We start from the raw sequence: 57,466 nt of genomic DNA on the forward strand, positions 1-57,466 counted from the left end.
CAACCGACTGTGGTCCGTGTAGGAGTTGTCGGCTTCACGCCCGCCCTAAAGTGCGGGATTCTCGCCTTGAAAAGATAGCACGGTAGTCCCCGGCCCGCAGTTTGTAGTACGGATAACCAGTGAGTTTCTCGACGCGGTGTGAGGTCCAGTCTTTCGCTTCGTCGAGTTTCTTGACGAGTCGCTCTTGAGCTTCGGTGTCGAGTCCTTCGAGTAGTTTGATTGCCTTCGGTGTCCACTTGATGTCAGTCATCGAGTCCGAGACGGTCCTTCACGTCGTCGTGCGACACTGTTTCTTCGCGCTCTCGCTGTTCACGACTCTCTGCAAGGTGCTTGAGGGCCTCCTCGGACAGTTGCGCTGGCGGATTGACAGCGTCCCGAAGCGCATCACGGATAAATTCGGACTTGTTTGCGTAGCCACGTTGTTCCCAGACCTCGTCGATCTGGGAGAGGAGCGTCTGTGGCACTCGGACATTGATCTTCTCCATCTCGCCATTAGACCCGGAGTCGCTGTCAGTGCTCATATGCTGTGATACGCACGTATCACAATAGGTGCTTCGCTCCCAGTGTTGTTCTCCGAATCATGAATCTCAGAATCTGTAGGTTGCAACATCAGTAGAATCACAGACTGGACACGAGTCGTCGGTGCTGTTGAGTGTCGTTCCACAGCGACGGCACTCGTGGACGACGGTCTCCTCAGTAGCGAACAAACGGTCGACTAGCCGTTTCATCGACCCACACCCTGCCGTGCGACGCATTTCATCTGACAACTGGTGTTGCTGAGGGCGATACGGTGGTTGCTCTTGAGCGGCACCTGACTGATGGTATCTTTTGCTGTCATCGTTTAGTCTCGGGACGATCATTTCTGAGTGCCCCGCACCCCTCAGGGGTGGATAATATCTCTCTGCGTAGTCCTATTCCTTCCTCCCTGGCTCAGGCCCAAAGCACGGTGTTCCACACAGAGTACACTCCCAGATTGGCTGTCCAGCCCACGCGTCGTTGGGACTCTCCTCAAACGCCGAAAACCGATGTACAGTCTCTCGGCCACACTCCCAACACTGCAGCGATGTCTTCGTTGGTACCCGATGGTCCCGAGACTCCGAACGCGTCTCCACGGGAGAGCGCTGGAGTGCAATCGCTGGTGCGAGCCAGCCGTCGTCACCTGCGCTCTCAAGGAGTGTCGAAAGATGCGCTTCATACTGAATGGCACTCCCGCTTTCGTCGTAGAGGTACGTCGAGTGTTCAGTCGCCGAGCAAGTTGTGCTTCGCCAGATCGTCCGTTCACGGGCACCCTCAAGTACCTCCTCGCCACACTCTGAAGCGACTCGTATCGCAGCAGGAAGCGTCGGCCACGTATCGGTCAACGGTGCAGCAGGCTCCTCGTCGAAGTCGTAGATAAGCTGGCACTCGTCGACGGCGGGGTCGGACCCATTCGTTGCAAGCAGTCTCGCTGCAGCGGCTCCCTTCGCGACGGCGCCGTAGTACGTCGACGACTCGACGAATAGGTATACGACGTGCAGGAGCGACATCTCAGTGTCCGAGTGACGCTCGTCGTCCGATGGATCGAGATGGTGGGTGAGACAGAATCGGCATTTTGGCTGGCAGGGAGGAATCGACATCCCACAAGAGGTACAGTTGGTCTCTTGCTGTTGAGTCTCGGTTAGGTAGCCTGCGATGGAACGCCCGTTGTCCTGAGCGTCGAATCGAGCATTGAGTTCGTGGTCAGGTGTCTGGGTCGCTTCACCCACGGGACGGAGAGCTTCGTAGTCAGAATGATGGTCAGTCATTGGCTTGTCTCGATTTCGTCCGTCCTGGTATTTCAATCTCGAGACGAACCCAGCAAGTGGCAATCGAGCTGTGTACTGCCACAGAACCACCCGTCTTGTCTATGGACGCTGATCCTACCTGAATGACCCTTACGCCGGTGTGATTCGGACCTCCCCGTCAATCATCTCGGTGAGTTCTGCGTGTCGCGCTCGCAACGTCGCCGGCGTCGTTCCAGCGGCCGCTGCAACCTGTGTCTGTGTTAACGGTTGTCCGTGTTCACGACTGGCGAGATAGAGACAGGCTGCAGCAACTCCGGACGGCTGACAGCCGTTCGCGATTGCCGTCTCGTGCGCACGCTTGGCAAGCGTCCTCGCCCGACTGCAAACCCGTGTATCAACATCGAGTTCCGAAGCGAGTTTCGGAATTAGCGATTGTGGGACAACGGGCTTTGTCGGGAGTCCTAATTCTCTGTTGAGTGTTTTGTACGCATTCGTCACGCCCGAGTGGTCGACACGAGCAACGTTGACGAGGTCATCACGTGCGACTGGCCGTCCGTGACACCGACAGACCCCATAGACGCTGGCGGCCGCCATCGCTTCGATTGATCGGCCTCGAAGCAGGTCTTCGTTCTGAGCGCTCCGGAACAGCTGACACGCCTGGTCACGAATCGAGTCACCGAGTTCGAGAGCACTCGTGATTCTTCGGACCTCACCCAAGCCGTGTGCGAGGTTCCGCTCGGCTTTCGACTGGAACCGTCCCCGCGTCTGCTCACGTCGCAGTCGGGCAAGCTGACATCGTTTCGACCCAGAGAGCGTGCGTCCCTTCCCATCGATTCTCCGACCGATTGTGGTCGATAAGCCTCGGTCGTGACGGGCCGCTGTAAGTGGGGAGCCCGTCCGTTCGTAGTTGCTGTCGTCGTCTTCGAATGAACGCCACTCGGGACCGTGGTCAATCTGCTGGTCTGCGATGACGAGGCCACAGTCTTCACAGACAGTTTCCACCACGTTGGTCGCCACGTGGCCGTTGCATTCGGGACAGGTGTTCGAACTGGGCTCACACTGAACGTCTTCGTCGAAGGTCGTCTCGTAGATATCTCTGGTTGCCATAGTACTCACGAGGGACACCAGCCGAGTCGCACGTCTCCACGCGCCCCTCACCCCTCAGGGGCAGAAAAACAGCTAGGCGGTCTTGTCAAAATCTGCAGAGTCTGACAGAAGCGGCGTGCTGAACTTAGAGGGTGAGTTCAGCAACCTGTCGCTGTTCGTTTCACGGTACTAGTGATGAAACAGCCGTCAGGTGAATGTGCGCATAGAACAATCAGTTTCCATTCAGCGACTACACTCTCAATACAGGACACTTTTGATTTCGGCTGTAGACACGGCATTATGGTCAATATCCGCCGTCCCCTCGTATACGGTCTCGCAGTTGCGGTCGGCACATTTATCGGATTCGTCGTTCTTGGTGATTCCTCGGTTGAAGCCGGTCTTTTGGGTGCAGTTGGGGCGTTCGTTGTTATGTTTGCTCTGAGATTCTTTTTTGGATAGAACCAAACCCAGCACGTAACGCCGAACCCGAGCGACTCCCGTGACCGACTTGCGCTCTGTATTCAGCACGGCCCCAACAAATTATCAGCGACTGAGGATTTCAATAGAGCCAGATCGGTCAGAGTTCAACCGCAACCTGCTGCTCAAAGGCGTAGGCGCTCGCAAGGGCGGCCGCATCGTCGAAGCGATCACCGACGAACATCAGCCCAACAGGAAGGCCATCAGACTGACCGGCAGGAATACTGATCGCTGGGTGGCCGGTGTTGTCGAACGGTGCTGTGTTCGGGAGCATATTCAACGCACGGTCGATCGCTTCCACTCGCGAGATATCACGGTTGGCCTCGTGTGCGGTCTGCGGCGTCGTCGGCATCGCGAGGACGTCCACGTCTTCGAGAACCTCGTCGTATGCTGCCGTGAGCTTACGGGCGAGATTCTGCCCTTTCGCGTGGTAATGCCCTCGATATTCATTCGAAAGGTACTGTCCGGCGATCAGTGTAAGCTTCATCGTCGAGAGGTAGTCGTCCGCCTGCGCACGCCGAGCTCGGCCGAAGGCGTCCGCGAACTGCGTGTCGTAGAAGCCCTTCCCGTAGTGGCCAACACACTCGGCGTTCACCGTCGCGGTGATTTCTTCGAGACCGATCGCATTCCATATCGGGAGTCCATCGAGGTGCATCGGGACCGAAACCTCGGTTACCTCGGCGCCAGCATCTTCGAACGCCGCAAGTGCATCACGAACCGTCTCGTCGACGCCCGGTTCACTCTGTTCGTGGCCGAATCCCTCTTCGAGCACGCCGACGGTAATCTCCGCTGGGTCGGCTCCCAACGCATCGCTGTACTGCTGCGTCGCCACCGCACCCTGTCGAGGGTCGAGTCCGTCTGCACCAGCGAGCACATCGAGCAGAAGTGCGCAGTCTTCGACGGTCGAGCACATTGGCCCGACGTGGTCGAACGACCGACCTAGCCCGGCGACACCGGTGTACGGAACAAGGCTGTGGGTGGGCTTGTGGCCGACTATCCCACTCCACGCAGCTGGAATCCGAATCGAGCCGCCTTGGTCACCACCGATCGCGACGTCGACGTCACCGGTCGCAACCGCCGCGGCGCTGCCGCTTGAGGAACCACCGGCGATGTAGTCGTCGTCGCGGGGATTGAGGACCGGACCGGTTGCGGAGAGTTCGCCACTCCCCGACAGCGCCATATCCTCCATATTGAGCTTCCCCGTGATCGTCGCGCCCGCATCGAGCAGCCGCGTGACGATCGTCGCATCGGTGGAAGGAACGTACCCCTCAAACAGCTTTGAGCCGAGCGTCATCTCGACGCCTGCAAGCGAAACGGAGTCTTTCAGACCGACCTCGTACCCTGTTAGCGGCCCGTCCTCAGCACCCTGTACCTCACACTTGCGGACGAACGCGTTCAGCGGGTCCTCTTCGGCGTCGGGTCGATACCCAGAGTCACGCGTGTGATATTGGACAATCGGTGTCGGATCCGACAGTTCATCGATCCGCTCGTAGCCGCCCAGCATCCCCTCGATAATCGCCGCGAAGTCAGCGACCTCATCGTCTGAGAGGCTTATGTGATGCTGCTCAGCGAGTTCGCGGATCTCTTCAGGCGTTGGCGGTTGGATATTTGGTGGCGATTCTGACATGACGCTTTGTGTTTGTCATGCGTTCACAAATATCTAGTTGTCGACTACGGAGCGAATCTACTGCCGAACTGTAGCGAAAGCCCGGCGGCTCGTAAGCCGCCCGGAACGTGGAGGTTGGGTGGGGCGGTGGGAAGCGGGCGAACGGGCACGTAGCAAAAAAGAAGGCCGCGACGACCGGCTATTCCCACCACCGACCGCGCTCGGGGAAATGCACGGTGCTCCACCCAGTGACGGCCACCGAGGCGCGCCCATTGTACCAGTTCTTCGCCGCTCCGTGAATGCGAACCCGCTCACCCTCTGTGATCCAGGGTTGATTCGACTTTTCCCAGACAGTTAGCTTCGTACGGCCGCTCTCGTCTTCGATGAGTCCCACTTGCTGAATTGCCGGCGAGTCGCTCTCCCACAACTGAGTCACAGTCCCGTCGATGCTCACCTCTCTGCGATTCACGTCCTCAAGCTTTCCAATGGGAACCACTTGCCCTGGCGCCGTCTGTAACTCCTCGAACACCCCGACGACTGCGCTCATCATGTCCGTTCCACCGACCACAACTTCACCCAGCCGCCGACCAATCGCCGCTTGTGACCACCCATCAAGTTTCTCGCTCAACCGCATCGCCTGCGTATTCACCGCCGCCAACTGCTCCTGCGTCAGTTCTTCACGCGGATCGTCTCGCTCCGGGTCTGCCCACGGGTCCACACTCGCCGCTCGCTTCTGAAACTCCGTCCGTCGCTCTACACTCCGTTTCGCCGCCACAACTCGTGACCGCTTCTCTCGACCGTCCTGCGTTCCGAACGTTGCTCTTGCACTGATGCGCTCCAGCTCTGCTTCACGGCCCCGAACACGCTCTTCCTGTTCGAGGGTCGCCCCGTAGATGCGCTCATCACTACTGTCGACGATTCCGTCCGGGTGGTTTGCGTCCACCTTCGCTTGCACTTCCATCTGCACCGTCGCTCTGAATTCCGGCGTCTCATCGACAACCTCGAAGCCGTCCTCGTCGACCACTGCTTCGTCTGCTTTTTCGAACGTCTGTTCATCGACCGAAACTACATTACTGGTTGCGTTGTTACTTGACATTGGAACTTACACTGGTTCCTGAAGGCGCTCACGCGCCCGACACCGCGATGCTCCTACATCGCGGACTTCTCACACCGTTACCCGACAGACCCGTCTACGCGCTCTCGCTCGCGCCTTCGTGAGCGCCCCTGGGGCGCGAGCGAGAGCGCCAATGTCAGGCCACACAACCAGCACCGCGCGGCGACCCGCCCGAAGCAAGCGTCCAGCAGAGTAAGCGTGGGGGGGGTGAGCAGCCATGCAGCGCAACCCCCTCGCGGTTACCTGCTGGCGTCGAAGGCACATTCATTTTAGCCCGGCAGCCCGCCCGCTACTGCAGGCAGGCAGTCCCGGAATGGTCAGTCGCGAGCGATGCGGAGGTCTCGTGAGTGAAGCGAACGAGACGTCGGTGAGCTTTGCTCACCGGAAGGTGGAAGCGGCGAGCGGGGCGGGCCGTTACACCACCTGAACAGCCGGACTCGACACTCGGGGAACCAGCCAACGTCTTGATGGACTCAGAAAGGGCGAGGCCGCCTCGGTCGTTTCCCGACTCCGTAAGCACCACAGGAACGAGGAGCGCAGCGGCCGTCGCGAGATGCCGAGCGGTCGAGGGCTTCCGAGATGACGACGACCATCGCTGGCGGGTTGCTACCGAAACCTGGACTCACAGCGACCGGTATACGGACTCGCCGAGGAGCGGACTACTACAGAAGATCTTCGACGAAGCGGAAGCCGTTCACGTACGTGACTGAGTCGCCGTAGCCCTCACTGGCCAAGACGGTTTCGGCTCCCTCGCCAGCAAGTGTATCCGTCGTGTAGATGTAAGCGTGGTCAGCGGTCTCGTTGACGAACGCCTGGGCGGCGACCCCTGCCAGCGCTGGATCTGCACGTTCGATCTCGTCAGCTGGGCGATCATCCGCGTTCGCGATGTATCGCTGCACACCGTCCATCGTCCTCGAAACCAGCCCATGTGAGTATTCCAATGGCTCCGCAACGCGCGACCACCCTTCGTCGATTGCTATGTCGACCGGCGGTGTCTCAACGTCGGACGCGTTGACGGTCAGTTCGTCGTAGACGCGTTCTGGAAGCACGAACGTCATGCCGTTACGCCGCGTGAACGTTCGGACGACCTGATACCGACGCTTCGACGGTTGCCCCATCGCTACGAACAGGCCGGTATCCGCGATGTGGATGGCACTCACGCGTCGTCGCCGACAACGTCTCGGTCAACATCTTCGATGTCCGCGACCGACGCACCCGACTCCTCGATATCGAAGTGCTCGTGGACGACGGGGCGGAGCGCCTGGAGAATCATCTCGGCGGCGAGCGGCGAGATATCGAGATCGTGGGCCATCAATCGGTGGGTGACCTCGCCATGTTCGCGGTCGACGGTGTAGGTGAGCGCCGTTGCGAGTCCGGCGATGCCGTGGCGGTCGATGTAGGTATCGATGTCGTCGTCGGTCGTGCGACGGGCGATGGCGTCGATGAGCGTGGGCGTGATCGTGTACTCGCGAGCGCCATCAGCTGCTGTGACGGTCAGATTGATGTCGCGAGCGACGTACACCCGGGGTTGCTCGTCGGTAGTCGCCTCGATGACGCCGGCGTCGACCAGCCGGTTCACATAGGTGTAGGCCGTGCCCTGCGCGAAGTTGAGCTCGTTCATGAGTTCCTGGACGGTTGCTTTCTCCTCTCGGGCGAGATACGCGTACAGTTTGGCGAGCTGTGGCTCCTCGAGGAGGTCCGCGACCGAGAGGAAGTCGCGGATGACGTCGCCGTTGGTTCGATTTGACGTGCGTGACATGGGCAATCGGGTGTTTACAGTTTACAGCGAATCAGTAAAGAATATTGCGATCAACCTAGACGGACTAGGTGCGAGCGACGCGGAAGGCAGAAGCGGCGAGCGGGGCGGGCCGTTACGTACCACACTAGCAGCCGATGAAGAGCGTTGACTCCACAACAGTCCCCGGGTGGGACTGAAAGGGGCTGGACGCTCGGCGTGCCCCGACGACACAAGCACCGCAGGCACGAGACGCGCAGCGAGTCGCGGTCGTCGAGCGTCCGGAGGCTTTCGAGGGCTTCTCAACTGACGTTAGCGGTTGCTTGTTCCTCCAGAAGACGTTTGACAGAGCATTATCCATTGATTACATGGTCTCGCTGACGCGTCGACAACTCCTCCGACAGACGGTAGCTGGCGGAAGTGTACTAGCTCTTGCTGGATGCACCGCCCCGAGCGTTTCCAATCTCTCAGGCAGGGAGTCGGTGCCGAAGCCATTCACGAACGATGCATACGAAGCAAGCTACACCACAGCCGGTCGCTGGCTGATGGAGGGTCACGATGGCGGCCGAACCGGCTATGCAGCTTCAACAATCCCACACGGCGATGTCGGCGTCGCTTGGCTTCGACGTCCGGGAAACGACCCATATGGCGCAACGGGACCGATAGTCGGCCCAGAACGCGTCTACATCGCCTACGTTGAATCCTCAGATAACTCCGAGAGTTCAGAGGTATACCTTGCGGGGTTCGATGCTGAATCCGGCGAACAGCAACTCGACGTGAACCTCGAAACAGGACGTGCCGTCGGGATCAGCCTCGTAGGCGAAACACTCTTGACCGTCACTCGCGGGCCGGACTACAAGCAGGCGACGCTGACAGCCCTCGCCCGCGACGATGGCTCGACTCTGTGGACGGAGACGATTCCGGACGTGACTGACTCGCCAGCAGTTGTGGACAGGACGTGTTACCTGGCGACGCGAGACGAGGACAACGCGGTGTATGCCTATTCGTTAGATGGCGCCCAACAATGGCGCACACCCATCGACGGGGAGAGCTACACAGCGACCTGTGCGGACAGCGACGGTGTTTACGTTGGGTTAACTGACGGGCGTATCGCGGCACTTGATGCGACCACTGGTGAGCGACGCTGGAGTGAACAGATCGCCACGCCTGACGAGTGTTGTCCGGATATTCAGGGCACACCGACGGTCGCCGACGGCCGCCTCTACGTCCCAGGCATCGCCGAGGAACTCGTCGCAGCCGATGCCACTGATGGAACCGTGCTGTGGCGGACGACCGTCGTCGACGAAGACTACGGGAACGCGATTCCCTCACCAGCAGTCACAGCCGAGACTGCGTACATGAATACGTATCACGGAGGGTTAGTTGCAATCGACATCTCGGACGGGTCGATTCGTTGGCGATCGGCCGAGAATGGGTTCAATCAACCCCCCGCTGCCGGTGACGGTGGCGTAGTCGTGCCACAGAACGACTCCGTCGTTGCCTACGAGGCGAATGACAGCCAAACGTGGGATATCGAGATCACAGTCCCCGACATCGGGATGGCGGGCTACATTATGAATACAGATGTCGCGCTAGCGCACGGGATGTGCTACGTCGGAATCGCTGATGGTCGAATTTACGCCATTGGGAACCGCGAGTAGTAGTAGTAGTAGTATGCAACTGTTTGAGAGTAAGCAGTCGGGTCACCGTCTCGGAATCGGGCCTCACTCTAAGAGGGCCAGCAATTGGGCGACATAGGGGCTGTTCTCCCAACTTCGGTGCGGGCTAATCGTCGCAATCAGCGTTCTCGCTTTCTCATGGCTCAGATACCCGTTTCGAGCGTAGTCTACGATGAGCCGCGGCGTCGGGACGATCCGCGGGCCCTGTAGCACGGCATGAATCAGCGGGAAGTTCGTGCCACCGAACTCGTCAGTGAGAAACCCGTCGACGGCGAGTGCGTTCGCGAGTACGATACCGTCGGTTTCGCCGTCGTCGAGGCCGAACGTCGGCCGCGAGTCTAGCGTATCGTCGCGTTCGTACGGATCCTCGACCGTGTAATGGGTGCGAGCGGCGAGGACGTTGTTCGCAGCCGCAGCGTGGATGTCTTGGTACTGCGTGATGTCACGGAGCTCTGCAACGACTTCTGGTGGCACGAACACGTCACACGAGGTGAGGAGATACTGGAGGGGATCCGGAGCCGTGTCGGTGTCGTAGGCTGCGTCGGCTCGTGGGACGGCGAGACTGACCAGCGCACTCGTGTCGGCGACGACTGTCCGCAGTCGCGGCCTGCTCATCGCTTGTCGCTGTCCGCGGTCTCTACCGATGTTGCATCGTCGCCGTAGATGTCGACGTCAGTGGGCGCAGCGAGATCCAACGGTTCGCTCTCGAGATCTGCCTTGAGCAGGCGGAGCCGTTGGGCGGTTTCAGCGCCGACCAACTGCTTGACCGCCTCGAACTCGAGTTGGTCGTCGTAGTACTTCGTCGCGACTAGTTCTTGGAACGTTTCGCTGTGGGCGGTGTCTTCGATGTATTCGCGGATTGCTTCGACGAGCAAGTCGGTGCGGTCTTTATCGAAGAGGTCTGCAATGGCGTCAAGTCTGTCGACGAGGTATTCGGGCGATTGGAAGTGGACTCGTCGGGGATCGTCACTCGAACTCATCTCATGTGCATGTTTTGCACATAACCCAATAACGATTTCGCCTCATGCACATAGCGTGCACATCGACGGGAGGACACTGTTTGAACGGGCTGGTCAACGGTTGCTCAACATGGCGCCACGGACGAAATGCTCGCTGAGGGCTTTCATCCTATACGTTCCCATCTCGACTGAGTTAGCCGTATGTTGCAAAATACCGAAGTGATGTATATATTGGTTCGCTAGTATGCAACAGTATGCTCACAGAAGGCGAGGTTCGCGCCCTGACTGCCCTTCACGGTGAGCAGACGGTCTCTGACCTCGCGACGAATCTCGATCGGAGCCTCAGCTACACCTCAGAACTCGTCGAGCGGCTCGAAACAGCTGGCCTCGTCGAGACACGCCGACAGGGGAAAACAAAGCAGGTTCGGCTGTCGGACGCAAAGGCACTCGAGTTACTCACGGACCTCATCCAGCAGTATTCACGCATCGACTGGCCGGAGCTGTTGTCAGGGGCAACCCTCCGTGTGTGCTACTACCTCGACACCCCACGGACCGCGACCGAACTCGCACGCCGCGCCGACGTCCACCGAAGTACCGTCCACCGTGCGCTTGCCCCGCTTCAGCATCGCGAAATGATTCATGAGTCACTTCGTACCCTCGCAACAGAACACCGTCAAGATGTAGACGCTGTTGTATCTGGAGATATATTACCTTGGAGCGTAAAGCACCACCATGCCCAACTCAGATGACTCCGCTGTCGATACACTCGACATTGATGCCATCAGGGCGTACCTCGCTCAAACAGAAGTTCGCTTTGCAATCCTATTTGGGTCATATGCACGAGGGACAACAGACGAGTCATCGGACGTCGATATTGCGCTTCGGTTCCCAGAAGAGATGTCTGAAGGTGAGCGATTCCGTCGACGGAACCGTATCGATGCTGAGTTACAGGAATTCGCAGATGGATTTGTTGATGTGAGCGATATCGAGTCGCTGCCGACACACGTTGCACATGCGGCGCTTCGAGATGGCATTTGTCTCGTTGGTGGCGAAGAGGTGGTTGATGCGTATCAACAGCGTATCACCAATGCATACGAGGAAGGCGCAAGCGAGCGTGAACAAGAGCGTCGCGAATTCATCGACCGACTTGCTCGTGGTGACGTCTAGATGGTTGATGCGGACATCGTTGTCGATAAACTCCAGCACATCAACGAGTATACGAACGATTTGAAGCAGATGCGGGGCATGTCGAAGACGGAGTACGTCGAAGATGTCGTCGTTCAATGAGCGGTCGAGCGGACGTTCATAAATCTCATTCAGTCCTGCATCGACCTCGCTCAGCACACCCGTGCTTCCGAGGGGCTTTCACCGAGTGGAACCTCGAAAAAGGAAATCGAGTCACTCGGGTCTGCGAACATCATCTCGCCAGAGGTGCAAGAGCAGATGGACGAAGCAGTCGGGTTTCGGAACATCCTCGCCCATCGGTATGGAGATGTCAATCACGACGTAGTCTATGCCGTGCTACACAACGACCTCCACTGGTTCGAGCAGTTCCAACAAGAAATTGCACAATGGTTCCAGCAACGGTACTGATTCACCACTATCCTGATAGACACAACCCCAACAGTCTCGGTGGTCGCTCACAGACTCTGAAATAATGCCGAACCCGTCGACCCCTCTGACGCCGTCACAAGAAGCTGCACTTGGACTCATCATGCAGGGTGTCGATGACGAGGAGACGATTACACACGACGTAGCTGTCGACATTCTCACTGCTGGTGGCTTCGAGCGACCCGAGGCACACGACCTCCTCGAGCAATTGTTGCTGAAAGGCTATCTCTACGAAGCGACGGATGGGCTTCGGCTCACTGGTTGAATCCACCCATACGAGCCTTCGAAACTGAGACGCAACGCACTCGCGATTTTGTTAACCAACAGCTCTGGAATTAGGCGACTTGCGTTGGTTAACACGCTTGCGTACCTGATACAGACACCACTGCTTCCGGTGCTCTCAACTGAGCATGGGGCGGTGCAGTCGACCGAGTCCAACACGAGGTGGTCTTCGCTGGAGAACCGGAATCTCCCTCGTCGTAGTGGATGTCGTTCTCAAATTGCAGTTGGGCGTCTCCCAGTGCTCTCTCGGCGGGCCTCGACGGTGAGCGCAATCGCGGCTATTAGCAAGCACAGCGTTGGGAACAGGAAGTACCACCCGATGCTCATCACACCGATGATCGAGATGATCGTTCCGACGACTGCGGTCGTCCAGGTGAGGTGCCGATGGCCGAGCCACGTAGCACCGCCACCGATGGCAACGAGTCCGATGAGCACCATGGCCCAGCCAAACAGAACTGGAGCGTTGCCGCCTGTGCTCCCGAAGAGATAATCTATCCCTGCTTCACACCCCCGAGTAACCACTGTGGTAGATGCACCGTTGCTGGTCTCGGTGGCTGTCCGACTCGTCCAACAGGAAACGGGTCCGAATGCACCCAGCATGAACAAGAACCCATACCCGCCGCTGAGCCACGCGAGTACACTAGTGCCGCGGGCAACACCCCGAAGCGAGGGTCTCGGGAGATTCATACTGAACATTACTGTAGACTGAACCTTAACAACATCCCGTGGCGAGTACGACACCCCATAGTCATCGCTGTCGGTCGTGCTCCATAGATGCCGGACCACTGGACCCGCTGAGATGCGCATCAATCTTCTTGAGTGCGTCGTCAAAGCGTTCGCGTGGCGACCGGGAATCAGACGATCTGTCGGTTACACGCCGCCGAAGTTCCTCGGCGTGTTTCAGGTCGCCAACAAGGAGGATTCCCTCCTCGAAAACCGATGCAGCAACGCGTGATGAGAGCGTGTGGATATCGACGAGGTCCACGTCATCTGTCTCGAGTGCCTCACTCAAATCTGCACTCAGACTAAAGAACGCCTCATTGTACGCTGGATCCTCACGTCGAGTCGTTTCTAACTCGACCGCAATATCGATGTCACTCGTTGGATGGGTGGTTGACATCGCGTGGGAACCGAAGCAAAGTGCACATTGCACCGAGTGCTCCCGAAGAATCCCCCGAATCGTCTCAATGGGGATGGAATCGTCGATGGTAGCCGACTCAACGGGTCTCATTGTTGATTGTCGCCGCGACAGCGTTGCAGGCGAGTTCGTTTAGTGAGCTTCCGCTCCTCTTGAGCAGTCACCCAATCACGGAGATCACTGTACACATCATCGATTGTCCGGTCACCACTCGCCTCTGCAACAGTGGCAGCGTCAACGGCTGCCGGTGTCGACGCGTCGTACGCCGCTTCGTAGTCTGCGATTCGGGCAGCCAATTCACGAATTCGTTCTTGGAGTTCCTCGACACTGTGTTCGGTCCAGAGCTGGTCGATTCGTCGCCGCTCGAAGTAGGCGTCATTGCGTTCGTAGGTAGCTGGGTCGTCGCTCGGGTTCTTCACAACACCAAGTTCTGTGAGGAAGTTGAGGTGCTCCCGTGCGGTATCCGGTGTGATGCCTGCCCGGTCTGCGATGTCAGCGACACGCAGTGGCTCCCTGAGTTGGAGGGCGACGTCGTATATCTTTTCGACCGTCGTCCGGCGCTCGAGCTCAGCCTCCCACTCGGCCACGAGATCTATCGACGGTGGCTCGCTCATGATGCTCGTGAAGAGATCCGTTTGAGAAGCTCATTAACTCACCTCTTGAAGCCGCCCTTCGTGTTCCTTGAAACGCTGAACGCTCGCGATTTTGTTAACCAACAGCACCGGTATTAGCGGCTCATGTTGGTCAACGTACGTGACCAGTCTCAAGAACTGGAGCTCGCGCCGAGGACAAGAGTCCACTCGCGCTCTGTGCATATTCCGAGAACTCGAACACGGTCTCACCAAGAGTTAATACACTATCCATAGTACATAGATTGTGATGTCTGCCGATGACCGAATTGCAACCACGCCGAACCCTGAGGCGACGTTCAATGATCTGCTCACCTACGCCGAGTTGCTGAACACGCCGCGACTCGCTCGCCTCTATAGCTACATCCTCCGGCACGGCCCCGTCGAGATTGAGGCCATCAAGACTGACCTCGACATGGCGCACTCGACGACGTACAAGTACATCGGGCAACTCGAGGAGATGGGCGTGCTCGGGCGGGACGAAAATGTGACGCCAGCAACGGTCACGGTCGATCCGATTCAACTCCAGCTCGACACCGAACACGGGGAAGTGCTCGCAACGCCGACGCTCGTCGATGCGATTGGACGACAACTTGATACCGAGGATATCCGCGTCTTCGTTGAGCGCCAAGGAATCGCCAAACTTGCCGCTGCACTCCACTACACGCTTCGCATCATGGCCGGTGAACTCACACAGCGAACTGCGGCAACGAAACTCGATGTCCACCCTGTCGAAGGGATGACTGTGTTCACCGCCCTCCAAGATGTCGTCGAAGAGGCGGCCTCGTATGACCCGTATCTGGAGCGCCCTGAGTGATGTCCGGAGGGAATATTCCTAGCGACAGCACTGCTATCATCGACAGTAGCATTCTCTTCGCGATGGGTGGTCCCTCGAACGAAAAGTACCAAGCGTTCGAGCGGTTTGTTCGTCGGCAGGGAATCACTGTCACCGTCCCTGAGCAGGTGGCCGAAGAGTTGGGTGAAAGCCCTGATGCATACGAGTACCAGCGTGATCGCCTCCGTTCAGCGCAGGATGCCGGCTGACTGGAACCTGGACACATCGACTTTTCTGTGTCGCGTGTACCAGAAGTCGTAGACAAAACACGAGCACGGATGGGAGCGCTCTCAGCAGACGACGTCACGGAAGACGAAATCGAGAAAACGGATACGATTCTCGCCGGGCTTGCGTATCAATACGTCGCAGAAGGTGCCTCCCACGTCACTGTCCTTGTCAGTGACCGCATTGCCGAACGGGCAATCGCCGATATACTTTCTGCGGTTGGGGTTGGCGATCGGACATCAATTGTCGAAGGACGTGAATTCCTGAACGAACTCACGAGTTGATACTCACGCACTCAGACCCCACCGAACGTCGTCTTCGACGGCCTGTAATTCACGCTCTGCTCGCTTAACACGGTCACGGCCGACAAGCTCGATCGCTATTCCGCGATCGATTTCATCGTTTATGTGTCGCAAGAGGACAAGGTCGGCCCAGAGGTCTTCGACACCGCGTTCTAACGCCTGTTCGAGGATCTCTGACTCGGGTATGTCCCGTGCTTCGGCGATTTCTTGCACCCGTTCGGTGAGATCCGTGGCCATAGCTAGACGATTGCGCTGTGGTAACTTAAACATCTGTGGACGCCATCGTGGTGTTATTCGGCGTCTGTTCGAAACAGACGCTTTGTCCGCCCCCACAACGACGCTGACTCCGATTCCTCATCATTACTCGCCTGTCGACTCTCCTCTTCGCTCACTGACTCAGTATCGTCATCCGAGAGCTTCGACTCCAGTCGCTTGACCTCCGCTTCAAGCCACTCAATCCGCTTGTCTTTCCGCCTAACACGCGTTTCCAACGTCTCCACACGTTCTGCTAACAACCGATTCTTCTCACCCACGTACGCATCATCACGACTCTCAGAAGCCCTGGGCGACTCTGATGGCTCCGAGACAGTTTCAGTCGTCGCTTTTTTCGAGGGCGTATAGAAATCCGAGGTCGTCTGCACCGCCCGCTCGATGGTCTTCTCACCGTATGTCGACCCATCCGCGTAATGGACGTCGTCCCACTTCCCACGCAGCAACCCTGACTGTCGGAAGACCCGATCCATCTGCGCTTCGTCGCCCCCACTCCAAAACGCCAACAAACAACACAACGCCATATCCGCCTCCGAATTACTCTCATACCCACTCGGATTCCCATTCCAGAGTCGTTCGAACTTCGCGCCATTCGACGCCCCCTTCGCTTTCTCAACTAACTCCGTATCCGAGAGTCCACTCTCAGCATCTGTCGATTCGCCATCACTGGCTGTCACACGCTTAGGGTTGTTACCTGGCTGCGAGTCTCTCACATCCAAAAGATACTCTCGGTGAACTGCCTCTAACGCATCCTGTCTCCGCTTTACCGTCTGGGGTGTCCCGTCGACGTGCTCACCTGTCACCGTGAAGAAGCGAGCGTTGTCATAACACTCGATTTTCCCACGTCGATTCCGTCCGTCGGGGAGTTCACCTTGGACAAGTACGTGAAACCCACTTCCCGACGGCGACACCTCGGTATACGAGTCTAATCTCTCAATAATATCCTGTACATCCTCGTCGACGTCACCCGACTCTGGGTCACGACAATCATCGAGATCGACGCCGACAATCGGATCCTCGTTAGTGAACACAAATCCGAGTCCATCCGCACCCCCAGACTGGAGATATTTGAGTGCGGTTTCGAAGTCCGACCACGTCTCAGAATCTGTCGACGACGCAAACGAACCCACTCTAGGCTCAACCGGGATTTTTGTCGACTTCCCACCACGTTTCTCGCTCCGCCAACACACCCATTGGTCTCGCTCAACCAGCACATCCGGCAATCCATCCAGTATCAACTTTCTAGTAGTTTCGTCACTCATTGATTTTCCTCACTCATGGCCGCGCCCCTCCGGGCGCCAGAAAAAATCTCTCTCTGCTCGCTTTGCTCACTTCCAACGGCCTCGCCCCCCTCTATACTAGTTGGTTTTTGGGTGGAACACGCCCGGTTTTCGAGTGAAAATCGCATGACGTAGCGATGTTCCATCCATTTTCCCGAGATGGTCAGTGTTCCACCCAAATTCCGAATGGCTGGAACACGACGCTGTCTTGCGATTCCGTGGCTGAGAGCAAACCACAAAGATGGGTGGAACACCCTCTGTTTCACAGCATGTCGACACCCAGTGTCACTCTCTTCTTTCCCGCCCCTCATTCAGTGTCACTCTCCTGGGGGGAATCGATATCGAACCCAACGAAAACACGAACAAGTTCCCCATCAAGTCGTCGCCGATCGCTCGTGAATTCAATGTGATCCCCAAGCTTTCGGGAGAACCAACTCGGGCTCACAGGGTCGTGGTCATGTCGCTTTGCCCACGCTTCATAGACTGCTCGTACGTCGCCCTTTGGGAGCACTGTTTCTCCATCTTCGACAAGACACTCTTCGACAAACGTCTCGAATGTGACGTCGGTCGTGGGTTGTGTTCCCGACTCGGGAGACGCTGGCTGAATAGTTCCATCAAGGAGTGTGGTGAGTGGCTTCAACTCGCCATCCTCATAGACAGCAGGCTCACTATCTTCTCGGAGTATCACAATACCATACGATGACTGCGGATATGCTGGTGCTGGCAACTCCTCTGCTGGGATGAATGGCTTGTTGATTGTCACCCACTCAGCTTCAAGCGCTGCTTTCGACTCATAGACGTGAATCTCACCACGCTCATAGACGAGATACTCCTCTACCGGGTGGTCGTAACTGTATGTTGCTGGCACACGATCTTTGGTGACTTTGTCCCACTCAGAAACACGGAAGTGTTCTGTGTCACTGCCATCGCGGAGGACAATTTCGTCTCCATCTTTTATCCACACAGAACGCCTTGAGTCGTCTCCGCTTGCTGGCCGGATGGCCGTTACGCCACCCTGTTCGGTCGCACCGCCATTGAACGTCAACGGCGAATCGTGTGTATAGAACCGTGTCTCGCCGTTCGATAGTTCACGAACTGGGGGTGATAGAATAGTCTCAATTCGTTCAGCCCAGTAAGCCTCTGTCTCGCCTGTTCGGACGACAAACAGCGGAACTGCGCTCTCTGCTTGTGCCTTCTGGAGGTTCGTGAGGACTTTCGTTGGGTACTCTGGCGTCGTCGTCTCGACCTCAATCGCGAACGGTGATTCGAGGTCTGGATGGGTCGCTCTCGCGTCTGGTTTCTCACTTCCATCCTGGGTGAGAATCGAGACGGTGAATCTAAGCGCGGACAGCGCCTGTTCAATCTCCAAGAGCGCCGCGTCGTGATCGCCCCCACCAGCGGATCGAACGTCGCCTGTATCGGGTTCGGCTGCTGTTTCACCCGCCTCCGTGAGCTTAACGATGAGTTCGTCGGCGTCGATATCGACGGTGGTGTCGAGCAGTCGCGACCGTTTACGAATCTCGGTGAGTTCCTCATAATCCGGTGGCTCGGCCTCGACCCGCTCGTACAACGCTCGCAGTGTCTCATCGACGGTCTCGACACTCACCCACTCATTATCGTCGCGAACGCCTTCACGGAGTTGTACGCTTCGGACGGTCTTCGCAATGGCTACATCCAACTCATCGGTGGTGACATCAAGCAACTCACCTAATTCGTCAGGCGTTTTCGCTGTTGGCTGACTGTTGTCTCGGGGGACGCCGAACTCCTGCTGTGTCCGTTCGTGCACGCGAGACAGCGCGTCTTGGAATCGCTGTTCTTCAGTACTCGAGAGTGGAGATGTACTCTCTGGGTGCCCTGCTGGAATCGGGAGTGGTTTGACGTTGAACGGATACGGGCCGGTTTCTCCGAACGTCGGACTCGGGAGTTGGGCAATCCACTCACCACGTGGGAGCGATCGAATCCGATTGGCGAACGCTTCGGGATCCAACTCCTCGTGAGCAATTGCGTTCGCTAGCTCGCGGTCAACGTTGATCTTCCCGACGAGCAACGTCCCGATGTTGTTGAGCAGATTGAGGTAAAGACGTCGCCCACCCTCGGCTCGCATCTGTTCGGGGAACTGCATCGCCAGCCCCACTGAGAGTCGGAAGCTCCGTCCTTTCTCAAGCAAGTTGTTGAGGACCTCAGAAGCCGCGACAGACGCCGCCTCGTCAATCATGAGGTTAACCACGTAATCGTCAGGGCGCTGGGTCAGGTCGTCTTCGTGCGTCCGGAGAGCATCCTCTAACAATGCAAAGATGAGTGCCGTCAGGATCTTTGCGGCCTCGTCACTCACCTCACCGAGGTCGAACAAGATGACCTGATTACTATCGAGAACCTCTTGCAGATCGAGCTGCTGGGCAGTGTTATCGAAGATTTCTCGGAGATTATCGTTCTGTGAAATGTATGCAAGGCGGTTGGTGAGCCCTTTACGAGTAGTTGAGAACGACTGTGCGTCCGTATTGACCCTCCGGCGGAGTTCACGCTGGGCAGCGACATCAGTTGTCTTCGGTAAGGCCGCTTCATCCGGATTCGGTGGACCGGCGGCCGCAAGTTGGTCCGAGATATGCTCGAGTTGTTCGTGTCCAAAGAAGTCGGTGCTTTCGCGATAGTTCCCGTTTTCACGACCATACTCCTCGTCGAACAGCGCCTTGATGAGCGACTCAATGAGAATCGGGGAGGTGACTGCGCGTCGAAAGAGGTCCTTCCCCATGACGAGTTCGAGGATTTGTCTGTACTGGTCGGCTTTGCGCTTGACAGCATCTGTCCGCCGGACGCCTCGCGAGAGTGCTGGGCGGAGGTCGAAAAAGCAGAGTCCAGGCAGGATATCGGGAAGCGTGAAGTGCAGCACGTTCTCTTCGAGGTCATCCATCCCGAAGCGGCGACCGTGAGCTCGCATATAATTCTCGGCGAGGCCGTCGCCCTTGTGGTCGAGAACAATGATTGGGCCATCGGTGTTGGCGTACGCCGAGAGAATATCGTTGAGTAGTGCCTTCGACTTTCCGCCACCCGTTGTTGCCGCCCGGAGGTAGTGTGTGACCAGCGACGATGTCGGAATACACACCGACTCATCTTCGGGCGTCCCGTTTTCGTCGATGGCATGGCCAATCGCCATTCCCTCACGAAAGCTCTCCATGTGGTCGTGATGGGGCAAGGGTAGTGAACTCCGGCTTTCCTGTTTGGAGCGCGTTCGACGCGACCCCTCAACGCTGAGTTCACTCCCAGAGGGAATCGTGATGAATTGCGTGAGTTCACGCCCATTACACACGAAATCCGGTGTCGTTCGACCCCGGCCCGTAACGAGCTCTCGATTGAGGAGTCGGTCCAACGTACTGATTGAATGGCTACGTCCCTTATCGCGAAGCCGTTCACGCTCAACCTCATAGAACTCTCCACCAATCGAGTCAAAGACGGTCATCAAATCATCGAGTTGGGCATCCACCATCCCTTCGTCCGTCTCGGCCGGTGGAACAGCAACCGCTCGGAGGTTCACGGTGAACGTACGTCTCGGGTTTTTCGCGCGAATTTCTTCGAGACGTTGTCTCGTATTATCGCTGAGAGACTGTTCCTTCTCAGCGAGCGTACGCGTGTCAATGAAGACGGTGCTGACTGCTTTGTCGATGAGCGTGTCCGTCTGATTTCTGAGGTCGAGCTTTCGATTTTCGGCCGCAGACGACCAATCAGGCTTCCGCTGGAAGAGCACTTGAAAGACAACTGGTGCCTCAACGTCGGAGAGTTCGTCGATGAGTGAAACGAGGGGAAGTGAGGGCCCATCATCAAAGGACCATGAGTCTGCGTTACTTCGAGTGAGCAGCATCATCCAATCCTTGCTGCGTACGCTCGAAGCATTCCACTGCACGCCTTGTGGTGACAGTTCTTCCTCAGTCACATCGTCTGTGAGGAATTTCGATTCCAGATCTATGGATTCACGCGAGATATCGAACGACGACGGATAGATTCGCGTAAGGCGTTCCTCAAGTGTTTCAAGGTGTTTGTCGGCTCCGTAGTAGAACTCGACTGGCTCCTCAGCGCCTTCGCTCACGACGAGAAACTCGAACGTCGGTGGTGGATTCGAGTGTAAGGGATTCAGTCGCTGTGTGAGCGAGGATTGCTCGGCTGTGAGTTTGTGCAGGCTCTCGATTGTAGTTGGTATCGTGCTCGTGTGGACTGTTTCGGAGGTGGGCGTCACCCGAATGTATTCACGAGTCACTTACAAACACCTCTCTGAGCAGACTCTACAGTTGAGGGGTTCTCTGAGCGGTGCAGCGGTCGAAGTGAGTTAGTTGTCGTCATTATTCCGAATACGAAGGATCTCAAGTAGGCGGTCCTGTGCGGCGATACACTTGTCTCGAAATACCCGATCGTGAGGCACTCGAGCGATAATATAGGCGGTGCTCACAGTCGGTGTCAGTGCGGCCAAGAGTGGTGTGGTGAACGATGGGAGTGAGGCAGGGGGGCCGACAAGGAATGATGTGAGTGCGAGGATGAATCCGTATCGGGCGGGGAATTCCCAGAGTTCGCGATGGGGCTCCCAGACCATCCGAACAAGGTCTAATCGAAGTGCGTCTTTAATCTGGTACGCAATCCCCAGCGATCCGAGGAACCAGAAGATTCGGGCTCCGAAGCGACGACCGACTGGCGTGTCCCCGGATGCAACGAGGATGAGTGTGACTGCACCATAGAGCCCAATGACGGTGTAGACAGCAAGTGCGTACCACTTCGGTGGGTTCCACTCGCCGGCCCAGCCCGTAGGGTCATTGCGTTCCCGCTCGGCAATGTGAGTGAAGTAGACAACGCCAAGCAGGCCGGTGCATGACCAAGCAAGCGTGCGTATCGGTACGGAGCTTATTGCTGTGAGTGCTACAATCGACTGGTCGAACCACTGCATGCCGGCATCTGGAGAGACGAAGAGAGCGCCAACGACTGCAGCAATGACGGGAATCAGCAGGAGTGTTCCGCCGACGAGTATGCCAAAAACGCCGAGGCGGCGTCCAAAGAGGAATCGAGCCGTTGGATCGGTGACGTAGTCACGGATGGTTTCTGGGAAGTGTCGGATTTTTCCCCGAATCGAAGTCGGTGGCTGTGGCTGCTCTGCCGCTCGTTTTCTTCGAACGGATTCCTTCCAATCGTCACGCCCCTCACAGTCACGGCAGAGCACGACGTGATTCTCTGCTGTGAAGACGTTATTCTCCAATAGGAGAACGTTGAAATCACCAATATCATGACCATCAACGACTTTTCCGCAGACTTCGCAGTGAGAACTCTCTCTTCCCAGAGCCTTCTGAAATGACTCAAACATCTTGTAATTTGGAGGAGGATTATCGTCTGGCATGACTACACCCCATTAGTGGTATTTTGAGGGTCGTCAACCGCTTCGATGAGTTGAGCTTCTTCCTCCAACGCAGTCACTTTGACCGGGTAGGTTCCTTCGTCCTCTACCGAGACGAGTGCGTGGCTGTATCCACGGTCTCGATCACCGGGCTTTGCGTTGCGAATGAACTCTGCCTCACGGGACGTCAGCCCGAGCTTCATACGATTCTCCTCAGAGAGACCTGGAAGCCGATAGAGGATTTTCATCGAGCAATTGTTCGCGATGGTCTCTGCCCGTGGATGAATGAAGAAGTCCTTGAGCTCCTGAGTGATGAGATGGATGCTCAAATCATAGTGGCGAGAATGGCGTGTAGCGCGGTCAAGCCACTGTAGACTCCCCTCGTGCTCCATGAGGTAATGAGCCTCGTCGACGGCGAGAATAACGCGCTTGTCCGTCTCTTTGGCTCGCTGGTAGACACTGTCGAAGAGCAATTGCATCATCAACGCAATCTCACGATCGGCCTCACCCTGCTGAAGATCCAGATAAACAACCTTCTCACCGGAGATGTTGACCTCCGTTTCACCGGCAAGGTTCGAGAACTCGCCATTTCCCATGAATGGACGCATCGCCATTCGGAGCTCGGCAGCGCGTTCTTGCCACTTCTCAACCTCTAGCCTGGTCGGATCGGCTGCCTGTTCATCAACCGAGTCAAGAAACGCCTCCGCATCCTCAGCAATCTCGGCAAGAATACCAACTACATCGCGAATCGTCGGACTCGTATTGCCGTGTGTGGAGGGATCCGATGTGATTCCATTCCGGCGGTACGCTTCCCGAACAGTAGTGCCAAGGACTGCACGCTCTTTCTTATCAAGCCCATTGCCGACATGCGCAAAGAACGTATCAAAAAAGCCCATGACGCTACTGAACCGCTGACTGAAGGGATCGATATCAGGGACTTCCCGCAGTACACGTGCTGGTGTCTGCTTGATTTCTAAGGGATTCAAGCCTCGAGTACCGCCGACCACGATGTGTTCCGCATCGAGGGCATCAGAGAGGCTCCGGAAGCCCTCTAACGGGTCGATCATGAGAAGAATCGTATCCGGATCTTTAGCGAGTTGGCGCAAGTTCAGGAGCTTCGTCCCGAACGATTTTCCGGACCCAATCTTCGCTGCGGTGAGAATGTTGTATCCGTTCTCGCGGTCGAATCGATCCATGACGACCGGGGCGTCCGTTGTTGCATGAAATCCGACGAGTACCCCACTCTCCTCTATGAGCGTCCCAGCAGAGAACGGAAAGAGTGCACCAGCAGCCTTCCCCAGCATCGGTGTTGTCTGCTCAAGTGTATCTTTCCCAATCGGACTATTGCTCACAAGCCCTTTGTCCTGGGCGTAGTCGACAGACTTCGTGACGAGACGCTGTTTCATCAACTCTGATTGCAACCGGGCCGTCGTCTCTTTGACCTCCTTTTTCGTGTTCCCACGAATCGTGAGATAGACCGCAACCTCGAAGACACGCTGCGAGCCGTCGGTGAGCTGGGCAAGGACTTCCTTGTGATCCTGGAGTCGACGCTGCGTTGCGCCGAGTGAGGCACCACCACGAAGTTCTTTTTCTCGTCTCGTCGCATCGAGATTGGTGATCGCTCGCTCAAACTCGTTGATTGCTTGCTCTGAGTCACGGGGGCTAGCGTGAATTGAGATGTCGATATCGGCGCTTGGGTGTGTTGTCAGCATATCCAGCAAGCCGGGAGTTGCCGCTGCCGGAAAATCAGCGAAGAACAAAGTTTTCGCCCAGCGTTCGCCTGTCTGTGTGATATCGGATTCAAGCTTGATGCTCGACGGTGCAACATTCTGTGCGTGAACCCGAGTGTAATTCTCCTCAGTATCGTTCGCTTCGAGACGGGTGAACCGCTCGATGAGTGTTTTCAGCATTGTCAGAATCGCCCCGAATTAGTGCCGGTCACAATGGGAACAGAGCGAACGCGTTCGTTCTGTTGTCCCGAACTTGGCCCATAGTGTGTTCGTTCGCCACTCCAGTACTCTTCGAGCAATGCAGCGAGTTCATCAGCCGAGACTCGTTGGACCTCACATCCCTCTAAATCTCGGATACCGCTTTCGACCGCCCGTATTCGATGCTCTACTTCCTCTTTCTGTCGTTCGCGGATCTCTTCGTAGGTGAGTTGCGTGCTCTCTGCTCCGAGTATTCGAATACACCCGCCGATTACTGGGAGCGTACTGAGTTTCGAGATAGCCCCTCGCTCGGCCAACTGTACGTCGTGGATACTCACTGGGATGAGGATGTGATATTCACGAACACAGGTTCCACGACTCACGAATTCCGCAGGGAACCGTTCGTGGTATACTCGGATGATGTCTCCGAGGGCGGGGTTCTCGACAACGTCCGGGTCGTCGAGCCGTTCGCGGTACCCGGCTGTGATGCGCTCTGGTTCAACGGGCCGGGCGGTTGAATGGATTTGTAAATCGAAATCCAGTGCGTTTAGCATACTTCCGAAGGAATTGGCCATCGCCTCCCACTCTTGATCGGTTGCGAGTGAGAGATTCGCTGGGCTCACTTGGAGTGCAGCTACGAGGTGTCCGTCGGTGCGTTCGACCAGATTCGAGACCGGCAGAAATCGCTTTACTTGGGTGAGTGAATCAGGCTGGTTGGCAGGCGATTCAGCGACTGCGGTTTTGGTGTGCTCTGCTTGTGAGAATTTGATCATGTCCGTTAGCCACTCATGTGGTGATTTGTGACTGGGGGTGACGAATACGAAGGCAGCAGTTGCGAGGAGAAGTCCGATTGCTGCGATGAGTCCGCCAATATTGAGCCACTGTGGTGTCGCAAGGAGGATGAACCCACAGACTATCCCAGCGGGGATGAACAACTTCAGGTCGTTGAGGCTGTAGTCGATCTCAATCCCGAAGATTTCGTCGCTTGTTCCGAATTCATCGAGGATTCGGCGTGAGGGGTCGCGGTGGCTCATTCGCTCTGCCCCCGCGTATTGAAGACTGTCTCGCGACTCTCAGCAGTCTGTTGTGCGTGCGAATATGGACCACTGTATCTTTCGTTCTCTACGACATCTCGAACATCGTAGAACTGTTCGTCGGTGGCCCCTTGAAGAAGAATTGTCTTGTCCGAGTATGCTTTGTCGAACCGTTCATAGCCCCTGTTCAGAGTCCAATCACGGTTTGAGCTCGTTCCCCCGACTCCCTTGAACTCTCCATTCGGGAGGAAATATCCCGCTCGGTAATCCTGTTCACTATCCAATTCAGATCGTGTTGCGATCTTGTTAAGAGAGACGCTCGGTGGAATCTGAGAGTCGGTAACTGATTCTCGCGAAGCGCTGGATGTCTCCGACGTGTTACCCAGACTCGTCGTTACTGAGTGACCACTCCGGGCAAGCTCACTTGAGGCACTCCCAAGTGCACCAGCCGGAGTCGTGTCTGTCGTGCCAACAGTAGCGGTCGAACTCGCATTATCGCTGGAGAACGGTGAGCCGGTTAGTGGGTTTACACGTGGACTGGAGGCAGCTGCACTCGCCGCACTCGTCGCTGCACCCCTGGCGTTCCCAAGCTTGTTCGAGGCACTCGCAAAACCCGTTGCGGAGACGGCACCGAGAACGCCCGCGGCCATCGCTGAAAACGGCCGCATTGAGCGCAGGCCGATGAACAGCATTATCGGCGATAAGAGCGCGATGACCCACAGACAAAGCGTCAACAGCGCATACACGCCAAGGCCAGGGACAATCGACGTTACTCCAGGCATGGCACTTCGGGCGGCGTTGATAATCGGATAGCCGAAGCCCAACACGAGCGCTGTTGGGAAGGGGAGGAATGCGACGGTGACGAACATATCACGACCAACCTTTCCGACCTTCGAGATGATGCTGAGTGGCCCGAAGTCAACCAGTGAGAGTGCAATGAAGATCGGGAGTGCGGGGGTGAAGACAAACACCGCCACCCACGACAGGCCAAATACGAGTGCAATCAGGAGGAACAACACGCCTGATGAGAGCCAGACGAGAATGATGCCAAGGCCGGCTGCGGCAGCGTTGCCACCGACTGACCCGAGTTCCGAAACGAGGTCTGAGCCAGTGGGGGCGACTGCGAGAATCAGTCCCTGTGAGAGATGTAGCACAACGGCAGCCCAAATCCAGGAGGCGAGGATGAAGAACAAGCCGAACCAACCTTTCTGACGCAGTGTCTTGCTTCGATGTGCTGCAGCGGACCCACCGGGTAGGATTGTGGTGAGTCGAAGCAAAATCATCGCGAAGCCCCACAGGGCAAGCCCAATGGGGAGTCCCTTGGTGAACCACATGTCGTATGCAGTTCCCATGGGTGCGTTCGTGGGGCGGTCGACGAGTTCCATTTCGCCGTCTTGAAGCGGCACTGGACGAGAAACGAGGAATTCGACGGCCCATTCAGCGACGTCACGAGAGAATTCGAGGAATCCCTGTGCGATGGCTCGAACAGCATCAATGACGCCGTTGCAGACTTGGCCACTTACGGGGTTGATACCGCTACAGTAGCCTGCATCAGTGGCGGCAGTGCTATTCCCATCTTGGTCGTCACCAGTGGGTGGCTCGCTGGGTGTTCCGAGCTGGGGTGAACTCGTCGGTGTGTCTGCGACGGCGAGTATGGGAACAAATCCAGCGCTCACGATGAGTGTTAGTACGAACATCACCGATAGGACTGGTTTCTGTGTCATGGAGTGGTGAATGGGTGTGTATCGTCCCTTAGAAGAAGGGGACGAGGCTGACACAGTCTGCGAGAGAGGTGCCGGTGAATCCGATGAACATCTCGATAACGACGGCGAACAGTGGCGTCGTTACGGCGCTTATGCCGGCGCGGTTACGCCAGTTTTTGAATGATTGGACTGTTTGTGGGTCCTTTGGGAAGCCGGCTGCAGTGTGGAGGACGTAGGAGAGGATTGCGGCGCCGATCATGAGTGTCCCGACGACCAGTGGGGCGGCTTGGTTGATGGTGTCGGCGAGTGGTGTTCCACAGATTCCGTTTCCGACTCCTTCCTGGGCAGCGACGGTTGTACTCGTGATTGCAAGTAGTACTCCAGCGGAGGCTACGGTACGACTAGTGTGTTTTAAGAATTGTGATAGGTAGGTGTGGTATGCTGTGTAATGTGTGGCCAGTTTTTCAAATTTAGACGTTTCAGGCATTCTAAGCGTAGATTTACTAGACATTTTGTCGTATTCTGGTTGAGCGTATTTTCTTATATTACTATAAACTACCGGCCACATATATCGGATCTGAGAGATTGTGGTTGGACGGGATCAAGAATCCCTTTTCGTGAGTGAATAGGGAGGAGAGATACCGTCTGCAGGTCGTTTCAACGCCTGCATTGTTTGGTTTGTGAGGACAGGAGGAACGGTAGTTCCGCTGTCCGAATACTTTTGTTCTGGTTCTCACCACTGTTGCTTAGCAAATGACTCGGCCCAACGCAGACATTCCTGAGGGAGTACATGGGAGCATGAAAGAACTGGGGAAGATGTACGGAATCTCAACGGAGGAAGCCTATATTCTCGCTGCAAAAGTACTGTTGAACCTCGAATCAGAAATTGAGTATAATCCAGATGGCGACCTTGTCGAGACGTTTCTTGAGAAACACGCTAATCGGTAACGAGATCGGTGCAGGTAGTTCGAGAGGCGGCCAGAGGAGATAATTTAGAAGGACAGGTGGGAGTGTGATAACGATACTGCAGGCATTCAAGCACGAGAGTGAGATGGGAATGTCCTGAGTCAAATCCTATGATAATCTAAGTAGATTGGTGGTAAGCGTAGGAGGAATGTTTCCAGCAACTCAGTCAGTTCCTTCACAAACAACCTCATGAAGTTCATCCAGAAATTCTGGATCATGCTTCGCGAGGACTTCGATGTCTTCAGCGACTCTGTCAAGGCGCTTTCGGAGGAATGAGCGAAGATTCAGCGAAAGTTCAAGTTGTGTTCATGTGCGTTCAGGACGCCGGGCGCAGCCAGATGTCGACGACCTTCGCGGAACGAGAACGCGAGAGACGTGGACTCGAAGACCGAGTCGAGATATTGACTGGTGGAACACACCCGGCAGACCATGTCCACGACATCGTCGTCGAGGTGATGTCCGAAGAGGGATTCGACCTCTCAGACCGTGTGCCGCAAGGAATTTCGACCGAGGAGTTGGAGTCCTGTGAGTACGTCGCAACGATGGGGTGTTCGACACTCCAGTTAGACACGTCTGCGGGCGTGGACGTGCGTGACTGGGCACTCAACGATCCGGATTGGAAAGACCTTGACCGTGTCCGTGACATTCGGGACGAAATTGAGGAGCGAGTCATTGCACTATTCGACGAAATCGAGGAGCAGACCCATGAGTGAGGAATCCACGACATCAGCCAGCGAACGGCGTACGCTCGACGCCGCAGAACAGCGGCGTGCCGTTCGTAATCGGTACGCTCGAATTGCCACCAGTACTAACGGAGAGACAGACTGTTGCACCGATTCGGAGAGTTGTTGTGACGGCGAATCGCCCGACTCAGGCTCACAGAAACTCGGCTACGACGACACCGACCTACACTCGGTAGCGGAGGGTGCCGACTTAGGTCTCGGGTGTGGGAATCCGAACGCTATCGCGTCGCTCGACGAGGGTGAGACGGTTCTCAACCTTGGGTCCGGAGCAGGATTCGATTGCTTCCTCGCAGCCAAAGAGGTCGGCGACTCGGGACGCGTAATTGGAGTCGACATGACCCCTGAGATGGTGGAGAAAGCACGAGAGAACATCGTAAAGAACGATGCGACGAACGTCGAGTTCCGGCTCGGCGAAATCGAACACCTTCCGGTCTCTGACGAGACGGTCGACGTAATCATCTCGAACTGTGTCATCAACCTCTCACCGAACAAACCACAGGTATTCGGTGAAGCGTTCAGAGCGCTCCGTCCGGGAGGAAGATTGGCTGTCTCGGACGTCGTGATGACTGCACCGATTCCGAAGAACGTACAGAGAGATCCTGAGTCCATGGCCGCGTGTATCGGTGGTGCGTCGACGATCGACGATTTACGAGCGATGCTTTCGGAGGCTGGGTTCGTCGACGTTGAAATCAAACCGAAAGAAGAGAGCGGGGAGTTCATCCGTGAGTGGGACGACAGCATCGACCTCAACGACTACATCGTGTCTGCGGCGATTTCGGGCGAGAAGCCAGTAGAAGGTAGATAACTGCCCGAATGGTGTTCTCAGAACTCTAGGCTTGGGAAATGCTCGTAGTTCGCATTGCTCACTTCTCGTCGAGGAGGGCTTTCAGTTCGCGTGCCAAGGTACTGCGCTGCAAAAGCGGGGACCAATACAGTAGCCACGGTCGGCATCGATGTGTGCCCGGTCGCGCCCTTCCCTGTTGGACACATTTTGACGAACGCCTTGATATAGTTAAACCTGTTGTTGAAAGAATGGTAGTTTCTTTAGAGACCATCTCCATCGAACTGAGCGCCTTAACCAAGACAACCACCAAATCGCATGCGAACTGCCTCAGGGTCAAGCCCCGAGGCACTCGCGTTGTTTCTTCTGTAGAGTGAGGCCGAGTATACGCTTAGTGTGAAGAAGACGATTTCGAGGCAGTCCCTCGCGCCATCGAGTATCTGCGGGACGTTACTGCAGAGTAGCTCTCAGGATACGAACCCAGTCCTCTTCTTTCGACTCCGTCGAAACCTCTATTTGCTCCTTTGCAGGCCAGCGGAGAAGTTTAATTGAAATCCAAGCTGACAGCTGAGCTGTGAGCGAAGATGGCACGTACTGATGATCCCTACGACCTGCAGCGGTTCGTCGAAGCACAAGATCCCGTAATAGAGGACGTCAAGCAAGAACTTCGAGCGGGGCAGAAGCGTACCCACTGGATGTGGTACGTATTTCCACAGATAAAGGGTCTTGGGAGCAGTCGGATGGCTCAACGCTACTCGATCTCTTCACGAGCGGAGGCCGAAGCCTATCTCGCACACTCGGTGTTGGGTCCGCGATTGCGTGAATGCACGAAAATCGTGAATAACGTCGAAGGACGCTCTGCGCACGACATTTTTGGATCCCCGGACGACTTGAAGTTCCGATCCTCAATGACGCTTTTCGAGACGGTTTCAGAGGAGCAAGTTCCATTCAACAGAGCTCTTCATCAATACTACGGTGGCGAACCCGATCAGAAGACGTTAGCGTTCCTAGAGAGCGAATGAACGGAAGGGTCCTGTTAAAATTTTCGTCTACTAATTAGTTGTGGAAGTCGTGGGCTTCCTCCTTGTATCTGTGTGAACTGCGGGATGGAAAGCTTCATTTACATAGAGTAAAGTGTTCTTTACACAATGGTTGAAATCCCGCTCATAGGTCGAGAGGATGAACGAGCACAGGAGGTCGGTCGGCGGGCCGGGACTAACGCGTTTGTCGTCCTCTCTGCACTGTTTATAGCGATTATCGTTCAACACGTCGTGACCAGAGGTTTCGGGAGTATTGATGCTGTAGGTTTCGAGATAGGAGTCTTACTGCTCGGCTGGATCGTCTACGTTTGCACAGGTCTCTACTACACCCGAACGATGTGACTCATGGAAAACGACCTCGCTGTTCGACGAGCCAAGCATGAATTGACTCAGAGCGACCTAGCAGACGCAGTAGGTGTTTCACGGCAGACAATTAGTGCGATTGAAGGGGGTCGATATAACCCCAGTCTCGATCTTGCGTTTCGATTCGCACAATATTTCGACTGTTCTATCGAAGACATATTTGAACCGACACAGAGTGATTGACTCGCGCTCTAAGTCTTGTACGTGACTTCTGACAGTGTCCGGGGGAGATTTCTGTGGTCGTGCTAAACCTAGGGCGCAAATCGGTTATTGGAGGAGAAGTTTAATCCCTACAATCACTCACTCAACGACATGGCGGATACCCTCACAGAGCTCTCCCAGCGGAATGAAGCGTTCTGGATTGGTTTGGCCCTCTTCTTACTCGGGGTGATTACTCCCGAGACTTTCCTTCTCGGGGGAATTGAACTTACGAGAGTCCTTATTTGGCTTGGTGGGGGTATTCTTCTGCTCAGGGTTCTAGTCGGAATCTACAGAATCCTCAGAACGACGGCAGAGGCTGGAGTATTTGGCTACCGTGAGGGGAAAACAGAATGACAAATGGAACTCCTGTATTCAGTACACCTCATTTATCAAAATCTGTAAGATTCGATGGATCGGTTGACTTGGCTATTTGACTTGGTTAGAGGTAAGTACCGACTCCGATTCCGATTCCAACGCCGAGTGTTATTTTCACACAGGATTGCCACGATTGTGTGGTGAGTCCATAGAGGAGTAGCCCGATGGGAATCGATGAAAGTGCGGCAGCAATCCAGTCAGGGGTCGGTGAAAACGGGTCAAGCCAGAGATAGAGTACTGTGATTGCGAATCCGCTTCCGAAGGCTAAGATACGATCCCACTGAAAGTTAGACCACTTTGGTTGACTGGATTGGGAATCCTCACGGAGTAGCTCACGCTTGGAGGGCATGTTCAGAACTCTACGTTCTACACGCATATTTATACTGAGACAACCATGCAGCTGTGCACTGATTTTCAACTGCGTTTAGTCTGTGTTCGTCACTCGTGAGAGAACTTTGGAAATCATCAAAGACCAGAGAGGGGTTTTTCTGTTGCGATTGGGAGTGACCGTGTGAGGTTAGCACGCATGAAAGATTGTGATATTAGCAGGCGGCGGGTTATTCAGGCGACCGCAGGCATGAGTACAGCAGCGATGCTGTCGCTCACTGGATGCACCGGGAACACTGGAAGTGGGTCTACCCAGACTCCACGCCTCACCCTCCGCTGTGTACTCACTTCGTTCACCACTACACGACCACACCTGACGACCTCGAAGCGACACCCGACGGCATCTCGGTGTTACTCCCCGAAACCAGCAATGTTCAATATGTGTGTTCACTAGCTGTGTTCAGTACATACAATCATAGAGTTCACCGGACTCCCGAGTGAGAGTTCACAGTAGAGTACTCCCAAAGAGAGTTTGCCGTGTTCTCCAAGTAGTGGTAACCCACCATCCAAAACGAGCGAGTTCATAGAGACTCAAGAAGAGGCTCAACGACTCTGTCGTAGTGAGAGTGTTCCGACTTGCGTCCGTCTCTCAGGACAGAAAAACCGAAGTCGGGCCGCTGTTCGCCTTTTCAGGACGAGTTACGTTCTCAGTCGTCTGCGACTTGCTCTTGGTCGAACTGCTCGCTCGCCTGGGTGACTTCCTCGAGCGCCTCCTCCTCTTCGCGGAGCGTCTCTACCAAGAGTTCAGCGGCGTCCTCGTGACCGACCTTCTTCGCCGGCTAGTCGTCGCCCGGGACCGGGTCACGATCGCGATTGTTTCTGACGATATCACCATACGATTGTGCCGTCGTCTCTTCGAGTTGCTCTGCGAACGCCGCGGAGTTGATGATCGCGTGTTCACGTTTCAACCCTCGATAGACTGCATAACACATGAGCAGCAAGATCGCGGCGAAGGGGACACCGATCGCGATCGACGCGGCTTGAAGCGCTGTCAGACCGCCACTGAGTAGGAGAACCGCAGCGACCACACCCTCAGTAAGCGCCCAGAACACTCGTTGGGCTCTCGGAACGTCGTGCTTTCCACCCGCTGTGAGGTGGTCGATGACGAGTGACCCAGAGTCCGAGGAGGTAACGAACATCCCCGCCACCAGGACCGTCGCGATAATCGAGATTAGCAGTCCGAGCGGATACTCGCCGAGCATCGCGTATATCGTCGCCGTCTGGCCCTGCTCGTTGAGTACTCGAAGGATTTCGCCGCCGTTGAATTGAGCGTATATTGCGGCCCCACCGAACGCCGAGAACCAGAGTGCTCCGAACAGCGACGGAATCACGAGTACTCCGGCAACGAACTCCCGGACGGTCCGGCCCTTCGAGATGCGTGCGATGAATATTCCGACGAACGGGGACCAAGCGATCCACCACGCCCAGTAGAAAAATGTCCAGTTGCTGAGCCACGCGGAGGCATCCGCTCCAAGTGTCGTACCGGTAAAGAGGCTCATCTCCGGCAGAACGGCAAGATACATCCCCATCGCCGAGCTGAACGTTCCGAGTAGGTAGGAGGTCGGACCGACGATCAACATAAGGACGAGCATCGCCCCCATGAGAACCGTATTGGCCGAGCTCAGGCGTTTGACGCCCTCATCGAGGCCTGCAGCGACCGATCCGGTCGCCACAAGCGTAATGGCCGCGATAAGTGACACCTCTACGAGTCTCGTCTGTGGAATCGCAACGCCGACCAGTTGGGGACTCAGAATCGAGAGTCCAGCGTTGACCTGCTGGACACCCAGACCGAGCGTCGTCGTCAGTCCAAACAGCGTTGCGAACACCGCAGTGATATTGATCACGTGGCCCGGCCAGCCGTAGATCCGGTCGCCGAGTAACGGCCAAAACGCCGACCGAAGGCTGAGTGGCAGCCCTCGATTGAAGGCAAAGAAGGCGATTCCGAGGCCGACGAGGGCGTACACGCCCCATGGAGCGAGCGCCCAGTGGAACAGCGTTTGCACTAGCGCTGCCTTCCCCGCCTCCGGTGTTTTGGGTTCGATTCCGTCGAAAAACGGAGGGAGCGTCTGCAGGCCGTACATTGGCTCGGAAACCCCGTAGAAGATGAGGCCGATACCCATCCCGGCGCTGAAAAGCATCGCTATCCACGAGAAATCGCTGAACTCCTTTTCGGCGTGGGCTCCACCGATCCGAATTCTGCCGTACTTGCTCACCGCGAGAGCCAGTGCGGTGAGCAACGTTCCGGTCGTACCCAGAGTGAGCAACCAGTCGAACCTGGTCGTCCCGAAGCGCTGGATGGCGCCGAACGCGCCAGCGGCCGTCAGTAGTGTTCCGTCAGCGGCTCGCAACCCGATTACCCTCGCCAGCGGTTGAAACAGGAGCGTTATCAGTACGAAGAGAACAATGAGACAAACCGAAACGGGGAACACGACGGGGTGAACGTCAAATAGCCCGCCGAAGAGTTGGACGTTCTTCCCGCCGCTACGCTGGTCGGCGTCGGGATAGAATAGCCGTTCCTGGATAGTTTCCGAGTTTCTCTCAGACGGTTCATCGCCTCCGGAGTCTGCCATTGTACACTTTCATGTACTGTACGGGTTAGTGACTTCTGGCATAACGTACGCCAGTGACCGAATTACTGTGAGACAGAGTGCCACGAGAAATGCGGGACAGTATCCGAGGGCGGTTGCCCTCGATACATCGAGTGATGGTCAACAATGGCAGGGACCACACACCTAGACTGTCGACTATGACCCGCTCTCGGTGACTGAAACACATGTTTATCTCCCGATCGAGGAGTTCAACAAACTCGGCCTGTCTAACTGCGCACTGATCCAGAATCGCTTTCGACTCATCGTACTGGCAGCGCTCGCCGGCGGTCTGTGTCACGAGTCGGATGGAGAGGTCGTGATGGCGGTGATGTCTGAACATCGTCTACAAGAACTGCAGGGCCACTGACCGTGTCCTGCATGATATACCGCGCCTCGTGGATTACGAACACGATTTCTTTCTCGGTCTCTTTTCGACGGTCATGCACGAACAAAATGAGGACTGGGATGATGAGACTCGTACTCCCACCAACGCTGCCATCCTTTTGCCCGAAGTCGAGACCGATGCGAAACCGCATCCCGGTACCTTCTTTTGTTACTAATGAATATATTTGTTCGTGAATGTACAACATCCGAATATGTTGACGCTCGGTAGGCGCCGTCCGTTTGTCCTCCGTTGATGGGTTGGCAGTTCACACTACTGGCACTCCCCACGTTGACAGCGATGCTCATCTCGGTGTTGCTCGGTGGCTACAGCGTCCAACTGATGAAAGAGAAAGGAACGACACCGCTTCTGAAGTTGTTCTTCGTCGTGAACCTCGGTCTCGTGACGTGGACACTGTTTTCGACGCTCAAGCTTCTCCAGACGGACCCGGCGACGAAGCTTCTGTTCTACCGAATGCTCTACTTCGGAATTGCGCCGTTAGGTGCGCTCGCGCTCATGTTTGTTCTCGTACATACCGACCGCGTGAGTGAACTCCGGCCCTCACTCGTGGTTGGGCTGCTGGCCGTCCCAGCAGCGTATCTCGTCATCTTGTTCACGAATCCGTATGGACTCGCCGTCGAGTCGACACGCATCGTAGAGCGTGGCGGCTTGGTCATCCTTCGCGTCGAGACCGGACCTGCCCATCTCGTCTTGGAACTACTCTACAACGCCCTCGTGTCGATAGTAGCTATCGGGCTAATACTCTCGGAGGCGCTCAGACTCGGGCAGAAATACATCCCACAGGCGCTATTGGTCACCGTCGGTGTCGCTGCTCCGTTCGTCTTCGTGGGACTCAGCGTCAATCAGGTTCCGCCGTTCGCCTCGGACAGTGTCAACTTCGTCCCCGTCTCAGCAGGAATCACGTCCCTCACGCTCGGTCTGGCAATCGCACGATATCACTTTCTCGACCTCCCACCGATTGCGTACACAACTGCGATGGAAGCGTCGCCCGACGGCGTACTCGTCGTAGACGCCGAAAAGCGAATCATCCACGCCAACGAACGAGGCACAGAGCTACTGAATCAGTTCGATGCGGGCCTCGGTGATGCCTTGGCCGACGTCCACACCTCGTTCGACGTCGAATCACAGTCTGACGAAATCGTCCACGTCGATGCCGGTCGCTCACGGTATCTCAGCGTTCGAAGTCAAGTCCTCGAACGACAGGACCGTGCGATTGGATGGGTAATCGTACTCCGTGACGTCACCGAGCTTCACGAGCAACAGCAGCAGATTCTCGAACGGAACGAAAAACTCACACTACTGAACGAAATCCTCCGCCACGACATCCGCAACGACATGATGGCGGTTCTTGGGAACGCGCGCCTCGTCCAGGAGACTACTGACGACGAGATGGCGACCGAACGACTGGAAACCATCGTCAGAAACGGTGAGCACGCGACCGAACTCACCGAATCCGTCCAAGCGCTCATGTCGACGATGGTCGCCGATGAGAACACGACGCGACCAACCCCGCTTATAGGAGTACTCACGGCCGAAGTGAGTTCGGTGCAGTCGAGCAGTCGCTCCGTGGAAGTCGACGTGACAGACGACATCCCCGATGTCGAAGTCGTTGCAGACGACCTCCTCGGGACCGTGTTCCGGAACCTCCTCACGAACGCGGTTCGTCACAATCGTCGTGGTGACCCCGTGGTGACGGTCTCGGTTGAGACACGAGCGGACGAGGTTATCGTTCGTGTATCGGACAACGGTCCGGGAGTGCCTGACGAGCGGAAAGACGACATCTTCGGGCGGGGCGAGAGAGGCCTGGAGAGCCCCGGGTCGGGACTCGGGTTGTATCTCGTCGACACCGTGGTTCGCAACTACGGCGGCGACGTCCGCGTCGAAGACAACGACCCCACTGGCGCAACGTTCGTCGTTTGTCTTCCGCGGGCGTGAGGTCTCGAAGAACACTACCTGCCAGATGTACGAGTCTGCACCTCTTCGAGACGATGCGGCGGTGACCGACGGTGACCTGCGGTCGACCGGTGATTCGTCAGACTCGAACTCCTCAGTTCCGGTCAGAAAGGTGGTACCGGGATGTGACTTGGTGACGCAGCCTGCATGTCCAGTGGTGATAGCGTGCAGTGACGGTACCAATTACACTGATACTGTGTACTGGTATCAAGGTACACCCAAGGATGAACGGCTCGGCGGTAGTCGGTACCGCACGAGTTAGTTGCTCAGACGGGTTCAAAATCTTCCAAAAACCTACGCCAGAACCTATCTCTCCGGCGTTACTCCGTGTCCAGAACCCGTGATTTCGATTGTCGGGCCATACTGCGTCTGGACGACGTCGTCTTCGAGCAGGAGATTTCCATCCAAGTCGACGTAGCTGAACGCTCCGGTTCCAGCGACGAGATGTGCACTCGTGTGGATGCCAATCGCGCTTTCCAGCATACACCCGACCATCAGTTCGAGATTAGCAGCCTTTGCGATGGCGACGATTTCCGCTGCTGCGAGCGGTCCTGACTTCCCGAGTTTGACGTTGAGCACGTCGGCGGCGTCCTCACGAACGACACGAAGCGCGTCAGCAGGGGTAAACACCGACTCGTCGGCAGCGATAGGTACGTGAACCGAGTCACGCGCCAGCGAAAGCCCGGCGATGTCGTCTTTCCGAACGGGTTGCTCTATGAGGGCGAGTTCGATTCCTCGGCGGTCTATCTCCGAAGCGAAGGCGACCGTTTCCTTTACTGACCATCCTTGGTTCGCATCGACTTTCAACTCCGCACCCTCTGCGACATCTGCGATTGCGGCGACGCGGTCGATATCCTCGTCGACGTCGTTTCCGGTTTTGATTTTCAGATGTTCGAACCCGTGTTCGATTGCACGCGATGCGGTCGACGCCGCCTTCTGCGGTGAAAGAATTGGAATCGTGATATCCGTCGTCACCGGCCGTGTTCCCCCGCCAAACAGCGACGCCAGTGGAATCTCACGCTCGCGGCAGTACGTGTCTAAAAGCGCAGTCTCGACCGCAAAAAGCGCCGAAACCATGCCGGGGAAGCTCTTGCGCGTGGTCTCGACGAGTCGACGGTAGTCCGCGACATCTTCGCCTTCCAGAAGCGTCGCGGCCGCCTTGGCAACCGCCAGTGCCGCGGCCTGTGTCTCTCCGGTGACTGGTGCGATTGGAGAGCCTTCGCCGTATCCGACGGCACCGGATTCGGTCTCTATCTCGACGAGAACGTTTCGGGCTTCGTGCTGTGTGCCGAGAGAGATTTCGAACGGCTCCTCCATTGGGAGGTCGAGCGCTTCGACGGAGACACGCGTAATACGACTCATCAGGGAACAACCCTCTGTGCCTCGCAGGCCTCTTGCACTGCGTCGAGAAGTGCTGCCGGTCCACCGTCTTCGAAGACGTTCGCTGCAGGAAGGTCCCACGCAGCGGTGGCTTTCTCAGGTGACCCCCAGGTCGAAATCGCTGCGACGGTCGCATCGGAGAGCGATTCGATAGTCTCTCGTTCGCGTTCGACGCCGTCGACAGCGAACTGTTTGAAGTGTGTTCGTTCGGATCGACTCGGGTCGTCTGCGAGGACGACCACGTCGGGCCACGCTCCGTGAAGAATTGCGAGCGTGACGCCCGAGTACGCTCTGTGAGTGAGCGCTGCTTGTCCCTCGACGAAGACGATATCGTGTTCCTGTGCGGTCTCGTAGACGAGGTCTTCGACCGCTCCGGCCGCGAAGTCGGCCGGTATTCGGTCGATGACGACGCCTCTGTCGGCCCCAATCATCGTTCCGGTTTGGCCCGTTGCGACCCACCCAGCGTCGAGGCCTGCCGCACGTGCGGCCTGATACAACTCGAAGGTCGTCGTCCGCTTGCCGACTGCACAGTCGGTCCCCATCGTCAGAACGATATCGGCGTCGAGGTCGGTCGTCCGTCCGTCTGCGACTCGGAGTTCGGAGTCCGGTGGGGCTTTTCGGACGTCGAACAGTCGGACCCCGCACTCGTTAGCTAACGAGGTCCAATCGGGGTCGTCTCCGAGAAACACGTGAAGTCCCGAGACGACGTCGCACCCTGCGCGCATCGCGTCCTGTATGATGTCGACCCACGATTCCGGGAGCGCACCGCCGGCGGGTGCGACGCCGACGATGAGCGCTTCTGCCTCCGGAGCGTGCTGGGTTGCCGTCTCGAATCCGTCGACGATAGGGATATCAGGAGCGTCGGACTGTTTGAGTACGGTCGGAACGGACATCCCGGCCGTCGTCGAATCGATGACGACACGTGCCTCGAACAGGTCGCTGTGGAGGACAACCCCGTTCGCGGTCTTGCCACCGGTTCGGCCAAATTCGCCCTCTGCAAGGACGATAGCGGGCGTCGATTCCTCGAACTGACTGTGCAGGTCCATGCCCTATTCATCAATTTGGGTTGGAAAAACACCGCCCCTATCATGAAAGGAAGCTGAGAAGCAGCGGACGAAGAACTCGCTGTTTGTCTCTTGTGGATACACATAATAATTTCTTGCTTTATAGATATCATATAGGCAAAATAGACGGGTCGAACACCTATCCCTTGCATGCGTGGGTATCGTCTTATCATGGTTCCCTAATACCCGTTCAGCAGAACGAAGATGGGTGACAAGAACAACCATACCAAAGTAGTTCGGACAGCAGATGACCTCCGCGGCACCGCCCTCGACAGACGCGAGTACCTCCGTCTGCTCGGCGGCGGGAGCGCACTTGTCCTCTCCTCCTCACTGGCAGGATGTACTGGCAACGGAGGAGACGGAGGAGACGGAAGCGACGGCGCCGGTGGCAGTGGCTCGGGCAACGACAGCAGTGGGTCCGGCGGCAGTGGCTCCGTTCCAGAAGAGTTGGTTCTCGCGCGGGCGGGCGACTCCGAAGCGCTCGACCCCCACGTCACCACGGCATCGTACTCCGAACAGGTGATGAGTCTCATCTACGACCCGCTCGTGACGATGGACTTCGACGGGAACTTTTCGGCAGGGTTGGGCACAGAGTGGGAGGTGAACGACGCCGGAACCGAGTGGACCATCGAACTCAACGACGGAATCAACTTCCACAACGGCGACTCGTTTACTGCCGACGACGTCGTGTTCACGTACGAACGGCTACTCAACAAGCCCGCACTCCTAAAGTGGGCAGTCGGTCCGATGTCGGGCGTAGAAGCGACAGGCGAGAACGCGGTGACGTTCACCTTCGAGGAGAAGTACGCGCCGTGGAACACCTACAGCAGCTACGGCGGCTACTTCGGCATTCTCCCCCGTGGCCCCGTCGAAGCCGACGAGGACGCCTTCGCCGCGAACCCCGTCGGAACCGGCCCGTACAAGTTGGAAGAGTGGGTCCGCGGCGACCACGTGACGCTCACGCGAAACGACGAGTGGAGCACGCCACACTCGCCGGAGATAGAGTCGGAGAACCCACCGCTGCCGAAGAAGATTACCTTCCGAGTCATCCCGGAAGAACTCCCGCGTGTGCAGGCGTTGCTATCGGGAGACGTAGATATCCTTCTGGCTCGTGACTTCCCACAGCGGGAACTCTCGACGATTCAGGACGACTCCGGAACGACCGCCGACGTGTTCACCTCGAACAACGCAGGCTACGTCGCGTTCAACATGCAGCAAGCGCCGACCGACGACGTCACCGTCCGGAAAGCGCTCGCACACGCCGTCGACAAAGAGCGTATCATCGAAGACATCTACCAAGGCCTCGGTGCCGAAAACTGGGTGCCGTTCTCGGAGAACCTACTCGGATGGGCGGGTGAAGACGTCAGAGACGAAATCGGGTACGCGTTCGACACGGAGAAGGCTGGACAACTGCTCGACGAGGCAGGGTGGACGATGGACGGCGAGTTCCGCTCGAAAGACGGCGAACGGCTCACTATCGATATCGTCTCGACGAACACGCCGCCGCCGCGTGTCCAGACCGCAGAGGAGATGGTGTCGATGTTCGCCGACGTCGGTGTCGAAGCGAAACTCACCACCTACGAGTACAACACGGCTTACGACGAGTTCGGCAAAGGCGAGTCGAACGTCATGTACGGCACCGTCTCGTGGTTCGACACCGACATCGTCAACTTCCTGTGGGGGTCGGAGAACGCGGGTGCCTCGAACCTCTCGTTCCTCCAAGACCCGGAGGTTGACCAGATGATTTCCGACGGTGCAACCGCTATCGACCCGGCAGAACGCGAGGAGGCGTACTACGAACTCCAGATGAAGGTGATGGAGATGTGCCCGTGCCAGCCGATTATGACGTACGAACAGGCGACGGGTCTGCGCACTGCCGTCCAGAACTACAAGCAACACCCCTCGTTGCTCACGCCGGTGTACCACGACGTGACACTCGACGAGTAGCGTCGAGTCAGAGGGTTTCATTTCGACACACATGAACGATATCTTACAATACATCATCAAACGGCTTCTCTGGGCGGTTCCAGTACTGCTGGGTGCGTCGTTCGTCGCGTTCATCATGGTGCATCTGGCTCCGGGCGACCCGGCACGACTCATGCTCGGCGAACGAGCCAGCGCTGCCCAAGTCGCACAGCTCAGGATGGAACTCGGGCTGAACAAACCGCTGTACGTTCAGTACGCCGGCTTCCTCGGCGACGCCATACAAGGCGACCTCGGGCGCTCGATTCGGAGCCAACAGCCCGTCACCGACCTCATCGTCGGTCGACTTCCGTACACGATTCAACTCGCCGTAGCGAGTCTCGTCGTCTCGCTCGCAATCGCACTACCGACGGGTATCCTCGGTGCGCTCAGAAAGGGCCGCCTGACCGACCACGTGAGCCGTGTCGTCGCGCTGCTCGGCATCAGCATGCCGAACTTTTGGCTCGGCCTCATCCTCATCGTCGTCGTCGCCGTCGAACTGAGTTCACGATTCGGTATCGACGTGTTCCCCCTGTTCGGGATGACGCTCGTCACCGAAGACCCCGTAGAAGGAATCTTCTCGGTGATGCTTCCGGCGTTCGCGTTGGGGACCGCACTCGCCGCGCTCGTGATGCGGATGATACGCGGCGGCGTCCTCGACGAGATAAACCAGTCGTACGTCCGGACCGCACGCGCCTACGGCATCAGTGAGGACGAAATTACGTACGTCTACGTGTTGAAAAACGCCATCTTGCCGACCATCACGGTCGTCGGCCTCCAACTGGGCTACCTCATCGGCGGCAGCGTCATCATCGAGACCGTCTTTGGGATTCCCGGTATCGGACAGTTGGCAATCAACTCGATATTCGCACAGGACTTCCCGGTCATCCAAGGAATCGTGCTCTTGGTCGCCGCAGCGTTCGTCGCGTCGAATCTCTTCGTCGACGTGCTGTACGGGATGCTCGACCCACGGATACGCTACGGCGGTGAGAACGCGTGAGCAACGCTCGTTCCGAGTACGTCGGGACCAGAGCGCGAGTCATCAGTCGAATCCGCGGAGATACACTCGCAATGGTCGGCGGCGTCATCGTCGTCGGCGTGTTCGCCGTCGCGCTGTTCAGCGCCATCGACGACTTCCTGCTCAATCGGCAACTCATCACGATGCTCGTCGCCGACCCGTACGAGACAGACCGGTTCGCGCGCTTGCTCGCGCCCAGTCTCGAACATCCGTTCGGCACCGACGAGCAGGGCCGAGACATCTTCGCGCGGACGCTCTACGGGACCCGTACGAGTGTCGTCGTCGGCCTCGCGGCAGTCGGGTTCGCAAGTGCCGTCGGTATCGTCATCGGCAGCGTCACCGCGTACTACGGCGACCCTATCGACATGATTGGGATGCGCGCGATGGACGTGCTGCTCTCGTTCCCGTCGATTCTGCTCGCCATCGCGCTGATGGCGATTTTGGGTCGCGGACTGGAGAACGTCATCTTCGCCATCGCCATCGTCTACGTGCCGACGTTCGCCCGCATCACGCGGAGCGAAGTACTCTCGGAAAAATCCGAACAGTACGTCGGTGCCGCGCGGGCGATGGGCTATCCCGACACCAACATCGTCTCACGGGAGATTCTGCCGAACTCGCTGACGCCGATTATCGTCCAGTTCACGTTCAGCATGGCGACGGCCATCATCGCCGAAGCGGCGCTGTCGTTTCTGGGACTCGGCGTCTCGCCGATTCACCCCACGTGGGGCATCATGCTCTCGGGGGCGCGTCAGTACATCACGTCGGCGTGGTGGTACTCGATATTCCCCGGCCTCGCCATCATGGTGACCGTTCTCGGCTTCAACCTGCTGGGAGACAGCCTCAGAGATGCATTAGACCCACAGCAACAGCGCGACGCCGAGGGGAGGATGTGAGATGTCGGTTCTGAACGTGGAGAATCTCCACACCTACTTCGAGACCGACCGCGGTCAGGTCCGCGCCGTCGACGGCGTCGACCTCGAAATCGGCGACGGGGAAATCGTCGGCCTCGTCGGCGAGAGCGGGTCCGGAAAGAGCGTCACCGCACTGTCAGTGCTCGGCCTCGTCGACGCACCCGGTCGAGTCGTCGAAGGCAGTATCGAGTACGACGGCCGCGACTTGCAGTCGCTCTCGGACGCCGAACTCGGTGCGCTACGGGGTAGCGACATCTCGATGGTGTTCCAAGACCCGATGACGGCGTTCAACCCGACCCAGACGGTCGGCAGACAGCTACACGACGTGCTACGGACACACGAGTCCGGGCCGGTCCATCCGCTCGTCCGTCTGTTCGGGTTCGACCACTCGAAAGAGTACAAGAAGCGAGTCATCGACGCGTTAGAACGCGTCGGCATCCCGAGTCCGGAGGAACGATACGACGACTACCCCCACGAGTTCTCCGGCGGGATGCTCCAGCGGGCGATGATAGCGATGTCCGTGCTCTGTGAGCCGTCGCTGGTTCTCGCGGACGAACCGACGACGGCGCTTGACGTCACGATAGAGCGGCAGATTCTGTCGCTGTTTCGCAACCTCGTCGACGACCTTGGAACCTCGGTACTCTGGATTACCCACGATATCTCGGTCGTCGCGGCACTCTGTGACCGCGTTGTCGTCATGTACGCGGGGAAGGTCATGGAGGAGGGGCCGGTCGAGTCGGTGCTCTCAGACCCCCAACACCCGTACACGAAGGGGTTGCTGCAGTCGGTCCCGCGATACGACGAACCGGACCGCGAACTGTACGTGATGGAAGGAAGCGTTCCGAACCCCATCGACGTGCCCTCGCAGTGTCGGTTCGCCGACCGCTGCCCGGAAGCGCACGAACGGTGTTTCGAGGCACACCCGAGGCTGTATCCGACTGAGGATGGCCGAGCGGCGTGTTATCTCGCCGAGGAGTCACTCGCAATGGAGGAGAAGCTATGACCGCTCTCGTCGAGACACAGGACCTCACTAAACACTTCGACGCCGGGTCGGGACTGCTCTCTCGGTTCATCGACCGCGAAGTCGTCCACGCCGTCGACGGCGTCGACCTCTCGATAGAACGGGGGCAGACGCTCGGACTGGTCGGAGAGAGTGGCTGTGGAAAGAGCACGCTTGGTCGAACACTGCTTCGTTTGCACGACCCGACGAGCGGGCGGATTCTCTTTGACGGCGAAGACATCACGGAGTACAACCAGCGCAAGCTACGGAAACTCCGCCGGCGGATGCAAATCGTCTTCCAAGACCCGCGGTCGAGTCTGAACCCTCGCCAGACCGTCGAGGAGTTGCTCCGAAAACCGGTCGAGTTCCACGATATCGCCCACGGCGACGATGCACGCGATATCGTCTACCGGACGCTCGAAGACGTCGGCTTGCAACCGGAACACGCCGGTCGATATCCACACGAGTTCTCCGGTGGGCAACAGCAGCGCATCGGACTCGCCAGAGCGCTGGTGGTGAACCCGGAGTTCGTCGTTCTCGACGAACCGACGAGCGCATTGGACGTGAGCGTTCAAGCGAAGATACTCCGCCTCGTCAGGCAGTTGAAGGCGAAGTACAACCTCACGCTCATCTTCATCAGCCACGACCTCAACGTGATTCGACACGTTTGCGACGAGGTGGCGGTGATGTACCTCGGCCAAATCGTCGAGACGGCTCCTGCTGCAGCACTGTACGACGACCCGAAACACCCGTACACGGAGGCGCTCTTGGAGTCGATTTCGCTGCCTGAACCGGGTGCACAACGCGAACTCGCCCCGACCATCGAAGGGGACATCCCGAGTCCGATTCACCCACCCGAGGGCTGTCGGTTCCACACTCGATGCCCGAAAGCGTTCGACGAGTGTACCGCGACGAACCCGGCGTTGACACTGCGGCGGGAAGACGGCGAAAACGGGAGTCGAACCGTTGCGTGTCACCTCTACGAACAGGCCGAAAGTTCGGTCCGTCCGTGAACCGCCTTCGTGTGTTGTCGGGGACGGCGACTACGAGGTGTAGTTTGTCGCAATGAAGGTTCGAGTTTCTTGAGAGGGTTAACAAGGGAGAGCCGGTGGAAGGAACTGCTGGCTCTGTTGAAGCCCTCGGAACGTGCTGCGGATAGCGTACTGAACACAGAGTGCAGAAAAACAGGTGCCAAAGAGATTTGATAGTCGTCGGTAGAGTCGTCCAAAGAGATATGACGGGTCGAACGTCGAATCTATTACATGGTCCCCAATCGATTGGCGCGTCGCGAACTCCTCGGCCTTTCGACCACAGTAATCGGCGGTCTCGCGGGATGTTCGACACGAACGTCCGACTCTAATCGGAGGAGTTCTCCCTCACCTACAGCCAGCGAACCCGAATACTCGCGTAGTGTGAATACGCCAGAGTCAGTCAAAGTGCGAAACTCCGCAGGGAAGCCTGCTGTTCACTCATCGGCTCGCTCTCCCGGAAAGGATGCATTCGAATCTTCGGCGAACTGGGAGTACGAAGACTGGATTGTGACCACACCCGGCGAACGGGGTGCACTCGAATTCTCGCGGGCAACCGCTGATGTCGAGGCGGCGAGAGAGTTCATAAGCGAAACGGACCTGTCCGAAAGCACGCTGCTCGTCCACCAATACAACATCGGTGAGTGTGGAACACGACGACTCGAACGGCTCGAATGGGGGTCAGATTTCAGTTGCGGAGACGTCGAATGTGTCGGCATCTATCTAAACTACGAGCCAACCGAACGAGACGACGACTGCCAAGGTACCAATCCCGATGAGAGTAACAGCCCACCATACAGCGAGAGGTCTTACGCCAGTGAAACCACGTTCGCTCGAATTCCTGCTCAACTACAGACGTATGGGCGCTTTAGCGTTCAAATCTAACACCGCGTCGTTGCTGCATCGGTAGTGTATTCAGTACTCACGTGACCCAGTAGCTCTCAGATTCGGAGCCACGTCAAAAACCAAAAGTGTGGTCCTAAGAAGGTCAGAAATTAGAGTTATTCGACATTATTTCGTATATGATTGTTTATACATGACTAGAGTTATGCGATGTTCGACTGAATGGTCAGTCGGTTACCGGTGCGCACATCTCCGTCTGGGGATGGAGGAACGAGGTACCTGCCCGGCTATCTCCGACCAACGCACACCGGTAACCAGTGACTCTGTCAGCAGGGACACCTCGTCCCTGTTCTGGTCGTGGGGTAGTGTTCATATAGCTTTTCGCCGAAAGTAACGTAGACCTGACTGTATGGTTTCGATGAATCTGACTAGGGTCGTACTCCGGAACATGAGAGCGCGCGCTCAGAGACGGCACTACAGAGCCAGCGGTGCAACGTGACATCGCACTCGTGACGATGGCTCTCACAGGGACGCTCTAACCTAATAGCGGAACTCTCAATTCGCAAGCAAGCGCCGGGGTTTTGCGAAATCAGGTAGGAGACGACCCTAAGCCCCTGTTCGCGGCACTCGCGTAGGCATCGAAACGGAACGAAGCGACGGCGTTACGCTCGAAGCGCTCGGCCGGGCGTTGCACCTGTCGTCTCCCCGTCGCGGACGACGAACTCCCCGTCGACGAGGACGTGCTGAATCCCCGTCGGGTAGCGGGTCGGGTCGTCGAACGTCGCCGGCGAGGAGACAGTTCGCGGGTCGAACACCACGAGGTCAGCGTCCAGTCCCGGCCGGAGCAGCCCTTTCGAGTCGAGTCCGAAGATACGCGCCGGCAACGAAGTCGATTTTTGGACCGCTTCGGGAAGCGACAGCAGGTTCCGTCGACGGGTGTACTCACCGAGCACGCGTGGGAACGTGCCGTACACACGCGGGTGCGGTCGACCGCCGAACAGTCCGTCGCTTCCGATACAAACCCAAGGCGTCTCCAGAATCGTCTCGACGTCAGCTTCTGCGAGGGTGTGAACTCGGATGCTCACACCGAGTTCTTCTTCGACGAGGAGGTCACAGACCGCTTCTATCGTGCCGACGCCACGCCGGTCCGCAACGTCTCTGATACTTCGGCCCTCGGCGTCGGCGTTCGATTCGCTCGAAACGCTCGTCACGAACACATTTTCCCATCCGGCGAGTCCACCGAAGTTCTCCCATCCGGCGATACGCCACTCCTCGACGTCGCGTCGAATCCGCGTTCGCACCGTTTCGTCCGTGAGTTGGTCGAGCATCTCGTCGGGGCCGTCTGCGTGTAGCCACGGCGGGAGTAGCGCCGAGAGCATCGTACTCCCGGCCGTGTACGGGTACGCTTCGGCGGTGAAGTCGACACCGCGCTCGCGGGCCGCATCGACGAGGTGAATCGCCCGCTCAGCCGTCCCGTACTGTGCTTCGCCGGCCGTTTTGAAGTGTGAGAGATGAAGCGGCACGCCCGTTTCGGCCCCAATATCGACGAACTCGTCTAAGGCTTCCCAAATCCATCGGCCCTCACTTCGGATGTGAGCGACGAACGGTCGACCGGTCGGAGAAACCGCTTCGGCGAGCGCTCGAACTTCCGCCGTCGACGCGTACGTACACGGCGTGTAAATCAATCCAGTAGATAATCCGATTGCACCCTCTTCGAGCGCTGTTTCGACCCGGGAACACATCTCGTCGAGTTCGCCGCTCGTCGGGTCGCGGTCCGACATCCCCAGCACGTCGAATCGAACGGTTCCGTGACCGACGAGCGTCGCAACGTGTGGAGCGACGCCGTGGTCGACGACGGTATCGAGATACTCGTCGACACCCTCCCAGTCCCACGACTCCTCGAATCCACCGGCGAGCGCCGACAACTGACGCCGCCAAACCGCCGGGTCGCCGTCGTACAACGGAGCCATCGAGAACCCGTCTTGGCCGAGAATCTCGGTCGTGATGCCCTGTCGGACCTTTGGCGCGAGCGTCGGGTCGGAGAACAGTTGCAAATCCGAGTGTGAGTGTGTGTCGATAAAGCCGGGAGAGACAACCGCATTCTCAGCGTCGAGCACCTCGTCGGCCTCCGTCTCGGGTTCGGGTCGTCTGTGAAGTCGCTCGATTCGGCCGTCGGCAACGGAGATGGCCCCACGGAACCACGGTGCCCCGCTGCCGTCCAGTATTCGGGCGTTCGTCAGCAGTAAGTCCGTCATATGACGGCCACGCCCGTACCCCACATATACGAGTACCCTATGTAGGGAGGGTTTGTTCTCGTTTCGAGGTGAATCCGGCCGCTATCCGACATCCTCGGAGACTACCCTTGCATTCTAGGGGATACTGTTATACTCCATACTTGGTATGAGACACCAATGAGCACGGTCGGGCCAAACGAACTCAGTGGGAGCGATTCGGGATACAAGCAGGTACGACTCAAGATACGCCATCCCGGCTGTTGGACCCTCGATACGACGAGTGAGTGCGCCGGCACGCGAGTCATCGAGAAGTCGCTGTACCCTTCTGAGGACGACATCACGGCGGACCTCATCCTCATCGCAGAGGGAGACGTCTCGCTCTCGGAGTTCGTCGAGACGATAGATAGCCACGATGTCGTCGACTCGGTGACGATTCTGAAACAGACTGAGACCCGCGCACGGGTCCTCGTCGTCTACGAGCGGACGAGCAGTATCGTCCCTAGCATGGCGAACACGGGGTTCGTGCCAATCGTCCCAGTCCAGGTGTACGGCGGATACGAGTACTGGACGATGATGGCACGAACCGACCGACTCGGGACCATCATCGAGACGCTCCAGCAAAACTTCGATGTCACCATCGAAGCCATTCACGGGTTCACCGAGGACTCGCCGGTCGAGTTCGACAACATCTGTGACCAGATTAGCAGCGAACTCTCGCCGAGACAGCGTGAGTGTCTCCTCGCTGCCGCAGCAAACGGCTACTACGAGTGGCCTCGCCAAACGAGCGCCAAGGAGATTGCGGGCGAACTCGACATCAGCGGCCCGACGTTCCTCGAACACCTCCGTATCGGCGAGCACAAAATCATGCAACACGTCCTCCAGCAGTTAGAACGAACGCCGGAGCTGTAAATACAAAATCTCAAAAAACTGTATGGTCAAATGGATAATTTTGATATACAGAATTATCATCTATCTCGATTAATGACTCATACATGACGAAACTAAGGTTAGATACAGTTCGAGAACAAATCCGTTTAGGGGCGCTCACCTATGCGCTGATACTATTTGGGTACATACTAACCGGACCCCCAACAGCTATCGCGATTATAGCCTCCATTATCGCAGTTGTCTCACTTGCACTGACACCACAACAGGTTGATGAAGAAGCTATACGCCAATTCATCGTACCAGCAACGATCCTCACTGGCCTGATATCGGTGAGTATACTTCTTTACTCGGGATACGATATCAGCGAAAATACGGGGACATTGCTGATTGTAGTTTCTCTTTTTCCATTCATGTTCGGATGGGAATCCGGAGGGTGGATAGGATGTGCTTTGCTTGCAGCAAGTGGCATAGTTAACGCCGCCTATTTCACCTCCAACAGGATTTTATCGCTATTCTTTGTGGTGTTTGCAGTTCTTACAGCATATTTCTCATATGCACTGTATCATCACGATTTCGACGACATGTGAAAATGTTTGAATATCTATATTTCCCGAATGTGTAAATAGTAGTAGTTCCGGTACGACCGCTTACCGAGCGCGTTCCCAGAACTTCAGCACGTTTTCGCCGAGGAGTTTCCGTTGTTCTTCCGGGGAGAAGCCGCGTTCCTCCAACCCTTCCGGGATGACCTGCCAGTCCTCGTACGAGGACATCGGCCCGTACCCGACACCGACTTCGACGCCGTGTTCCGCGCGAAAGCCCATTCCCGAGAACGACTCTTCGAGGCCGCTACGCAGCGGTTCGGGGATTTCGGGTGTCCACGAACCCCAGTCGGTGCCGATGCCGACCCTGTCGATGCCGATTCTGTCGACGGCGTACTCGATGTTGTCGAAGAACAGGTCGAACTCCGCGTCGGGGTTACCCGGGTCGAGGAAAAACGGGACGGCGACGACGCCGTAGTAGCCGTCGACGTCGGCGAGTGCGTCGAGTTCTTCGTCGCTCTTGCCTCGGTCGTGGGCGGCCAACGACTGGCTGAACGCGTGTGTGACCGCGACCGGTTTCTCGGCTATCGCAATCGCGTCGAGCGTCGTCTGGGTGCCGCAGTGAGAGAGGTCGACGACCATCCCGCGTTCCTGCAGTCGCTCGACCACGTCGACGCCGTGGTACGAGAGGCCGGAGTCCGTTCGTTCGGTACAGCCCGTTCCGACGAGGTTTCGGCTGTTGTACGTTAGCTGGACGATTTGGACGCCTGCGTTGTGAAGGACGTCGACCTCCGAGACGTCGCCAGCGGTCGCCGCACCGCCGTTTTGGACGTTGAGAACGATTCCGACGTGTCCGTCGTCGACGACAGCGCGTGCTGCCTCGGGACTGGTCACTTTCTGCATCCAGTCGAGGGCGTCGATACGGGCTTGCCATCGCGCGAGGTCGCGTCGTACACCTTCCGCGTAGGTCAGTGCAGGGTTGAGACTGCCCATCGTCGGACTCACGAGGTTCACTCCCGCGGTGGCGTACGCCTCCCGCATCTCTTGGGCGAACGCGTCGTCGTCGCGGAGTTGGTCGACCTGTGCGTCTTCCATCGCGTCGAGTGCGGCCCCCGCGGATGCGCCACCCGAGAGCGCCTCGTCCATCGCGTCGTCGATGCGGTCAGAGCGCAAAAGCGGCGTTCCCCGTGGATAGTAGTCGAACACTGGGTAATCCATGAACGTAGCTGAGAGAGGTGGTAGCAAAAGACGACCCCCTCACATGATAGGACGCAGGCTTAACCCCCGAACTCGCGCTTACGAAAACATGCCAACACTCGACGCTTCGACACGCAGCGCAATCGAGTCGTTCGTAATCGATTGGATGGACGACAACGGTATTCCCGGTGCGAGTCTCGCACTCGTCGACGGCGACGAACTCGTCTACGCCGACGGCTTCGGCGCGCGTGACGTCTCTGAAAACATCCCATCGACGAGCGACACGCTCTACGGAATCGGCTCTATCACGAAGTCCTTTACCGCATTAGCCATCCAGCAACTCGTCGAAGACGGCGAACTGGAGCTCACAGACCCCGTCACCGAATACGTCGACCGCTATGCCGACGCGCCGGGGAACCCGGTTCTCATCCACCAGTTGCTGACCCACACGTCCGGACTACCGAGCGACGGGAGTGCAGCGGTCCTCATCGCACGACTGATGGGTGCCGGTGAAGTCGCCTCGCCTATCACGAGCGACAACGACTTTTCGAGACATCTGAACGGCGCACTCAACGACCGCCTCGTCGACGACGAGGAACACTTCTTCTATTACAACTCCGGATACACCGTGCTCGGCGAAATCGTCGAGAGCATCACCGGCAAATCCTACGAGGAGTACGTCCACGAGCAGATTCTCGAACCACTGGGAATGACTCGCTCGACGTTCGACGCCGACGGGTTCGAGAGCCAGTCCGACCGAATGACACCGTACTTCCGCGGCGGCGACGGCTTGCAGAGTGGCCGATTTCCGTTCGACGAGACCATCTACGCACCCGGCGGACTGCTCAGTTCGGTCACCGAGATGTCGAACTACCTCCGGATGAACATGAACGGCGGCGAGTTCAAGGGCAACCATCTCCTCTCGTCGGAACGCCTCGCGGAACTCCACGAACCGGCGTCGACGAGACTGGAGTATCTGGACGGACCGACACAGCAGTACGGCTGCGGCTGGATGATTTCCGACCTCGTCGGCGACCGATTGGTCGGCCACGGTGGGTCCATCGGCGTCTGTACGGCGTACATGGGCTTTCTCAAAGAGGCGAACGTCGGGGTCGTACTGCTCTGTTCGACGTCTCCGGAGACGCACCCGATGAACGTCGGGCCCGCAGTGTTGGGACTCACGCAGGGTGAGGACCCGAAAGACGCAGTCCCGCAGTTCGGACTCGACGCCAAACTAGATGCAGTAACCGGCGAGTACGCGTCGTACCGAGAGATTACGACCGCCACTGTCGAACGCGTCTCGGGCGGATTGACCGTCTCGTACGGCAGCGGCCGGGCGACCCAGAAGTTGCTCGCGCTACCGGAGAACACCGACCCCGACGACTTCGACTTTTACACTGTCACACCCGACGGCAGTCGAACGCCGATTCGGTTCGAAGAGACGGACGATGGGATGGAACTGTTTGTCGACCGTTGGCGGCTCTACCGCGAGTGAACGAGCAGGGTATCAAACACGGAAGCACCGCAGACCGCGTCACCCAAGACGCAACTCACGCGAGCGTCGTGTCGAGCGCTCTCTCGACGTTTTCGAACAGAGCGTCGGAGCGAAGTATCTCGGTCATCACTTCCATATCCCGATGAATCGGCCTGTCGTCGTCGAGATGTTCGAGATGCGCTCGAACCGTCCCGTAGGCGGCTTGTGTTCCGATTCCAGGCGTTTGTCCCTCGATAAAGTCGAGCGCTTGTGCACCACAGGCCAGTTCGATGCCGACGACACACAGCGTCGATTCGACAACCTCACGGGCGATGTACGCGCTCTGTGCGCTCATGCTGACGTGGTCCTCCTGATTGCCGCTGACTGGGATACTGTCCGTAGACGGCCGCCCATGTGACCGGTTCGTACTCACGAGGTCGGCAGCCGTGTACTGCGCAATCATGTATCCCGACCGAAGTCCGCTTCCCTCGGTCAGAAACGGCGGGAGATACTCTTCCTGAATGTTGGGATTGAGCATCCGGTCGATGCGACGCTCCGAAATCGACGCGAGTTCCGAGAGCCCGCTCGTCGCGTAGTCGAGTCTGAGCGCCAACGGTTGGCCGTGGAAGTTGCCGCCGGAGAGAACGGCGGCCGTCTCGGTGCCGCTGGCTCGTTCGTCGGCTTCCTCGGCGGCGAACACGAGCGGGTTGTCCGTCGCGCTGTTGAGTTCCGTCTCGACGGCCTCTCGGAGGTGTCGGATGGAGTCGCGGACAGCCCCGTGGACCTGTGGGAGACACCGAATCGAGTACGCGTCCTGTACTCGGTCGCAGTTTCTGTGTGATTCGACGATTTCGGAGTTCCGCGTGAGTCGTCGGACGTTCTCCGCACTCTCTGACTGCCCCGGGTGCGGCCGAACACGCTGGATACTGGCGTGCGAACTCGCTGTCGTCCCCATCGTTGCCTCGGTGGTCATCGCGCCGGCGATGTCAGCCGCGCGTATCGCCCGTTCGGCGTCACAGACGACAAGCGAGGCCAGTCCGACGGTCAGTTGCGTTCCGTTGATTAGCCCCAGCCCCTCCTTCGCGCGGAGCGTCACCGGTTCGAGGTTCTTGCGTCTCAGTGCCTCGTCGCCCGAGAGTCGTTCCCCATCAACGGTTGCTTCACCCTCGCCTGTGAGAACCAGCGCGAGATGTGCTAGTGGCGCGAGGTCACCGCTCGCTCCGAGACTTCCCTTCGCTTTTACCACAGGATGAACACCCTCGTTCAGCATCCCCGCGAGAACGTCGACGATTCGCTCGCGGACGCCGCTGTACCCTTTCACCAACGCGTTGAGTCGCGTGACGAGCATCGCGCGGACCTCCTCGTCATCGAGTTCCCGACCGGTTCCGGCGGCGTGGCTCCGGACGAGGTTCTGTTGGAGCGTCTCGATATCGTCTCTGGCGATACGCTCCTGAACGAGTTCGCCGAATCCCGTGTTGACGCCGTATACAGCCTGTCCGGATTCGACGATGTCGACGATGCGTTCGCGTGACTCGCGGACGCGTTCGCGGGCGCTTTCGGGGACGTGGACTGGCGCGCCCCTCCGTGCGACGTGTTCGATGTCCTCCGGCGTGAGGGATTCGCCGTCAACGACGACGCTGTCGGCAGCGGCATCGGCATCGGCGTCAGCGTCGTCAGTCACGGTGGACCACCTCCCCGCATTTGATTACCGTCTCGACGTTTGTGACGCCGAAGTTGTACGGGAGATGTTCGTAGTCGGGGACGTCTACGACGACCAAGTCACCGGGTGCACCTTCCTGAAGGGTTCCGGTCCCGTCGGTCCGGTCGAGTGCCGCGGCCGCCGTCTTCGTCGCGGCGCGGATGGCCGAAGCGGGTGACATCCGCATCCCGTTGCAGGCGAGTTCGATTGCGAACTCCATACTCTGTGAGAAGCAGTTCGGGTTAAAGTCGGTCGCAATTGCGACCGGGATATCTGCGTTCTCGAACGCGCTCGCATCGGCGTACTCCGTCGCAAGCGCGAACGCAGTTCCCGGCAGCAAAACGGGCGTCACATCCGAGTCCCGTAGTGACTCGATATCCTCCGCTGTCGACTGCAGGAGATGGTCGGCACTCATAGCACCGAGTTCGACCGCTAACCCCGCGCCGCCGAGTCGTTCGAACTCGTCGGCGTGAATCTTCGGCTTCAAGCCGTGTTCCTGCCCTGCTTCGAGAACACGCCGGGACTGCTCGACCGAGAAGACGCCCGCCTCACAGAATACGTCGCAGAACTCGGCGAGGCCGCGTTCGGCAACGGCGGGCAGTTGTTCCTCGACGACGTGGTCGACGTAGCTGTCGGCGTCGGTGTCTTTCGGCACTGCGTGTGCGCCCATGAACGTCGAGACGACGTCTATCGGGTGGTGGTCGTCCGCCTCGGCGATGGCTTCGAGCATCTTCACCTCGGTTTCGACGTCGAGTCCGTAGCCGGATTTTACCTCGACCGTCGTCGTTCCGTGGGCAAGCATGACGTCGAGTTGTTCGAGGAGGTTCTCGACGAGTTGCTCCCGAGTCGCCTCGCGCACCGCTCGAACAGTTCGCAAGATACCGCCACCCTCTGCGAGAATCTCTTGGTACGTTGCACCTCGCAGTTTCGCGGTGAACTCGTCGGCGCGGTCACCCGCGAACAGCGCGTGGGTGTGGGGGTCGACGAAGCCCGGCAGCACGGTCTTTCCGGCGGCGTCGATAGCCGCTGTCGCGTTCGCCGGAGGATAGTCACGGACGACCTCGTCTGTCGACCCGACCGCGACGACGACGCCGTCGTCGACAGCGACTGCGCCGTCTCGTACCGTCTCCAACTCGCTCTCGTCGGTCGGTGTGGCGACCTGCGATGCGTTGTAGACGACGAAGTCAGTCACGCAGACCACCCCGCGAGGAAGTGTGCAACTGTCCGAGCGGCGGCGTCGACGGTCCGTCCCTCGGCATCCAGCGGCGGGGCACATTCGACGACCTCGAAGCCCGCGAGTCGCTCATCGGCAGCGACGAGGCGAACGAGTCGGAACAGTTCTCGTGGAAGGAGGCCACCGGGTGTCGGAGCGCTACACCCGCAGTACGTCGCGTCGAGGACGTCGATGTCGACGCTGCAGTAGAGGTGGTCAACGGAATCGAGTGACGAAAGCGCCCGGTCGACGGGCGCGACGAGGTCGTCTGCGACCTCTTCGGCCGTCACCACCGTCCCATTGTTCTCACGGACGTAATCGTGGTACACCGTACTTGTCTCGAAATGTCGAGCACCGACACAGGCGTAGGCGCCGAGTCCCATCTCGTACAACTGCCGGTAGGGTGTTCCGCTCGTCGGGTCGTCTCGGACTTCCCGGACGTCGAGATGTGCATCGACGTTGAGAACGCCGACGCTCCCATGTTCGAGCAACGGTGCGACGTTCGGGACGGTGAGTGAGTTGTCGCCGCCGAGGAACACGGGAAGTGCGTCGAGTGCGTGGATGGATTCGGTGGTTTCTCTAATCAGGTCTTGGGCTTCCGCGACCGATTGTGCCTCTTCGGAAATGTCTACGTCGCCGAGGTCGGCAATGCTACGACCACTTCCGACGGGTCCCGCGTCGTAGTGGTGGGTCTTCACCGCCGCCAGCGCGTCTCTGATAGCCGCCGGTCCTTCCGCGGCACCGGGCCGCGAGATGACAGCACCGTCGTACGGTTCGCCCACGAGGGCCACGTCGTACCCGTCCGCGCTTTCGAGGTCCGCGCACTCGACGATATCGCCGAACTGTTGGTCGGCGGGGTCCGACGACGTCCCTTCCCACGCGACCGGCGCAGTGAGACTGCTCATTCGGTCTCCCGCATCGGGATGTGGACTCCTGATGCAGTTGCTTCCGCTACCGCCTCTTCGTATCCGGCGTCAACGTGTCGAACGATGCCCATCCCGGGGTCGGTCGTGAACACGCGCTCTGCCTTTTCGGCGGCGAGGTCGGAGCCGTCGAGAACGACGTGGTTGTTGGTGTGAAGCGAGTTCCCGATGCCGACGCCGCCCCCGTCGTGGACGCTCACGATGTCGGCTCCCGCCGCGCAGTTGAGCAAGGCGTTGAGAATCGGCCAGTCCGCAACCGCATCTGAACCGTCGCGCATCGCTTCTGTCTCGCGGTTCGGACTGGCGACGCTGCCGGCGTCCAAGTGGTCGCGCGTGACGACGACCGGCGCTGCAATCTCACCATCGGCGACGAGTTCGTTGATTCGGAGCGCAAACCGTGCTCGTTCGGTGAGGCCGTCCTCGCCGGTCTCGTAGCCGAGCCAACAGACACGACTCGGCAGTCCCTGAAATGCCACTTGTTCCTGTGCAAGGTCTATCCAGCGGTGCAGCATCTCCTTTTTTGGAAAGAGTTCCTTCACCGCTCGGTCGGTCCGGTGGATGTCCGCCTCCTCTCCCGAGAGTGCGACCCACCGGAACGGCCCCTTCCCGCGGCAGAACAACGGTCGGATGTACGCCGGAACGAATCCCGGGAAGTCGAACGCGTTCGCCATTCCCCGGTGGGTCTGAACCTGTCCGCGGATGTTGTTGCCGTACTCGAACGCTATCGCCCCCTCATCTTGCATCGCGAGGATGCCTTCGACGTGTCGTTGCATCGTATCGAGACTCGCCTCGACGTATCGCTCGGGGTCCTCGTCGCGGAGTGCGTCGGCCTCTTCGACCGTGTATCCCGACGGGTAGTAGCCCTCCAGTTCGTCGTGGGCGCTCGTCTGGTCGGTGACGAGGTCCGGGACGAACTCGCGTTTGAGCAGGCCGTCGAACATGTCCGCCGCGTTCATGTGGAGGCCGATAGAGAGCGGTTCGCCCTCTTCGGCGGCGCTCTCGGCTAGTTCGATAGCCTCGTCTATGTCGTCGGTCTTCTCCATGCAGTAGTCGGTTTCGAGCCGTCGGTCGATGCGGTTCTCGTCGACTTCGGCTGCGATACAGACCCCGTGGTTCATCGTCACTGCCAACGGTTGCGCGCCGCCCATTCCGCCCAGACCTGCAGTGACCGTAATAGTCCCCCGAAGTCCCTCGTGGTCGGGGAAATGCTGTCGGGCCGCCTCGGCCAACGTCTCGAAGGTTCCTTGGATGATTCCCTGCGTCCCAATATAC

Annotated in this window: 52 protein-coding genes and 2 pseudogenes (1 of these 54 cut by a window edge); 24 read left to right on the forward strand and 30 right to left on the reverse strand. The window is 57.8% G+C overall.

Translation table 11 applies throughout. From position 1 onward, the window contains the following. Nucleotides 1-34: 34 nt before the first annotated feature. The 4 genes from AUR64_RS18695 to AUR64_RS18710 form a co-directional block, all read right to left on the reverse strand. A complete protein-coding gene (locus AUR64_RS18695; protein WP_058583494.1) occupies nt 35-250 on the reverse strand; it encodes a type II toxin-antitoxin system RelE family toxin in 216 nt (71 codons plus the stop codon). Continuing rightward, a complete protein-coding gene (locus AUR64_RS18700; RefSeq protein ID WP_058583495.1) occupies nt 243-521 on the reverse strand; it encodes a ribbon-helix-helix domain-containing protein in 279 nt (92 codons plus the stop codon). Before AUR64_RS18700 ends, AUR64_RS18695 begins: the two co-directional genes overlap by 8 nt. Nucleotides 522-911: 390 nt before the next feature. Beyond that, nucleotides 912-1,784 (reverse strand): biosurfactant protein 1, encoded by an 873-nt coding sequence (locus AUR64_RS18705; RefSeq protein ID WP_058583496.1) that lies wholly within the window; start codon nt 1,782-1,784, stop codon nt 912-914. A gap of 129 nt (nt 1,785-1,913) precedes the next feature. Further along, nucleotides 1,914-2,870 (reverse strand): transcription initiation factor IIB, encoded by a 957-nt coding sequence (locus AUR64_RS18710; protein WP_058583497.1) that lies wholly within the window; start codon nt 2,868-2,870, stop codon nt 1,914-1,916. Nucleotides 2,871-3,149: 279 nt separating this feature from the next. On the opposite strand from AUR64_RS18710, the gene AUR64_RS20660 reads away from it, so the two are divergent. After that, on the forward strand, nt 3,150-3,308 hold the full coding sequence (locus AUR64_RS20660; RefSeq protein WP_155120667.1) for a hypothetical protein: 159 nt from the start codon (nt 3,150-3,152) through the stop codon (nt 3,306-3,308). Nucleotides 3,309-3,426: 118 nt separating this feature from the next. Here AUR64_RS20660 and AUR64_RS18715 read toward each other — a convergent pair whose 3' ends face one another. The 4 genes from AUR64_RS18715 to AUR64_RS18730 form a co-directional block, all read right to left on the reverse strand. Continuing rightward, nucleotides 3,427-4,953, reverse strand: a complete 1,527-nt coding sequence (locus AUR64_RS18715; protein WP_058583498.1) for an amidase — start codon at nt 4,951-4,953, stop codon at nt 3,427-3,429. A 178-nt stretch (nt 4,954-5,131) separates the two neighbouring features. Further along, nucleotides 5,132-6,028: a DNA-binding protein gene (locus AUR64_RS18720; protein ID WP_058583499.1), complete on the reverse strand. Its 897-nt coding sequence runs from the start codon at nt 6,026-6,028 to the stop codon at nt 5,132-5,134. A gap of 680 nt (nt 6,029-6,708) precedes the next feature. Further along, nucleotides 6,709-7,206, reverse strand: coding sequence for a hypothetical protein (locus AUR64_RS18725; RefSeq protein ID WP_058583500.1), 498 nt, complete (start codon nt 7,204-7,206; stop codon nt 6,709-6,711). Beyond that, a complete protein-coding gene (locus tag AUR64_RS18730; RefSeq protein ID WP_058583501.1) occupies nt 7,203-7,805 on the reverse strand; it encodes a DUF7437 domain-containing protein in 603 nt (200 codons plus the stop codon). The genes AUR64_RS18725 and AUR64_RS18730 overlap by 4 nt, the downstream gene beginning before the upstream one ends. 344 nt (nt 7,806-8,149) lie before the next feature. On the opposite strand from AUR64_RS18730, the gene AUR64_RS18735 reads away from it, so the two are divergent. Next, on the forward strand, nt 8,150-9,442 hold the full coding sequence (locus tag AUR64_RS18735) for a PQQ-binding-like beta-propeller repeat protein (RefSeq protein ID WP_082230862.1): 1,293 nt from the start codon (nt 8,150-8,152) through the stop codon (nt 9,440-9,442). A gap of 63 nt (nt 9,443-9,505) precedes the next feature. Here the strand turns inward: AUR64_RS18735 and AUR64_RS18740 are convergent, their stop codons facing one another. Both AUR64_RS18740 and AUR64_RS18745 read right to left on the reverse strand, forming a co-directional pair. Beyond that, on the reverse strand, nt 9,506-10,075 hold the full coding sequence (locus tag AUR64_RS18740) for a hypothetical protein (RefSeq protein ID WP_058583503.1): 570 nt from the start codon (nt 10,073-10,075) through the stop codon (nt 9,506-9,508). Then, nucleotides 10,072-10,440, reverse strand: a complete 369-nt coding sequence (locus AUR64_RS18745; RefSeq protein WP_058583504.1) for a hypothetical protein — start codon at nt 10,438-10,440, stop codon at nt 10,072-10,074. Before AUR64_RS18745 ends, AUR64_RS18740 begins: the two co-directional genes overlap by 4 nt. Nucleotides 10,441-10,673: 233 nt before the next feature. On the opposite strand from AUR64_RS18745, the pseudogene AUR64_RS18750 reads away from it, so the two are divergent. The 4 genes and pseudogenes from AUR64_RS18750 to AUR64_RS18765 all read left to right on the forward strand — a co-directional run. Beyond that, nucleotides 10,674-11,066 (forward strand): annotated as a pseudogene (locus AUR64_RS18750) (helix-turn-helix domain-containing protein); the annotation flags it as partial. Between the two features lie 85 nt (nt 11,067-11,151). After that, entirely contained in the window at nt 11,152-11,586 is a 435-nt protein-coding gene (gene mntA / locus AUR64_RS18755) for a type VII toxin-antitoxin system MntA family adenylyltransferase antitoxin (RefSeq protein ID WP_058583505.1), read from the forward strand. A gap of 132 nt (nt 11,587-11,718) precedes the next feature. After that, a pseudogene (gene hepT, locus AUR64_RS21180) lies at nt 11,719-12,012 on the forward strand (type VII toxin-antitoxin system HepT family RNase toxin); the annotation flags it as partial. Nucleotides 12,013-12,076: 64 nt separating this feature from the next. Then, a complete protein-coding gene (locus tag AUR64_RS18765) occupies nt 12,077-12,295 on the forward strand; it encodes a hypothetical protein (protein WP_058583506.1) in 219 nt (72 codons plus the stop codon). A gap of 230 nt (nt 12,296-12,525) precedes the next feature. On the opposite strand, the gene AUR64_RS18770 is transcribed toward AUR64_RS18765, so the two are convergent. From AUR64_RS18770 to AUR64_RS18780, 3 genes are all read right to left on the reverse strand, one after another. Then, the gene (locus AUR64_RS18770) at nt 12,526-12,750 is read right to left on the reverse strand and encodes a hypothetical protein (RefSeq protein WP_058583507.1); all 225 of its coding nucleotides are present in this window, start codon (nt 12,748-12,750) and stop codon (nt 12,526-12,528) included. Between the two features lie 310 nt (nt 12,751-13,060). Next, nucleotides 13,061-13,543, reverse strand: a complete 483-nt coding sequence (mntA, locus tag AUR64_RS18775) for a type VII toxin-antitoxin system MntA family adenylyltransferase antitoxin (protein WP_058583508.1) — start codon at nt 13,541-13,543, stop codon at nt 13,061-13,063. Next, nucleotides 13,540-14,064 carry a DUF7342 family protein gene (locus AUR64_RS18780; RefSeq protein WP_058583509.1) on the reverse strand — a complete coding sequence of 175 codons (525 nt, stop codon included), beginning with the start codon at nt 14,062-14,064 and terminating at the stop codon, nt 13,540-13,542. The genes mntA (AUR64_RS18775) and AUR64_RS18780 overlap by 4 nt, the downstream gene beginning before the upstream one ends. Before the next feature lie 265 nt (nt 14,065-14,329). Here AUR64_RS18780 and AUR64_RS18785 point away from each other — a divergent pair, with 265 nt between their 5' ends. Together AUR64_RS18785 and AUR64_RS18795 are read left to right on the forward strand one after the other, a co-directional pair. Beyond that, entirely contained in the window at nt 14,330-14,896 is a 567-nt protein-coding gene (locus AUR64_RS18785) for a DUF7437 domain-containing protein (protein WP_058583510.1), read from the forward strand. 296 nt (nt 14,897-15,192) lie between these two features. Then, the gene (locus AUR64_RS18795; protein ID WP_058583512.1) at nt 15,193-15,423 is read left to right on the forward strand and encodes a hypothetical protein; all 231 of its coding nucleotides are present in this window, start codon (nt 15,193-15,195) and stop codon (nt 15,421-15,423) included. Between the two features lie 3 nt (nt 15,424-15,426). Here the strand turns inward: AUR64_RS18795 and AUR64_RS18800 are convergent, their stop codons facing one another. From AUR64_RS18800 to AUR64_RS21185, 8 genes are all read right to left on the reverse strand, one after another. Then, on the reverse strand, nt 15,427-15,678 hold the full coding sequence (locus AUR64_RS18800) for a hypothetical protein (RefSeq protein WP_058583513.1): 252 nt from the start codon (nt 15,676-15,678) through the stop codon (nt 15,427-15,429). A 53-nt stretch (nt 15,679-15,731) separates the two neighbouring features. Next, nucleotides 15,732-16,973 (reverse strand): phage NrS-1 polymerase family protein, encoded by a 1,242-nt coding sequence (locus tag AUR64_RS18805; protein WP_058583514.1) that lies wholly within the window; start codon nt 16,971-16,973, stop codon nt 15,732-15,734. A gap of 325 nt (nt 16,974-17,298) precedes the next feature. Continuing rightward, entirely contained in the window at nt 17,299-21,216 is a 3,918-nt protein-coding gene (locus AUR64_RS18810) for an ATP-binding protein (protein ID WP_240479636.1), read from the reverse strand. A gap of 90 nt (nt 21,217-21,306) precedes the next feature. Then, complete coding sequence (locus AUR64_RS18815) at nt 21,307-22,359, reverse strand: hypothetical protein (protein WP_058583516.1); 1,053 nt, start codon at nt 22,357-22,359, stop codon at nt 21,307-21,309. Nucleotides 22,360-22,361: 2 nt separating this feature from the next. After that, nucleotides 22,362-24,266 (reverse strand): VirB4 family type IV secretion system protein, encoded by a 1,905-nt coding sequence (locus tag AUR64_RS18820; protein WP_058583517.1) that lies wholly within the window; start codon nt 24,264-24,266, stop codon nt 22,362-22,364. 2 nt (nt 24,267-24,268) lie between these two features. Continuing rightward, a complete protein-coding gene (locus tag AUR64_RS18825; RefSeq protein WP_058583518.1) occupies nt 24,269-25,318 on the reverse strand; it encodes a hypothetical protein in 1,050 nt (349 codons plus the stop codon). Further along, complete coding sequence (locus tag AUR64_RS18830) at nt 25,315-27,042, reverse strand: hypothetical protein (RefSeq protein ID WP_082230863.1); 1,728 nt, start codon at nt 27,040-27,042, stop codon at nt 25,315-25,317. Before AUR64_RS18830 ends, AUR64_RS18825 begins: the two co-directional genes overlap by 4 nt. Before the next feature lie 28 nt (nt 27,043-27,070). Next, nucleotides 27,071-27,508, reverse strand: a complete 438-nt coding sequence (locus AUR64_RS21185; RefSeq protein WP_240479637.1) for a hypothetical protein — start codon at nt 27,506-27,508, stop codon at nt 27,071-27,073. 266 nt (nt 27,509-27,774) lie between these two features. Between AUR64_RS21185 and AUR64_RS18840 the strand changes: the two genes are divergently transcribed. The 7 genes from AUR64_RS18840 to AUR64_RS18865 all read left to right on the forward strand — a co-directional run bounded on the left by AUR64_RS18840 (nt 27,775) and on the right by AUR64_RS18865 (nt 31,469). Beyond that, nucleotides 27,775-27,969 (forward strand): hypothetical protein, encoded by a 195-nt coding sequence (locus AUR64_RS18840; RefSeq protein ID WP_058583520.1) that lies wholly within the window; start codon nt 27,775-27,777, stop codon nt 27,967-27,969. Between the two features lie 290 nt (nt 27,970-28,259). Next, on the forward strand, nt 28,260-28,700 hold the full coding sequence (locus tag AUR64_RS18845; RefSeq protein ID WP_058583521.1) for a low molecular weight phosphatase family protein: 441 nt from the start codon (nt 28,260-28,262) through the stop codon (nt 28,698-28,700). Continuing rightward, nucleotides 28,693-29,535 carry an arsenite methyltransferase gene (locus AUR64_RS18850; RefSeq protein ID WP_058583522.1) on the forward strand — a complete coding sequence of 281 codons (843 nt, stop codon included), beginning with the start codon at nt 28,693-28,695 and terminating at the stop codon, nt 29,533-29,535. The genes AUR64_RS18845 and AUR64_RS18850 overlap by 8 nt, the downstream gene beginning before the upstream one ends. Before the next feature lie 560 nt (nt 29,536-30,095). After that, a complete protein-coding gene (locus AUR64_RS18855; RefSeq protein WP_058583523.1) occupies nt 30,096-30,533 on the forward strand; it encodes a DUF1810 domain-containing protein in 438 nt (145 codons plus the stop codon). A 126-nt stretch (nt 30,534-30,659) separates the two neighbouring features. Then, nucleotides 30,660-30,893, forward strand: coding sequence for a hypothetical protein (locus AUR64_RS18860; RefSeq protein ID WP_205628432.1), 234 nt, complete (start codon nt 30,660-30,662; stop codon nt 30,891-30,893). Between the two features lie 3 nt (nt 30,894-30,896). Beyond that, nucleotides 30,897-31,097 carry a helix-turn-helix transcriptional regulator gene (locus tag AUR64_RS20195; protein ID WP_082230864.1) on the forward strand — a complete coding sequence of 67 codons (201 nt, stop codon included), beginning with the start codon at nt 30,897-30,899 and terminating at the stop codon, nt 31,095-31,097. Nucleotides 31,098-31,226: 129 nt separating this feature from the next. After that, nucleotides 31,227-31,469 carry a hypothetical protein gene (locus AUR64_RS18865; protein ID WP_058583524.1) on the forward strand — a complete coding sequence of 81 codons (243 nt, stop codon included), beginning with the start codon at nt 31,227-31,229 and terminating at the stop codon, nt 31,467-31,469. A 1,187-nt stretch (nt 31,470-32,656) separates the two neighbouring features. Here the strand turns inward: AUR64_RS18865 and AUR64_RS18870 are convergent. Next, nucleotides 32,657-34,447, reverse strand: coding sequence for a BCCT family transporter (locus AUR64_RS18870; RefSeq protein ID WP_058583525.1), 1,791 nt, complete (start codon nt 34,445-34,447; stop codon nt 32,657-32,659). A gap of 655 nt (nt 34,448-35,102) precedes the next feature. On the opposite strand from AUR64_RS18870, the gene AUR64_RS18880 reads away from it, so the two are divergent. Beyond that, complete coding sequence (locus AUR64_RS18880; protein ID WP_058583527.1) at nt 35,103-36,803, forward strand: histidine kinase N-terminal 7TM domain-containing protein; 1,701 nt, start codon at nt 35,103-35,105, stop codon at nt 36,801-36,803. Nucleotides 36,804-37,127: 324 nt separating this feature from the next. Here AUR64_RS18880 and AUR64_RS18885 read toward each other — a convergent pair whose 3' ends face one another. Together AUR64_RS18885 and AUR64_RS18890 are read right to left on the reverse strand one after the other, a co-directional pair. Beyond that, complete coding sequence (locus AUR64_RS18885; protein WP_058583528.1) at nt 37,128-38,183, reverse strand: dipeptide epimerase; 1,056 nt, start codon at nt 38,181-38,183, stop codon at nt 37,128-37,130. Beyond that, complete coding sequence (locus tag AUR64_RS18890; RefSeq protein WP_058583529.1) at nt 38,183-39,247, reverse strand: DUF1611 domain-containing protein; 1,065 nt, start codon at nt 39,245-39,247, stop codon at nt 38,183-38,185. The genes AUR64_RS18885 and AUR64_RS18890 overlap by 1 nt, the downstream gene beginning before the upstream one ends. A gap of 222 nt (nt 39,248-39,469) precedes the next feature. On the opposite strand from AUR64_RS18890, the gene AUR64_RS18895 reads away from it, so the two are divergent. From AUR64_RS18895 to AUR64_RS18915, 5 genes are read left to right on the forward strand one after another with little or no spacing between them, the layout of a single operon-like run. Beyond that, a complete protein-coding gene (locus AUR64_RS18895; RefSeq protein ID WP_058583530.1) occupies nt 39,470-41,212 on the forward strand; it encodes an ABC transporter substrate-binding protein in 1,743 nt (580 codons plus the stop codon). 31 nt (nt 41,213-41,243) lie between these two features. After that, complete coding sequence (locus AUR64_RS18900; RefSeq protein ID WP_058583531.1) at nt 41,244-42,227, forward strand: ABC transporter permease; 984 nt, start codon at nt 41,244-41,246, stop codon at nt 42,225-42,227. Further along, a complete protein-coding gene (locus AUR64_RS18905; protein WP_240479638.1) occupies nt 42,224-43,138 on the forward strand; it encodes an ABC transporter permease in 915 nt (304 codons plus the stop codon). Before AUR64_RS18900 ends, AUR64_RS18905 begins: the two co-directional genes overlap by 4 nt. A gap of 1 nt (nt 43,139) precedes the next feature. Continuing rightward, nucleotides 43,140-44,159: an ABC transporter ATP-binding protein gene (locus tag AUR64_RS18910; protein WP_058583533.1), complete on the forward strand. Its 1,020-nt coding sequence runs from the start codon at nt 43,140-43,142 to the stop codon at nt 44,157-44,159. Continuing rightward, nucleotides 44,156-45,169, forward strand: a complete 1,014-nt coding sequence (locus AUR64_RS18915) for an ABC transporter ATP-binding protein (protein WP_058583534.1) — start codon at nt 44,156-44,158, stop codon at nt 45,167-45,169. The genes AUR64_RS18910 and AUR64_RS18915 overlap by 4 nt, the downstream gene beginning before the upstream one ends. Nucleotides 45,170-46,689: 1,520 nt before the next feature. On the opposite strand, the gene AUR64_RS18920 is transcribed toward AUR64_RS18915, so the two are convergent. Further along, nucleotides 46,690-48,282, reverse strand: coding sequence for an N-acyl-D-amino-acid deacylase family protein (locus tag AUR64_RS18920; RefSeq protein WP_058583535.1), 1,593 nt, complete (start codon nt 48,280-48,282; stop codon nt 46,690-46,692). Nucleotides 48,283-48,438: 156 nt separating this feature from the next. Between AUR64_RS18920 and AUR64_RS18925 the strand changes: the two genes are divergently transcribed. Both AUR64_RS18925 and AUR64_RS20675 read left to right on the forward strand, forming a co-directional pair. Then, nucleotides 48,439-49,170, forward strand: a complete 732-nt coding sequence (locus AUR64_RS18925; RefSeq protein ID WP_058583536.1) for a helix-turn-helix domain-containing protein — start codon at nt 48,439-48,441, stop codon at nt 49,168-49,170. A gap of 83 nt (nt 49,171-49,253) precedes the next feature. After that, on the forward strand, nt 49,254-49,736 hold the full coding sequence (locus AUR64_RS20675; protein ID WP_155120669.1) for a hypothetical protein: 483 nt from the start codon (nt 49,254-49,256) through the stop codon (nt 49,734-49,736). 60 nt (nt 49,737-49,796) lie between these two features. Here the strand turns inward: AUR64_RS20675 and AUR64_RS18930 are convergent, their stop codons facing one another. Then, a complete protein-coding gene (locus AUR64_RS18930) occupies nt 49,797-50,906 on the reverse strand; it encodes a dipeptidase (protein WP_058583537.1) in 1,110 nt (369 codons plus the stop codon). An 88-nt stretch (nt 50,907-50,994) separates the two neighbouring features. On the opposite strand from AUR64_RS18930, the gene AUR64_RS18935 reads away from it, so the two are divergent. Beyond that, nucleotides 50,995-52,380, forward strand: a complete 1,386-nt coding sequence (locus AUR64_RS18935) for a serine hydrolase (protein WP_058583538.1) — start codon at nt 50,995-50,997, stop codon at nt 52,378-52,380. A 55-nt stretch (nt 52,381-52,435) separates the two neighbouring features. Here the strand turns inward: AUR64_RS18935 and hutH are convergent, their stop codons facing one another. The 4 genes in view from hutH to hutU are tightly spaced (each overlapping or abutting the next) and all read right to left on the reverse strand, a layout consistent with a single transcriptional unit that may run on beyond the window. Next, nucleotides 52,436-54,040, reverse strand: a complete 1,605-nt coding sequence (gene hutH / locus AUR64_RS18940; protein WP_058583539.1) for a histidine ammonia-lyase — start codon at nt 54,038-54,040, stop codon at nt 52,436-52,438. Continuing rightward, complete coding sequence (gene hutI, locus AUR64_RS18945) at nt 54,033-55,250, reverse strand: imidazolonepropionase (RefSeq protein ID WP_058583540.1); 1,218 nt, start codon at nt 55,248-55,250, stop codon at nt 54,033-54,035. Before hutI ends, hutH begins: the two co-directional genes overlap by 8 nt. Continuing rightward, complete coding sequence (gene hutG / locus AUR64_RS18950; RefSeq protein ID WP_058583541.1) at nt 55,247-56,176, reverse strand: formimidoylglutamase; 930 nt, start codon at nt 56,174-56,176, stop codon at nt 55,247-55,249. The genes hutI and hutG overlap by 4 nt, the downstream gene beginning before the upstream one ends. Continuing rightward, nucleotides 56,173-57,466: the 3' portion of a urocanate hydratase gene (gene hutU / locus AUR64_RS18955; protein WP_058583542.1), read on the reverse strand. 452 nt of this gene lie beyond the right edge of the window; 1,294 of the gene's 1,746 nt are visible here — the last part of the coding sequence; its start codon lies off the right edge, out of view; the stop codon is at nt 56,173-56,175. The genes hutG and hutU overlap by 4 nt, the downstream gene beginning before the upstream one ends.

The organism is Haloprofundus marisrubri, assembly GCF_001469955.1.
In the GTDB taxonomy this organism is placed as follows: domain Archaea; phylum Halobacteriota; class Halobacteria; order Halobacteriales; family Haloferacaceae; genus Haloprofundus; species Haloprofundus marisrubri.

Coding starts and splice junctions, on each gene's coding strand:
- AUR64_RS20660 (WP_155120667.1), top strand. CDS start 3,150: ATGGTCAATATCCGCCGTCCCCTCGTATACGGTCTCGCAGTTGCGGTC.
- AUR64_RS18930 (WP_058583537.1), bottom strand. CDS start 50,906: ATGGATTACCCAGTGTTCGACTACTATCCACGGGGAACGCCGCTTTTG.
- mntA (WP_058583505.1), top strand. CDS start 11,152: ATGCCCAACTCAGATGACTCCGCTGTCGATACACTCGACATTGATGCC.
- AUR64_RS18695 (WP_058583494.1), bottom strand. CDS start 250: ATGACTGACATCAAGTGGACACCGAAGGCAATCAAACTACTCGAAGGA.
- AUR64_RS18700 (WP_058583495.1), bottom strand. CDS start 521: ATGAGCACTGACAGCGACTCCGGGTCTAATGGCGAGATGGAGAAGATC.
- AUR64_RS18900 (WP_058583531.1), top strand. CDS start 41,244: ATGAACGATATCTTACAATACATCATCAAACGGCTTCTCTGGGCGGTT.
- AUR64_RS18910 (WP_058583533.1), top strand. CDS start 43,140: ATGTCGGTTCTGAACGTGGAGAATCTCCACACCTACTTCGAGACCGAC.
- AUR64_RS18745 (WP_058583504.1), bottom strand. CDS start 10,440: ATGAGTTCGAGTGACGATCCCCGACGAGTCCACTTCCAATCGCCCGAA.
- AUR64_RS18860 (WP_205628432.1), top strand. CDS start 30,660: ATGGTTGAAATCCCGCTCATAGGTCGAGAGGATGAACGAGCACAGGAG.
- AUR64_RS18855 (WP_058583523.1), top strand. CDS start 30,096: ATGGCACGTACTGATGATCCCTACGACCTGCAGCGGTTCGTCGAAGCA.
- AUR64_RS18770 (WP_058583507.1), bottom strand. CDS start 12,750: ATGGTGCTCATCGGACTCGTTGCCATCGGTGGCGGTGCTACGTGGCTC.
- AUR64_RS20195 (WP_082230864.1), top strand. CDS start 30,897: ATGGAAAACGACCTCGCTGTTCGACGAGCCAAGCATGAATTGACTCAG.
- AUR64_RS18785 (WP_058583510.1), top strand. CDS start 14,330: ATGTCTGCCGATGACCGAATTGCAACCACGCCGAACCCTGAGGCGACG.
- AUR64_RS18920 (WP_058583535.1), bottom strand. CDS start 48,282: ATGACGGACTTACTGCTGACGAACGCCCGAATACTGGACGGCAGCGGG.
- AUR64_RS18715 (WP_058583498.1), bottom strand. CDS start 4,953: ATGTCAGAATCGCCACCAAATATCCAACCGCCAACGCCTGAAGAGATC.
- AUR64_RS18865 (WP_058583524.1), top strand. CDS start 31,227: ATGGCGGATACCCTCACAGAGCTCTCCCAGCGGAATGAAGCGTTCTGG.
- AUR64_RS18830 (WP_082230863.1), bottom strand. CDS start 27,042: ATGACACAGAAACCAGTCCTATCGGTGATGTTCGTACTAACACTCATC.
- AUR64_RS18780 (WP_058583509.1), bottom strand. CDS start 14,064: ATGAGCGAGCCACCGTCGATAGATCTCGTGGCCGAGTGGGAGGCTGAG.
- AUR64_RS18740 (WP_058583503.1), bottom strand. CDS start 10,075: ATGAGCAGGCCGCGACTGCGGACAGTCGTCGCCGACACGAGTGCGCTG.
- AUR64_RS18925 (WP_058583536.1), top strand. CDS start 48,439: ATGAGCACGGTCGGGCCAAACGAACTCAGTGGGAGCGATTCGGGATAC.
- AUR64_RS18850 (WP_058583522.1), top strand. CDS start 28,693: ATGAGTGAGGAATCCACGACATCAGCCAGCGAACGGCGTACGCTCGAC.
- AUR64_RS18845 (WP_058583521.1), top strand. CDS start 28,260: ATGAGCGAAGATTCAGCGAAAGTTCAAGTTGTGTTCATGTGCGTTCAG.
- AUR64_RS18915 (WP_058583534.1), top strand. CDS start 44,156: ATGACCGCTCTCGTCGAGACACAGGACCTCACTAAACACTTCGACGCC.
- AUR64_RS18720 (WP_058583499.1), bottom strand. CDS start 6,028: ATGTCAAGTAACAACGCAACCAGTAATGTAGTTTCGGTCGATGAACAG.
- AUR64_RS18885 (WP_058583528.1), bottom strand. CDS start 38,183: ATGAGTCGTATTACGCGTGTCTCCGTCGAAGCGCTCGACCTCCCAATG.
- AUR64_RS18820 (WP_058583517.1), bottom strand. CDS start 24,266: ATGCTGAAAACACTCATCGAGCGGTTCACCCGTCTCGAAGCGAACGAT.
- AUR64_RS18730 (WP_058583501.1), bottom strand. CDS start 7,805: ATGTCACGCACGTCAAATCGAACCAACGGCGACGTCATCCGCGACTTC.
- AUR64_RS18880 (WP_058583527.1), top strand. CDS start 35,103: ATGGGTTGGCAGTTCACACTACTGGCACTCCCCACGTTGACAGCGATG.
- AUR64_RS18805 (WP_058583514.1), bottom strand. CDS start 16,973: ATGAGTGACGAAACTACTAGAAAGTTGATACTGGATGGATTGCCGGAT.
- AUR64_RS18800 (WP_058583513.1), bottom strand. CDS start 15,678: ATGGCCACGGATCTCACCGAACGGGTGCAAGAAATCGCCGAAGCACGG.
- AUR64_RS20675 (WP_155120669.1), top strand. CDS start 49,254: ATGACGAAACTAAGGTTAGATACAGTTCGAGAACAAATCCGTTTAGGG.
- AUR64_RS18735 (WP_082230862.1), top strand. CDS start 8,150: ATGGTCTCGCTGACGCGTCGACAACTCCTCCGACAGACGGTAGCTGGC.
- AUR64_RS21185 (WP_240479637.1), bottom strand. CDS start 27,508: ATGCCTGAAACGTCTAAATTTGAAAAACTGGCCACACATTACACAGCA.
- AUR64_RS18870 (WP_058583525.1), bottom strand. CDS start 34,447: ATGGCAGACTCCGGAGGCGATGAACCGTCTGAGAGAAACTCGGAAACT.
- AUR64_RS18815 (WP_058583516.1), bottom strand. CDS start 22,359: ATGCCAGACGATAATCCTCCTCCAAATTACAAGATGTTTGAGTCATTT.
- hutG (WP_058583541.1), bottom strand. CDS start 56,176: ATGAGCAGTCTCACTGCGCCGGTCGCGTGGGAAGGGACGTCGTCGGAC.
- AUR64_RS18825 (WP_058583518.1), bottom strand. CDS start 25,318: ATGAGCCACCGCGACCCCTCACGCCGAATCCTCGATGAATTCGGAACA.
- AUR64_RS18765 (WP_058583506.1), top strand. CDS start 12,077: ATGCCGAACCCGTCGACCCCTCTGACGCCGTCACAAGAAGCTGCACTT.
- AUR64_RS18795 (WP_058583512.1), top strand. CDS start 15,193: ATGGGAGCGCTCTCAGCAGACGACGTCACGGAAGACGAAATCGAGAAA.
- AUR64_RS18895 (WP_058583530.1), top strand. CDS start 39,470: ATGGGTGACAAGAACAACCATACCAAAGTAGTTCGGACAGCAGATGAC.
- AUR64_RS18710 (WP_058583497.1), bottom strand. CDS start 2,870: ATGGCAACCAGAGATATCTACGAGACGACCTTCGACGAAGACGTTCAG.
- AUR64_RS18935 (WP_058583538.1), top strand. CDS start 50,995: ATGCCAACACTCGACGCTTCGACACGCAGCGCAATCGAGTCGTTCGTA.
- AUR64_RS18890 (WP_058583529.1), bottom strand. CDS start 39,247: ATGGACCTGCACAGTCAGTTCGAGGAATCGACGCCCGCTATCGTCCTT.
- mntA (WP_058583508.1), bottom strand. CDS start 13,543: ATGAGACCCGTTGAGTCGGCTACCATCGACGATTCCATCCCCATTGAG.
- AUR64_RS18840 (WP_058583520.1), top strand. CDS start 27,775: ATGACTCGGCCCAACGCAGACATTCCTGAGGGAGTACATGGGAGCATG.
- AUR64_RS18705 (WP_058583496.1), bottom strand. CDS start 1,784: ATGACTGACCATCATTCTGACTACGAAGCTCTCCGTCCCGTGGGTGAA.